Consider the following 54,621-nt stretch of genomic DNA (forward strand, 5'->3'; position numbering starts at 1 on the left):
ACAAACTGTTGACGCTCCATCGCTAACCCCTGGCTAAGGCCGGTTTCCTCGGCCTGTTTCAGCGCCTGTTTGGCGGCGCGCAGCGCCAGCGGCGCCTGACGGCTGATGCGTTCGGCAATCTGCTGCGTGCGTTCCAGCGTCAGGGCATCGACGCACACTTCGCTGATAAGGCCGGCCTGCAGCGCGGTGCGGGCGTCGATGGCCTCGCCGGTCAGCACCATCTGGCTGGCGCGCGATTTGCCGACGCAGCGCATCAGACGCTGGGTGCCGCCGGCGCCCGGCATCAGGCCGAGGGTGATCTCCGGCAGGCCGAAGCGGGCGCTTTCGCCACCGATAACGATGTCGCAGGCCAGCGCCAGCTCGCAGCCGGCGCCCAGGGCATAACCGTTCACCGCCGCCAGCAGCGGCTTGCTGAACTGTGCCAGACGCTGCCACAGCTGCGGACGGCGATCCGCCAGCGCGGCCGGCAGATCCTGCTGTTGCAGTTCGCGCAGATCGGCACCGGCGGCGAAGCAGCGCGCCGCACCGGCGATCACCACGGCGCCCACGCCGCTGTCGGCGTCGGCCTGCTCCAGCCGGGCAACCAGCTGTTCCAGGCACGGCGTGCTCAGGGCATTACGCGCCTCCGGGCGGTGCAGCGTCAGCGTGACCACGCGGTGCTGCTGCTGATGCAAAATAAAGGGGGTGTCCATCGCGGCTCCTAGACGTCGAAGTCCAATACCACGCCGTCGCCTTTCGGCCACGACTGGCAGCTCAATACGTAGCCTGCCGCCAGCTGATCCGGCTCCAGGCTGTAGTTGACGCCCATCTCCACCTGGCCGGCCTTCAGACGGCATTTGCAGGTGGCGCATACGCCGCCTTTGCAGGCGTAGGGCAGGTCGGCGCCCTGGCGCAGCGCGGCGTCGAGAATGCTGTCGTCCTGTTCGCCGATCTCGATATCCAACCGGCGGCCGTCGAGCAGGATCGCCACCCGGGTGGCGTTGCGATCGCCGCTGCTTCGCGGGCGGGAGACCAGGCCGCTGGTGTTGAAGCGTTCGCTGTGGATGTGGTTGGCCGGGACGCCGGCCTGTTCCAGCACGGTTTGCGCGTCGTCCATCATCGATTCCGGCCCGCAGATGAAGGCGTGGTCATAGTCGCGGAAATCCAACAGCGCGCCGCCGATCGCCGTCAGGCGTTCGCGGTCGATGCGGCCGCTGAGCAGCGGGCTGTCCAGGTTCTCCTGGCTGAACAGGTACAGTTGCTGAAAACGCTGCGGGTAGCGGTTTTTCAGATCCGACAGCGCCTCTTTGAACATCATCGAACGGCTGTTGCGGTTGCCGTAGATCAGGGTGAAGCTGCTGCCCGGTTCGAGCTGCAGCGTCGCCTTGATGATCGACAGCATCGGCGTGATGCCGGAGCCGGCGGCGATCGCCAGGTAGTTGCCGTGGCGCCCTGCCTGCGGCTGATAGCCGAAACGCCCCTGCGGCACCATCACCTCCAGCGCGTCGCCGACCTTCAGCATGCGGTTGACGAAGCCGGAGAAGCGCCCCTGGTCAATCGCCTTCACGCCGATCTGCAGCAGGCCTTCCTGCGGCGAACTGCAGATGGAGTAGCAACGCCGCAGTTCTTCGCCGTTGACCAACGCCTTGAGCGTCAGGTGCTGGCCAGGGGTATAGCGGTATTGGTTTTGCAGCTCTTCGGGCACCCGCAGGGTGATGGCTACGGCGTCCGGCGTTTCGCGCTCGATGGCGGCAACGTTCAGGCGATGAAAGACCGTCATGGTGTCAGCGCTCCTATATGCATTTGAAATAATCGAACGGTTCCCGGCAGTCGCAGCAGCGGTACAGCGCTTTACAGGCGGTGGAGCCGAACTCGCTGATCTTCTCGCTGTGGGTGCTGCCGCAGCGCGGGCAGGCAACCGGGCCGTGGGCGTGCGGCCGATCGCAGGTGTGGCCCTGCGGGGGCGCTACGCCGTATTGCCGCAGCCGCTCGCGGGCGTCGGCGTTCATCCAGTCGGTGGTCCAGGCCGGGCTGAGGCGAATGTCCACCTGCACCGGGCTGAAGCCGGCGGCCGCCAGCCGCTGTTCGATGGCGTTGAGCAGAAATTCGGTGGCCGGGCAGCCGGAATAGGTCGGGGTGAAGGTCACGCGCCAGCCCGCGCCGTCGCGCGCCACGTCGCGCACCATGCCCAAATCGGTGATCGACAGCACCGGCAGTTCGGGATCGCTGATCTGCTGCAGGCAGTGCCAAATCTGCGGGATTTCGGCGGGTTGCAAACGGGTGACGTTCATCGCGGCCTCCTACCATTGACCGTTTGGATAGGCGCGCTGCAGGAACTGCATTTCCGCCAGCAGCGGGCCGAGGTGTTCGCTGTGCCGGCCTTGCTTGCCGCCGTGCCGGAACGCCTGCTCGGCAGGCAGCGCCAGCGTCGCCTGACGCAGCGTCTCTTCCACCTGCGCTTGCCAGGGGGCCTGCAGTTCGCGTGGATCGACGGCGATGCCTTGTTCCGCCAGTTCCCGCTCCAGCGCGTCGGCGTGGAACAGCTCGGCGGTGAAGCGCCACAGGTTATCCAGCGATTGCTGGATCTTGCGGTGGCTGACGTCGTTGCCGTCGCCCAGGCGGATCATCCAGCCGTGGCTGAAGCGCAGGTGATAATCGGCCTCCTTCAAAGACTTGGCGGCGATGGCGGCGATCTGCGCATCGCGGCTGCGGCTCAGCGCCTGGTGCAGCTGTACGTGGTAGGCATCGAGCAGGAATTGGCGCACCAGCGTGTCGTTGAAACCGCCGTTCGGCTGCTCTGCCAACAGCAGGTTATGAAACTGGCGCTCGTCGCGGCCGAAGGCCAGGCTGTCTTCGCTGCAGGGCGGGCCGGCCAGTTCGGCGGCGTAGCCCAGAAAGTTGCGCGCCTGGCCGAGCAGATCGAGCCCGATGTTGGCCAACGCCAGGTCGATTTCCAGCTCGGGCGCGTGGCCGCACCAGGCGCACAGGCGCTGGGCTAGGATCAGAGGCGTGTCGCCCTGGCGGAGTAAATAGCTGATGCGCGGATCGTTAACCGTCATGGTCGCCTCTACATGTTCTTGATGCCGTCGGGAATGGTGTAAAACGTCGGATGACGGTAGATCTTGTCTTCGGACGGATCGAAGAACGCGCCGCGATCTTCCGGCTGCGAGGCGATCAGATGGCGCGACTGCACCACCCAGATCGAGCAGCCTTCGTTGCGGCGCGTATAGGCGTCGCGGGCGTTTTCCAGCGCCATTTGGTCGTCGGCGGCGTGCAGGCTGCCGACGTGGCGATGCGCCAGCCCTTGTTTGCTGCGGATAAACACTTCATACAGCGGCCATTCAACGTGGCTCATGATCTCGGTTCCTTATGTTGGCTATGCGGCGGAGGCGGCGTTTTTCGCGGCGTGCGCCATGGCGCCGTCGCGCACCCAGGCGCCGTCTTCCCAGGCGCGGCGTTTGGCCTGCAGGCGTTCGTGGTTGCATTGGCCGCGCCCTTTGATCACCTCATGCAATTCGCTCCAGTCGATCTCGCCGAAGCGATAGTGGCCGGCGGCGGCGTCCCAGTGCAGACTCGGATCCGGCGCCGTCATGCCCAGCGCCTCAAGCTGTGGCACGGTGTTGTCGACGAACTTCTGCCGCAGTTCATCGTTGCTGTGGCGCTTGATTTTCCACGCCATGCTCTGGGCGCTGTGGGGGGAGTCGGCGTCGCTTGGGCCGAACATCATCAACACCGGCCACCAGAAGCGATCGATAGCGTCCTGCAACATGGCGCGCTGCGTGTCGCTGCCGTTGGCCATCGCCATCACCGCCTCGTAGCCCTGACGCTGGTGGAAGCTTTCCTCTTTGCAGATTTTCACCATCGCCCGCGCATAGGGGCCGTAGGACGCTCGGCACAGCGCCACCTGATTGACGATGGCGGCGCCGTCGACCAGCCAGCCGATCACGCCGATATCCGCCCAGTTGAGCGTGGGATAATTGAAGATGGAGGAGTACTTCATCTTGCCGTCGAGCATCTTTTGGTAGATGTCCTGGCGCGAACAGCCGAGGGTTTCGGCGGCGCTGTAGAGGTACAGACCGTGGCCGGCTTCGTCCTGCACTTTGGCCAGCAGCACCGCCTTGCGGCGCAGCGTGGGGGCGCGCGTCAGCCAGTTGGCTTCCGGCAGCATGCCGATGACTTCGGAGTGGGCGTGTTGGCCAATCTGCCGAATCAGGTTCTGACGATAGGCGTCCGGCATCCAGTCTTTGGCCTCAATGGCGATATCCGCCGCGATCTTGTCGTCGAAATGCTGCTGATACTGTGCGTCAGTTGTCATGCTTGCCTCTTGATGATTCGTGTTTTTCACATTAAACACAAAAATGTGAATCACTTTAACTAACCATAAGGCTACAAACTGATAACAAAAAGATCAAACGCAATTCATGTGGTTTTGCGAGGTGACTCACAAGGTGTTTTGTTATGGTCTTGATTTTGATTGATAAATAAAGCGATTAATTCCTTGTTTATGGCAGGTGAAACGGCCTGAAAGCGCCTTTTGTTCTATTTTTGTTAAAATTTGGTTTGGCATGGGCTGGCGTTTATGTGATACGTAATTAAGCTATAAGGTGAAAATTTATGAATTCCGGAGGGCACATGCAGCAGTTACACAGTTATCTTTCTGGCGCCTGGGTGTACGGGCAGGGAGAGGGGCGCGAGATCCGCCACGCCGTGACCGGCGAGGGGCTGTACCAGGTCTGCTCCGACGGCCTGCCGTTGGCGGCGAGCCTGAGCTATGCGCGCAGCCGCGGCGGTCCGGCGCTGGCGCACATGACGTTCCAGCAGCGCGCCCAGATGCTGAAAGCGGTGGCCAAACACCTGCTGGCGCATAAAGAGGCGCTGTATCAGATTTCCTACCAAACCGGGGCGACGCGCAGCGACGGCTGGGTCGATATCGAGGGCGGCATCGCCACGCTGTTCGCCTATGCCGGCATGGCCGGCCGCGATCTGCCGGACGATACGCTGTGGCCGGAAGACGAACTGATCCCATTGTCGAAACAGGCGCAGTTCGCCGCCCGCCACGTGCTGACCTCGCGCCCCGGCGTGGCGCTGCACATCAACGCCTTCAACTTCCCGTGCTGGGGCATGCTGGAAAAACTGGCGCCGACCTGGCTGGCGGGCATGCCGGCCATCATCAAGCCGGCCACTGCCACCGCGCAGCTGACGCAGGCGATGGTCAGGCTGATCGTCGACAGCGGGCTGGTGCCGGAAGGGGCGCTGCAGCTGGTGTGCGGCGGCGTCGGCGACATGTTCTCGCACCTGGATTACCAGGATGCGGTGACCTTTACCGGCTCGGCGCAGACCGGGCAGCGGCTGCGCGCGCACCCGCGCCTGCTGGAAAAATCGATCGCGTTCACCATGGAGGCGGATTCGCTCAACTGCTGCGTGCTGGCGGAGGACGTGACGCCGGAGATGCCGGAGTTTGCGCTGTTCATCAAAGAGGTGTGCCGTGAAATGACCGCCAAGGCGGGGCAGAAATGCACCGCGATCCGCCGCATCATCGTGCCGGCGGCGCAGGTGGCGGCGGTGCGTCAGGCCTTGTTGCAGCACCTGGCGGGGGTAAAAGTGGGCGACCCGCAGCTCGAGCAGGTGCGCATGGGGGCGCTGGTCAGCCACGAGCAGCGCGATGATGTGCAAAGCAAGGTGGATTTCCTGCTGCGCAACGGCTGCGAGCCGCTCTGCGGCGCGGCGCCGGATAAGTTGGACGTCCTGGGCGACGGTGCGCGCGGCGGGGCGTTTTATCCACCGACCCTGTTGTATTGCGCCGATCCGTTCACCCATCAGGCGGTGCACGGCACCGAGGCCTTCGGCCCGGTGGCAACGCTGATGCCGTATGCGGATACCGAGCAGGCGATCGCGTTGGCGTTGCTGGGGCAGGGCAGCCTGGCGGGATCGCTGGTGACCGCCGACCCGGCCTTGGCCAAGCGCTTCATACGCGCGGCGGCCTGCGCCCACGGGCGCATGTTGATTTTGGATGAGCAGGCAGCGGCGGAGTCCACCGGCCACGGTTCGCCGTTGCCGATGCTGGTGCACGGCGGCCCGGGGCGCGCCGGCGGCGGTGAAGAGCTGGGCGGGCTGCGTGCGGTGAAGCACTATATGCAGCGCACGGCGATCCAAGGCAGCCCGGCGATGCTGGCGGCCATCGGTGGCGAATGGGTGCGCGGCGCGCCGGTCGCCGAGCATCCGGTACATCCGTTCCGTAAATACTTCGAGCAGCTGCAGCTGGGCGACAGCCTGTTGACCGCGCGTCGCACCGTGACCGAAGCGGACATCGTCAACTTCGCCTGCCTGAGCGGCGACCATTTTTACGCGCACATGGACAAGATCGGCGCCGCCGAATCGCTGTTCGGCGAGCGGGTGGCGCACGGTTACTTTGTGGTATCCGCTGCGGCCGGGCTGTTTGTCGACGCCGCCGTCGGGCCGGTGATCGCCAACTACGGCATGGAGAATCTGCGCTTTATCGAACCGGTGAAGATCGGCGACACCATTCAGGTGCGGTTGACCTGCAAAAAGAAAATTCGCAAGCCGCAGAAAACCGCCGAAGATCGCCCGCACGGCGTGGTGGTGTGGGATGTGCAGGTGTTGAATCAGGAGCAGCAGCCGGTGGCGCTGTACAGCATTCTGACGCTGGTGGCGCGTCAACAGGGGGATTTCGAGGCGTGATGCCCGTTTGCCGCCGCCGGTAGCCCCGGCGGCGGCAAATCATTCAGATCAGCGTTTGGCCGCGCAGCTGTTCCAGCACTTTCAGCGGTGAACGCTGCGGATCCTGCATCTTGTTCACCGGCAACAGGAAGGTTTGTTCCAACATAAATTGGCCCCCCATCGCGGCGTGCGGCGTTTGATCCGAAAAGCAAATCCAGCTACTGCCCGGCGGGAACGCCAGCGCCAACTGCGGCCCCTGCTGTTGATAATCCCCATCGGCCTTCATGGCGTCATGCAATTGCAGCATCAGGTGGTCATAATGGCTGCGGCGGGTTTTGGTAATGCGCACCTGGTGCTGCAGCCAGCTGCTTAACGCCGAATAGCGGGCCAGACGCGGCATAAAGCGTTCTGCCAGCTCCGGGAAAGGCTCGCCGACCCGCCATTGGCGGTTTTCGCCGTGCGGATTGATGTTGGTGAAAATGCGCAGAATGCGTTCGCCGTAGTTCGGGCGCGACGGGAAAGCGTCAACGTGCAACCGGCTGTCGTCTTTGCGCCAGGAGCTATTGGCGCGCCAGGCGGAGACCGGATGCAAACGCAGGCTGCCGGTTGGGTGGTGCAGCGCCTCCTGATACTCGGGCAACAGCCCGGCGATTAATTGACGGCAGGATTGATAATAGCGCTCCAGCAGTTGCTGAACCTGTTGCCGGCGTTCCGCGACGGCGACGCCGGTCAGCTTGCCGGACAGCGGCTGGTAGCTGATGTTCTTGCGCTTCGGATCGACCAGCGTCGGATCCAGCAGCGGCTTTTCCTGCTCAGACAGGGTGAAGGCCAGTTCGGGCAGAAACAGCACTTTGCCCTGTTCCAGTTCGCTAACCGCGCTGGACGTTTCCGCCGCCGCCCATTGCCGCAACGGCAGCGTCAGTACGGCCTGTTCACGCATAATTTCGCCAGTAGGCATGAGATCTCCTCGCAAATCTATATCGCTTTATTCCCGCCTTTCAGGTTGCCGCGTGGTTGGCTGCACTGGCTTGCGCAGTGGCTGGCTGGAGCGGCACCAAAAGTTTTTGCGCCGGTCGCCCAATTGCAACGTGAAATTTGCGGGTTCTATTATGGATGTATCAGCAGGGCGCAGTGCGCCGAAGCGTGCGATGGCTTCCTGATATATAGAATAGTCCCGATAAGGGTATCACCGGCAACGCCAATAAAAAGTAAACAGGAGTTAAACGAGGCCCGGCGTGGGCACGAATAATCAAAAATGGCACGAATGGGTTGTTGAATGGCGTATTTTTTATCTTATTGAATTGTAATGAAAATAGGTATTTTGATTATTTTTTGTCGCTATTGCATTAAAAGCGAGGAAATACCGGCGAGAAAATGTTTTCGAGGGAAATTATTTCATTTTTTCCGTATGAATAACGCGGGCCGCCCGAATGCGACGGCCCGATTAACGATTAAGCGACGTAAATGCAGTTTTTGCCTTTTTTCTTGGCCTCATACAGTGCGCTGTCCGCCTCATTGATAAAGCTGATCGGCGTATCATTGTACATATGCGGCACTTTGGCGCAGATACCGATGCTGATGGTGACGATGCCGTGCGGATTGCCCTGATGCGGGATCTTCAGACAGCGCACTGCATCGATGACGCGCTCGGCGAAAATCAGCGCGCCCTGCACGTCGGTATCCGGCAGGATAATGCCCATCTCTTCGCCGCCGTAGCGCGCCAGAATGTCGTTGCTGCGGCAGGCCAACCCTTTCAGCGTTTGGCCGATCTGCTGCAGGCACTGATCGCCCGCGACGTGGCCATAGCTGTCGTTGTACTGTTTGAAGTAGTCGATATCCAGCATCAGCAGCGCCACGCTGCGGTAGTTGCGCGAGGCGCGCGCCAGCTCGTTCTTCAGCGCGATGTCAAACTGGCGGCGATTGGCCAGACCGGTCAGGCCGTCCAGCAGCGCCAGCTCTTCGAGCATCTGATTGATGCTGGTCAACTGATCGCGGGTGCGCACCAGCTCGGCTTCGGTTTGCATGCTGTGCTTGATTTGCCGCAGCAGCACCATGCCCATCGCCAGCAGGATCACCAACAGGGAGAGGCCGCCCGCGGCGAACAGACTGGCGTCGCTGCGCCAGTCCGCCAGCGCGTCGCGTTTCGACAGCCCGGCGGCGATCACCAGCGGATAGCGGTTGACCCGTGAGTAACCGTAGATGCGTTCCACTTTGTCGAACAGCGACGTGATGGTGGCGTTGCCGAACTCAGAATGCGGCAAGATCTCGCTGAACAGCACGCCTTTGGCGATGTTTTTACCGATAGAGGCCGCCGAATAGGGGCGGCGATAAAGGATGGTGCCGTCGGCCAGCAGCAGGTTCAACGAGGCGTCGGTGTTGAGGGCGAAGCTGTCGTAAAACTGGCGGAAATAATCGACGTACAGCGTTGCCAGCACCACGCCGCCAAAGCTGCCGTCCGGGTTGTTGAAACGCCGCGACACGGGAATGATCAGATCGCCGGTGGTGCGGCTGCGGATCACCTTGCCGATGTATAAGCCGGCGCCGTCCCGGTTTTGATGATATTTGAAGTAATCGCGATCGGCGTTGTTGGCGTTTTTGATGAATTTGCCCGAGGAGGTTGCCAGCCAGCGGCCGTGCGCATCGTAGATAAACATCCCGTGCAACTGCGGCAGATTGCCGACCTGGGTCTGCATCACTCGCTGCAGCCGCGCCAGCTGCGACGGGCCCAGCCCGTCAGTCTGGATCCGTTCGGTCAGATCGAACAAGTTGCCGTCCACCTGCATGAAGGTATCGTCGGCGTGCTGCGCCAGCGAACGGGCGAGGTTGGCGGATTCATGTTCGGCGCTGCGCAGGTCGCGCTGGTGCGCGTTCCAGATTTGCCAGCTGTTAAAAAGAATCAGCGTGGCGGCAACGATGATGACAAACACGCCGGCCTGAAATAATAATGGGGAGTTGGTAGCGCTGCGCGGCGGCACGGCATCCTGTTTGGCTTGCTGCTGAGTCATGTCACCCTTGCTATTCGATTTTTATTCAATTTGAGTTAAGAGCAATCTTATATTTTATGCATAAATGCGCCAGACCTCTAGCCCTTAACGCGGCGATACCGGGAAAGTCTGGCCGCAACCTGCGGCCACAGCGGTGCGGCCAGCAAACGGAGTGGGGAAGCCAATGTCGGATTACATCATTATCGCTTTACTGACGCTGGTGGTGTATTACCCCCTCACCCTGGGAGCGCTGGCAGCGACGATGTTCTTCGCCTGGCGACGGCACCGCTCGCCGTATTGGCGCCTGGGCCTGGCGCTGCTGGCGCTGCTGTTCGTGCTGTTCGCCAAGGCGGCGTATGACTGGCACCGCTACAGTTAGCGGCGCCATAGCGAAATTATTCGACGTTGATCATCCAGTTGACGCCGAATTTGTCGGTCAGCATGCCGAAGCCTTTGGCCCAGAAGGTGGCCTGGTAAGGTATCGTCACCTGGCCGTCCTGCGCCAGATTATCGAACAGTTTGCGTCCTTGCTCCGTATCGCTGGGGTTCAGCGACAGCGAGAAGCCTTTATGGGAAGCGCCGCCGCTGTCGTCCTGCGGACAGCCGTCGGAGGCCATCAGCACGCCGTCGCCGATCAGCAGGCGCGCATGCATGATCGCCTCCGGATTGACGTCCTGCGGCCCGCCTTGCCGGGCCTCTTCGGGCATGTCCTTGTAGCGCATGACCATCTCAATTTTGGCATTCAACTGCTGCACGTAGAAGTTAATCGCTTGCTCACAGTTACCGCTGAAAAACAGATAAGGCTGTACCAGCATGGCAGTGACCTCGGTTGTGGCCCGACAGGCAACGACCGGCCCTCGGGCGGGAATGAAGGGGGGGAGCTGGCGGCAACGATTGCCGTCGGTGATTTATTAGTGTAGTTCCCTGGGCGCGGAATGCTTGTGCGAGGCGAGCGCGTCCGCCAAATTGTTATAAGCCGAATGAGAGAATATGAGACTTTTACTGAGGGCGGGGGTATTCATCGCTATTTCAATCGGCTGCTGCCGCTGAAAAATAAAGACACAATTGCGCGCAGCGCAATTGTGACAACGCCTATGTAACCTTAGAAAAACAGTAACGCAGCGGAACCGTCCCAAACGGCGGCCAGCGCGTAGAGCAGCGCGAGAATCAGGACAAACGGTGCATTGAACATCGGCCTCTCCTCCTGGCAGATTTGATTGAAGTGTAGCCTGTCGAGATGACAGTTGGATGAAATGAGATCGTTTTTTGCGCGGTGAAATTCAGACTGACGGAAATGGGTAAACCGCTGATTTTTTACTATAGTCATAGTGTGAAGTTGTGCGTTTGTCGTCGTACTCCCTGCATTGAGCGGCAGCGGGCAGATTGCCCGGAGCAAGATTGCGGAGCGGGCGGCGCCTGACGTGGAACATGTGACGAAATTCTCAGAGGGTTGGTCTGTAAGGATTTGACATGTCATATGAAAATGACGAGATAAACGGTGTTGAGCAACCGAGCGATTACGTTAAAACCACCGCCTGCGAAGTGCACAGCGGCGTAAAAGCAGTGCTCGAGCAATCATGTGCCTGCATCAAGGATAATCCTTGGGCGGGGATAGGCGCCGGCGCCGTCGTGGGCCTGGTAATAGGATTTCTGTTAGGCAAAAGGTAATAGGGAGAGTAAAGATGGGCATCATTTCCTGGATCATTTTTGGTTTAATCGCCGGTATCCTGGCCAAATGGATTATGCCGGGTAAAGACGGCGGCGGCTTTATTATGACCGTGGTACTGGGTGTCGTGGGTGCCGTGGTCGGCGGCTATATCAGTACCTTCTTCGGTATGGGTCGCGTTGACGGTTTTAACCTGGGCAGCTTTGTGGTGGCGGTAATCGGTGCCCTGGTGGTGCTTTTTGTCTACAGGAAGATCAAAGGCTAAGCAGCCGTTGCTCAACAGGGTCGCTGCGGCGACCCTTTTTCGTGAAATCAATCCGGCGGTGCGGCACGGGCCGTACCGGCTGAAAGGGGAAAATCATGGGTCTGTTCGATAGCGTAGTGGGTAACATTCTGGGCGGCGGCGCCAACGGCAAAGGTATCGATTACATCGCCGTCATGCAGTGGGTCGAGCAACAAGGCGGCCTGCAGGCCATTTTGGACAAATTCCGTCAGGGGCAGTTCGGTGATATCGTCGGTTCCTGGCTCGGTAACGGCGAAAACCAGCCAATTACCGGCGATCATGTGCAGCAGGCGTTGGGGAGCGACGCGATCAATCAACTGGCTGAAAAGTTGGGTATCGATCCGGCCCAGGCCTCCAACACGATTGCACAGTTCTTGCCAACGGTAGCGGATGCCGCCTCGCCAAATGGCGAGGTGCAGCAAGACAGCAATGAACTGGGCGACATGGTTGGCAAACTGTTCAAATAATGCTTATGCTCCCGGCGCCCGGTCGGGAGCCTTCCCCCCGCGAATCCCCTCGATCGCCGTCAAGGCCTGTTGCAGATGCGCCACCCAGGCGCGCACTTTCTCCGGAATAAATCGTAATGCGGGATAGATCGCGTGCAGCGCCATGGGGGGATAGCGATATTCCGGCAGTACGGGCACCAGCGCCCCCGTCGCCAGTTGCTCGCCGATCAAGGGGCGCTGGGCGCCGCCGATACCGAGCCCGGCTTCGATAGCCGTCAGCAGCGATAGCGTATTGTTGGCACGGAACGTGGGCCGCAGCGCAACTATCTCGGGGCCGTGCGGGCCGATCAGGGTGAGCGTATCGCCGTCGTTCAAACCGCTGTAGCGAATGTGCGCATGTTTTGCCAGCTCCGCCGGCGAGCGTGGTGCGCCATGCTTTGCCAGATAGGCCGGTGACGCCACCAGCAGGCGTTGCAGTTCGCCCAAACGTTTCGCCACCATGCCGGGCGCGTGCAGTTCGCCGAAGCGCAGCGCCACGTCGATACCTTCGCCGATCACGTCGGCGCGGCGATCGTCCAGCAGCAGCTCGATGACGAGATCCGGATGGCGCTGCTGGAAAGCGATGGCCAGCGGCGTGACGTGCCGTTGTCCGAACCCGGTCGGCGCGTGAATGCGCAGGTTGCCCTGCAGCCGGTGGCGCTGGCCGTGCAGCGCTTCTTCCGCTTCGCCGACCGCCGCCAGAATCGGTTTTAGACGCTGATAATAACCGCTGCCGGCATCGGTCAGGGTGACCGCCCGGGTGCTGCGAAACAGCAGCTGTGCCCCCAGTTGCTGCTCCAGGCCGGCGATTTGCTGACTGACCGCCGGCTGCGTCAAGCGCAGATCGCGAGCGGCGGCCGACAGGCTGCCCAGCTCCGCCACCCGCATAAAGGTTTTCATTGCGTTCAGCTTATCCATGTCGATTTTACCTATAGGTTTTTCTTATTAGTGTTAGTGACAATTCGCTTCTACCGCAAGTATCACTAATCAATAACACTCAGGGCATCGACAACCCGAGGAGTGGCAAGATGAAAACAAAGCGACAGGCATTAGTGATCGGCGCCAATGGCGTGATTGGGCGCAGACTGATTGAGGAACTGACCGCCCAGGGCTGGCCCGTGGTGGGCGTTTCGCGCCGGGGTGGACAACCGGCGCCGGGTGTCCGCCACCTTCAGGTGGATCTGCTGGATGCGGCGGCAACGCGCGGCGCGCTGCGGCCGCTGAGCGCAATTAGCCACGTTTTCTATGCCGCTTATCAGGATGGGCCGGATTGGGCGGGCCTGGTAGCGCCTAATCTGCAGATGTTACAACACGTCGTCGAGGGGCTGGAGCCGATCGCGCCGGCGCTGGAACACATCAGCCTGATGCAGGGTTACAAGGTTTATGGTGCCCATTTGGGGCCGTTTAAAACGCCGGCGCGTGAAAGCGACGCCGGGCATATGCCGCCGGAGTTTAACGTGGCGCAGCAGCAGTATCTGGCGCAGCGTCAGGCGGGCAAGCGTTGGCACTGGAGCGCCATTCGTCCGAGCGTGGTGGGGGGCTTCTCTCTCGGCAACCCGATGAACCTGGCGTTAAGCATTGCGGTTTACGCGTCGATCGGTAAAGCGCTCGGGCTGCCGTTGCGTTTCCCGGGCAAAACGGGTGCTTATCACAGCCTGCTGGAAATGACCGATGCCGGGCTGTTGGCGCGTGCCACGCTCTGGGCGGCGACCGAACCGGCGGCGGCCAATCAGGCGTTTAATATCAACAATGGCGATCTGTTTCGCTGGAGCGAGATGTGGCCGAAAATCGCCGCTTACTTCGAACTGGAATGCGCGCCGCCGTTGCCGATGCCGTTGGAGAGCATGATGGCGGACAAGGCGATGCTGTGGCGAGAGCTGGTGCAACGACACCAATTGACCGAACCGGACTATCGCGCGGTGGCCGGCTGGCGTTTCGCCGATTTCGTCTTTTCCTGGGACTATGACATGTTCGCAGACGGCAGCAAGGCGCGCCGCTTCGGTTTCCACCAGTTTGTCGAAACCGAAGCCATGTTTTTCTCGCTGTTTGATGAGTTCCGCCGCCGCGGCATCATTCCCTGAGTGCAGCATCGGTTTCCCCGCAGCACAGCCCGCGGGGAATGGCCTTAGAACGTCAGCATGATCTTGCCGATGTGCTCGCTGGACTCCATCAGCGCATGCGCGGCGGCGGCCTGCTCGAGCGGGAAGGTTTTAAAAATTTGCGGTTTCAACACGCCGCGCTCCAGCAGCGGCCAAACCTTCTCGTGCAGATCGGCGGCAATCTGCGCTTTGTCCGCGACGCTGCGCGAGCGTAGCGTCGATCCGGTATGGGTCAGGCGTTTCAACAGCAGCGGCATCAGGTTGAGCTCTTTCACCACGCCATTTTGCGTGCCGATTTGCACGATACGGCCTTCCATCGCCGCCGCCTGATAGTTCTTGGCCACATAGTCGCCGGCGATAAGATCGACGATCACGTCGGCGCCTTTGCCGTCGGTGACGTCTTTGGTGCGTGCGACAAAATCTTCGCTGCGGTAGTTAATCGCCACGTCGGCGCCCAGCGCCAGGCTGGCCTGGCGCTTCTCTTCGGAGCCGACGGTGGTGATCACCTGCGCGCAGAAGGCCTTCGCCAGCATGGTGGCGACCGTGCCGATGCCGGAGGTGCCGCCGTGGATCAACACGGTTTCGCCGGCTTTGAGGTGGCCACGCTGGAACACGTTGACCCAGACGGTAAAGAAGGTTTCCGGCAGTGCGGCGGCCTCGGTCAGGTTCAGGCCCGCCGGCACCGGCAACGCATTGCTTTCATGCACGGTGCAGTATTCGGCATAGCCGCCGCCGGCGATGAGGGCGCAAACCCGATCGCCGAGCGCGAAGCGGGTCACGCCTTCACCGATGGCCACCACTTCGCCGGCGATTTCCAGGCCGGGGATATCCGAAGCGCCGGGCGGTGGCGCATAGTTCCCCTGGCGCTGCAACACATCGGGGCGGTTAACGCCGGCGGCGGCGATTTTCACCAGGAGCTCGCCCGCTTGCGGAACGGGCACCGGGCGTTCGGTAACGACCAGAACCTCGGGGGCGCCCGGTTGGCTGATCTCAATCGCTTTCATCGTGCCGGGCTGCGCTGCATTTGTTGACATGGTCACTCTCCTCATCGTGGCGGACGTGGTTATCAGGCGGAAAGCCCGCAATAAAGTCTGCTGTCAGCTTAGCGAAATCGAATGAGGTGCGCGTGGTCGAATAGAGCGGTTTTGTGAGGAAGGGAGGACGCCGCCGCGAGGGGCGGCATGGCATCAATCGTTGGGTGGGATGCGGAACCCTTTCAACGAGACGATAAAGTGTTCTTTCCCTTTGGAGATCTTGGCGCCTTTATCGCACCACAGGCTGGCAAGCTGGAAGAAGTCATCACTGCCGATGTCGTATGCCAGTTCGATTTTCTTGGCTGTGCCGGCGCGGATCAATCTCTCTGCTTCCTGGTGGTTTGCAGCTTTAATTATGGTCATGGGCGAAATCCTTGGTGTTAAGCCAGAGCGGATAATCGCGAATCATCATATGGCCATATTGTGACAATTTTGTGATGAAAAGATGACGAGGGACGAAAGCGCGGCGTGTGGCGAGCCGCACCTTCACGATGAATATGCGTTGTCGGTTACCGATCGCGTGGGCGAACGAATGCGCCTTTTTGCTTAGATTTAAAGTGCTTATAGAACGCGAAACCCGCAATGCCGGCCAAAATGGCCAGGAGGGTAAGGGATCCTGTGGCCATGAACATCACCTCCGAATCAGAATGGTTAGGAAGGCGTATTTGTGACACTCATCACGTTGAGGAGCAATGAGACCAATCTGTAATCGAAACGGCGGGCAAAAAAAAAGCGCCTATAGGGAGGCGCATAAAGATTTGCAACACAGCTTGTGATGTTCAACACCAGGAGGCGTGGTGAACTGACGCCATTCTAGGCAGCGGCGGCGGCGGCTGATATAGGTATTACTCCGAAAGCGCCATTACCCTTTATCGCGCCTGATGATGGCGTCAGAGGCGAATTTCTTCATCGGGCCTGGGCGCGCGCGCCTTGCCGCACCGGGGCAACCGCTGCTGACTCCGCGGCCAGACAGGGTACAAATCCTGTACGTTCAGCCAAGGTAAACGGCGCTGCGAGGCGAAAAGAGTTGCTATTGCCGCCCGCTCGTGAGTTAATGTTTCCGGCCTGTGGTACAGACCTATTTATGCACGACATTTTGAGTAAAGTAGTTCAAATTTAAAGCGTTATCCCGGATAGCCCTTCTCTGACGAATTTCCTTTCCAGTGCCTCCATAAGTAACTGATGACCGGCTATATCGCCCATGGCGGCTTACATTTATTATTGAAGGAAAATAGACATGTCTAACCTGATCAAAGGTCAAGTGAAGTGGTTCAACGAAGCTAAAGGTTTTGGTTTCATCACCCCAGCAGACGGCAGCAAAGACGTATTCGTACACTTCTCTGCTATCCAGGATCAAGGCTTCAAGACCCTGGCTGAAGGCCAGAACGTACAGTTCTCTATCGAGAACGGTGCGAAAGGTCCATCTGCGGCTAACGTTACCGCTATCTAATCGGCGCTTCTCATTGCCGAGTAAAAAACCCGCTGCGGCGGGTTTTTTTATGCCTGCAATTTGGCCGTGCGCAAAAAAAAGCCCGCAAGTCTGCGGGCAAAAGTTCCTTGTTACTTCTTCATTTGCGAGCGTTTCTCTGGGGGGGAAACGCCTGAAGACAGGCTACGTGAGGGCGGCTTAAGATTCTGCGGACAAAATGTTAAGAAAGTGAAAATCTTGACGTCAGCTACGCTGATAGCAAAGGCGCGCTTGCGCAGAGCGGTGTCTTTGTTTCTGTGTTTTGTAATACACTGAGGCCAATCGCAAATTAATGGGGAAGGGTATGCAGGTTAACGATCGAGTGACGGTAAAAACAGACGGTGGTCCACGGCGCGAAGGCGTGATACTGGCCGTAGAGGTGTTCAACGAAGGCACCATGTATCTGGTTTCTCTTGAGGACTACCCGGCGGGCGTATGGTTTTTTAATGAAATCGACAGCCGTGACGGCACCTTTGTGGAGCCCTGCCGCAAACATGGGCAGTAAGGTCAGTTAATCTCATTAATTTGCTGATGAAATTGTCCATTTTGATATTATTTCATTACGACGGCATTTCTTTTGTCGCAGATAAAAATACCCTTTGCACTAGCAGGGGATAACGCAGCAGGTATTCTTTGAGGGGCCAGCGCCCGATATCGGGATGACATTATCACCGGCTATTTTTATGGCCGGTAACACAGAGCGAGGGCGTTCTCTGTTGTTCAACGGCTATTGACAAATATTCCACTGGTCAGCGTATCGGTCAAACGAACAACGTGATAAATGATTTGTTTGTTGTGCGTTTTTATTTTCCGTTTGATGTTTCCCTTGTGGGAAGAGACCGTTTTGGCCTTTATTTGCATCTGGTCTGATATCTGGATGGTGCCTTGACCGGACATCCACATGCGCAACATGTTTGATTCGGTCTGGCTCAGCGTTACCGGCGTTTGATCCAGAGAGGATTTTTCCGCCCGAGGGGAGTTTCTCTCGAGGTAGTGGCTAAGTAGCTGATTCATAGTCTCTGGCTTGATGGATTTAGACGATATGATGACGTTTTTGCGAACATATAAATAATCGTCGAAATGTACATTGGTAATCGCCATAAAGATAAAGAATAACGTATCCGGGTGCAGTGAAATCACCCGTTTTATTCGCTCGGTGGCATTTGCTTCGTGGATGAAGCAATCCTCGTTAATAAACACCAGACTAGGATTCAACTTACTGCACTTTTCATGCAGGCTGTCAATATCATCGATGGCATTAATATAGCGTTTCTTCACGCCGTGCGAAGTCAGATAGTCGGTTAAACCCAATCTGGTATAGCTGCATGAATCCATGATAATCGTTGGCATATCGCACCCCCACTTAAATCCGTTTTACTGCGGTAATATGAGAAAAAGCCTAAAAAGCCGAAAGGCAAAATGGAGCAATAATTCAGTGTAGCGATTGTTCTATCAATAAACACGATGGCACTCAATGATATTTTCATACTAAACTTATTAATCACATGAATCTATAAGTTTAGCTTAAGTCAGAGTGTTCTGCTGGTCGTTCAGTATCAACATGATAGGCCTGATTCGCGCTTGGCGCCCGCGCCTGTCAGCATCTCTTGCCGAAATTCCGTTCATCATGTCACGAAAAAAAATTTTAGTTTGCTAGGAAAAATCTTAAAAAAAATTCATGTGTTATTTTTCTTAAGTCTTTCTGCGCGATCTTTAATCGTGCAAAAATTGCGCATCCCGCCGGATTTTTATTTTTTTTAATAAAAATCATGTAATTGCATTTTCATGCCCTTCCGATGACAATGATAAGCATTACTGTTTTTATCATAATAACAAACAGAAGTTAACATTATAGCTGAAATATGTAGCTTAATTGTTGCATAAATTCACCATTTTACAATAAGTTATAGCGAGATTTATTTCACCACAAATCATTTTTGTGAATGTTTAACGGGAATTGAGTGATTTCTCTAAACTATTGCCCGGTAAGCAGCCAACCCGGTGGCGGTAGCAGGTCGGAGTTGTCTCTGGTTCGGGTTGGTTTTAATTTGCATCTCTACCTTTCAAAAACAGGACGTCGCGGTGAGACGGAATCCTTACGGGCAGCCGATAGGCGAGGCCCTTTCTCATTGGCAGCCGGCAGGCATGCCAGGACACCAGCTATTGCCGGGGCGGTTTTGCCGCCTGGAGCCGCTAAACATCGAGCGCTGGGGCGATGAACTTTATCAGGCTTATCAAACCGCCGAGGACGACCGCGACTGGACCTATCTGTTTTGGGAACGGCCCCAGACGCGTGAGGATTTCCAGCGTTATCTCCAGGCGCAGGCCTCCAGTCCCGACAGGAACACGATGGGGGTGATCGATCAGGCGAGCGGTCGTGCGGTGGGAACCTGCGCTTTTTTGCGCCTCGATCCCGCCAACGGCGTCGCCGAGCTGGGCACCATCAACTGGTCGCCGTTGATGAAGCGTACTGCGCTCGGCAGCGAGGCTATTTTCCTGATGCTGCGGCATCTGTTCGACGATCTTGGCTACCGGCGCTGTGAATGGAAATGCGATAGCCTCAATCTGCCTTCGCGTCAGGCCGCCGAGCGCTTGGGTTTCCGCTACGAAGGCACTTTCCGCCAGGCGGTCGTCGTCAAAGGACGCACGCGCGACACCGATTGGCTGTCGATCATCGACGGCGAGTGGCCGGCGCTGCGCGCGGCGTTTTCCGCCTGGCTGTCGCCGGACAACATCGGCGACGACGGGCGGCAAGGGCGGCGTTTGCAGGCTTTCTTGATCGCGTGATGTGCCGCGCGCGTCAGGCCCTCTCCGCCAGGCAATGGCGCAGCGAGGCCAGCGTCAGCTGAATGTCCTGTGCCTCCGTCATCCAGTTGACCAGCGCGGCGCGGATCCCCGGCCGGCCGTTATAACGCGTCGGGGTGCAGCGCACCACGCCATGCCGGTTAAGGCGTTCGAGAAAGCGATCGCGTGCCGCTTCGCTGTCGCCCTGCGGATGGCTGAGCGCGAAACACACCACGTTCAAATTCACCGGCGCCAGCAGATGGAAGCCGTCGTCGGCCGCCAGCGCCGCCCCCAGATCCTGCGCCAATCGGACGTTGCGCTCGACGATATCCCGTATGCCGCTGCGGCCATAGGCTTTCAGCGTCAGCCAGAGCGGCAGGGCGCGAAAGCGGCGCGAATTTTCCGGCGTCAGATGCAGATAGTTGTCCGGTCGCGGCGTTGGCGCTTCCAGGTAGGCCGAATGGTTCTGAAATACCTGCATCTGCAGATCCAGATGGCGGGTAAATTGGATCGCGCTGTCATAAGGTACGTTCAGCCATTTGTGCGCATCGACGGTGATGGAGTCTGCATGCTGCCAGCCCGCGAGTCGCGGCGCGTACAACGGCGAACAGGCCGCCACGCCTCCAAAGGCCGCATCGACATGCAGCCAAAACGGATAACGCTCCCGCAGCGCCAGCAGACGCGGCAGATCGTCGAAGGCGACGGTATTGACCGTGCCGGCGCTGGCCAACACCAACGTTGGCCGGCCTTCGCCGGCGGCGAGTTGCCGCTCCAGCGCCGCCATATCCATGGCTTCAGATTCCGGCAGGCTGGCGACGATCGTCAACGCCTCGCGGCCGATGCCGAGCATGCTGAGCGCTTTTACGCTGCTGGCGTGCGGATTGGCCGACAGTACCCGGATGGGGCCCAGCGCCGCCAGACCCTGCTGGGCAATATCTACCCCATGCCGTTGGCCCAGCCATTGTCGGCCAATGGCCAGCCCGGCGAAATTGGCCATGGTGGCGCCGCTGACCAGGCTGCCGCTAAACGCTTCCGGCAGGCCCAGCAGGGATTTCACCAGCGTCACGGCCGCCAGTTCGATGGTGGCTGCGATGGTGTCATCACTGAGCAGACTATTTTGGTCTGTTACGCTAACCAGCCAGTCCGCTGCCACCGCCGCCGGGGTTCCGCCGCCGGTGACGAAACCGAAATAGCGCGGGCCGGCGCTGGCGGAAATGCCCGCCTGATAGCGTTGCCAAAAGTCATCCAGCGCCGCCAGGGCGCCTTCGCCGTTTTCCGCCAGCCGATCGTCACCCGGCTGCAGCTGCTGTTGCGCGAGCGGCGGGCAGACCGAACGTTGCCGCAGCCCGGCCAGAAAATCTTCCGCCAACCGGCGAGTGTGGTCGAGGATCTGCGGAAACTGGGCAAGATCCTGTTGTAAACGTGGGTGCATGGCGGCTCCGAAAGCATCAGGAATGATGGGGTAAACATAGAACATTTGCCTGCCGGTCAAAATCGATGAAAAATGACCTTTTTGGATAGCATGGTTAACCAGTGATGAGTGAACGCCTTCCCCTGCATGTCTTGCCGACCTTCGCCATTGCCGCCAGGTTGGAAAATTTGCGCGCTGCGGCGCAGCAGGTGCATTTGACGCACGGCGCGGTCAGCCAGCAAATTCAGCTGCTGGAGCAGGCGATCGGCTATCCGCTGTTTGAACGGCGTGGGCGCGGCGTGCGCCTGAATGCGGCCGGGAAAGAGATGCTGGCGGCGGTAGAGCCGGCGCTGCAGGCGCTGCAGCAGGGCGTTGCCCGCGCCCGGCGTGCGGCGGCAAGCCAGACGCTGCGCATCAGCGTGCTGCCGTCTTTTGCCCATTACTGGCTGTTACCGCGTCTGCCGGCATTCCATGAAGCCTGCGCCGATATTGCACTGGATATCGATGCGTCGCTGGCGCTGCAGGATCTGTCGCTGCGCGGGTTCGATGCGGCGATCCGCATCGGCAGCGGCCAGTGGACGGGGCTGCAGGCGCAGCGCATCGCGTCGGGTGACGTGCTGCCGGTCGCCTCGCCGGAGATGGCCCGGCAGTGGGCGGCGGCGTTCGAAAACGGCGGCGATATTCCGTTGCTCGAGCACGACGTCAGCCCCTGGCGCGATTGGTTCAACGTGCAGGGGCGTTCGCCGTGCGGGCGGCAGCAGGCGTTGTTCAACGATGCCGGATTATTGATTCGTGCGGCGGAGCAGGGCTTCGGCATCGCGCTGGCGAAAAAGCTGCTGGTGCAGGATGCGATCGACGCGGGGAGGCTGGTGGCGCTGGCCGCATCCTGTCACCTGAGCGATGACGATATTTATCTGGTATGGCCGCAGACCGCCGGGTTGACGCCGGCGGCCATACGCTTGCTGCAGTGGCTACAGCAGCAGCTGGCGGCGGTTTAACGGCGCAGCCACTCCGGCTGCGAGGTGCCCAGCGTGGTCGCCGGCAGCGCCCATTGCAGTGCTGTGCCCTGCAGGCTTAGCGGTGCACGCAGACGTTGCGCGGCTCCCCAATAAGTCAGTTCCGTTTCCGGGTGCTCGTCGGCGGGCCCGGCCGGCGCCGGCGGTTCCGGACGATAATGCGTCGGATAGGGATGCGCCAGCAGCAGTTGCGCCGTGCGCGCCAGCGACAGCCGCGCATGGTAACCGGTGCCGCGGCTCAGGCGCTGCGCCATACCGGTCAGCACCGCCGTCGCCATCAAATAGCCGGTGGCGTGATCCAGGGCCTGTACCGGCAGCGGCACCGGCAAACTGGCGCTGCGCCAAACCATGCCCGCCTCCGCCAGCCCGCAGCTCATCTGCACCAGGCTGTCGAAACCGCGTCGGGTGCGCCACGGCCCGCTCCAGCCGTAGGCATTCAGGCAGACGTCGATCAGGCCCGGCGCCAGCGCGCGCCTTTCCTCCGCGCCATAGCCCAACTTTTCCAGCGCACCGGCACGGTAGCCGTGCACGATCACGTCGGTGTTTCTCAGCAGATGTTCAAACGTATGGCGATCGTGCGCATTGGTCAGGTTAAGGCGTGCGCTGCGCTTGCCCAGCATCACCTCGTGCTCGACGCCGGGTTCATCCCAACCGTAGGGATCGATGCGCAGCACGTCAGCGCCCAAGCCGGCGAGAAAACGGGTGGCGATCGGCCCGGCGAGAATGCGCGTCAGATCCAGCACCCGCACGCCGTGCAGCGGCCGGGCTATGGGCAGCGCCCAGCCCGGCGGCGGCGCTTCCGGCTGCAGCGAGGCGTGGATCAGCGGTTCGAGCGCCACGCTCTTGCCCTGAATATGTTGTCGCCAGGCGGCCGCCGAGCGCATTTCGGCCGCGCAGCCGCCGGCCTCGATCACCGCCTGTTCCAGCTCGCTTTTTTTCCAGCCCAGCACGCGCGCCGCCAGCGTGCCTTTATCCGCTGCCGGGCCCAGCACCTGTTCCACCGCCCGCCGATGATGCGGCGCATTGGTATGCAGGCGTATCCAGCCGTCCGCTGTCGCGTAGTCGCCGGCCAGCGCGTCCCAGGCCGCAGGCAGCGTCCAACCCAGCGGCCGCAGCGTCCAGCCGAACCACAGCGAGGCCAGGCGTTGATCGACCCAGACCTGCGGTGCAGCGGCAGCCTCGCGTCGCAGCAGTTCGGCGCAGGCCAGACCGGCGGCGCCCCAGGCGGCGGTGGCTACTTCGGTCACGGGAAAAGCCGAAGGCAATGCGCCGACACCGTTCACGGTGAGCCGGTCGGCGGGGGCGGGGCATTGCCCCAGGCTTTGCCAAATCTCGTCGAGCAGAGTGTGGATCAGAGGCGTCATCGGCCGCTCCTTGCGGATCGTCGGGAATATAGCCTAGCGTAGCCCACCGCCGGCGACCTTGCTAAGGCGCAACGTCGAGCGTGCGGCCGTTGGCCAATTTGGCGTGTAGGCTGGGGGCCGCTACGCCGGCGAAAGGCCGCATGCTGATGTTGGCGTTCAGCGTCGAACCGTCGCTGAACGTCGTCTGTTGCACCCAGCCGTCCGATCGCGCCAGCGGAAGTCGGTCAGCGCTTTGTTGCAGATAGGCGCGGTAGCGGCGTGTCGCCGACGTGCAGCAACACCTCGAAAGCCTGTTGTTGATTGAAGTGGTTGAACTGATACCCGGCGCCCAACGTCGCCGCTTCCTGTTTGTGACATCGAAATATCGTCGCGGTATTCCAGTTTATTTTTCGTTTAATAAATTAGCCTTTACTTCATTATCCGACGTCACTATACTCAGCCAAAATTTCAGTGGAGACACCCAATTGGACAGTTGTAGTAGTAATAAAATAAATAAGGCAAGCTGACCAATTCTCTTCTGATTTGTTGCTTGCCGTTATCGGCGGGCAGCACCCCTCTCCAGTTATTTCTGAGTTGTGCATACCCGAATAAGAACACGTCTCCTGAAACCTGGCGGTTTCAGGTGAATTGAGTTGGACGTTATTATGGTATTCTGCAGCCACAGCCTTTTCCCTCCAGGCACAGCACGCTGATTCGCTGATTTATTTTCAGCGCGGTTTCGCGTGTGCTAAACAGCACATGATTTTATCTCCTGCGGTTAATTAAGGGGACAGTCATGGCTATGACTCCTTTCGTTTTAAATTTATTGCTGGCGATGTGCCTGGGCGCGGTGATTGGCGCCGAGCGCCAGTGGCGCCAACGCATGGCCGGCCTGCGCACCAATGCGCTGGTGGCGACCGGCGCGGCGGTCTTTATTCTCAGCTCCATGTCCACCGATCCGGCCAGCGCCGGCCGCGTGGCCGCGCAGATCGTATCCGGTATCGGCTTCCTCGGCGCCGGCGTGATCATGCGGGAAGGGCTGAACATTCGCGGTCTCAACACCGCCGCCACGCTGTGGTGTTCGGCGGGGATCGGCGTCCTGTGCGGCCTGGGCCAGCATTGGGATGCGGTGATCGCCACGCTGGTGATCCTGTGTGCCAATATCCTGCTGCGCGAGGCTGCGCAGCGCATCAACCTGCAGCCGCATCAGCAGGCGACCGATCTGGAACTGTGCTATCGCATTCAGGTGACCTGCGGCGAGCAGGATGAAATTCTGGTGCGCACCCTGATTTTGCAGGCGCTGAACGGCGTCGCCTTACGGCTGCAATCCTTGCGCAGCGCCGATATTTCCAGCCCGGGGCAATTGGAAGTATGCGCGGAAATTACCGCCACGCCGGCTGCGCAAAAAGAAATTGAGGGTATTGTCTGCCGCGTCAGCCTGGAAAAAAGCGTGAGCGCCGTTCGCTGGCGCGTCGCGTCTGAATTACCGGTCTGAGTAATGATATAAATATTTATTAACTTGATTATATGTTCAGGTTTATTCAGGCACGCCTGAATAACGCGGAGCATTAAGGAGGCGTTATGGACGATGACCCCGGAAGGGAAATGATTACTGCGTGGCTGACAGGGTAATCACGCTATTCAGTCACGCTAATTAAAAAATTCCACTCTGCGCAGAGTCACCTGTTTATCGGGCGGGATATTCCTGTGCGCAGAACGAAAATAAGAGAATAGCGTTATGACTCAGATTAATGAAAGAACGCGTCGCCGTGACAAAGACGCGGTGACCTACGCCATTGCGCAAGAGGCGACCAACAGCATCGCCCAAACGCTGGCGAACCTGAAGTGCAACCGCAACGGTTTGACCCAGGATGACGCCGATGAGCGGCTGGAGCAGTTCGGCGCCAACCAGGTCGCCCACGACAAGGCCCCGCATGCCTTGATCCAACTGATCAAGGCCTTCAACAACCCGTTTATCTTCGTGCTGATGGTGCTGGCTGCGATCAGTTTCTTTACCGATTATTGGCTGCCGCTCCAGAGCGGTGAAGAAACTGAACTCACCGGCGTCATTATCATTCTGACCATGGTCACGCTGAGCGGGCTGCTGCGCTTCTGGCAGGAATACCGCACCAACAAAGCGGCGGAAGCGCTGAAATCCATGGTGCGCACCACCGCCACGGTGCTGCGCCGCAGCAGCTACAGCGCGCATCCACTGACGCTGGAAGTGCCGATCCGCGAACTGGTGCCGGGGGATATCATTCAGCTCTCCGCCGGTGACATGGTGCCGGCCGATGTGCGCCTTATCGCCTCGCGCGATCTGTTCATCAGCCAGGCGATTTTGACCGGCGAAGCGATCCCGATCGAGAAATACGATGCCATGGGCAACGTGGCGCAGAAGTCGAGCGAGGGGGAGGCCTCCAGCGAGAACGCGCTGCTTGAGCTGTCCAACATCTGCCTGATGGGTACCAACGTCGCCAGCGGCACCGCTACGGCGGTGGTGGTGGCGACCGGCGGGCGCACCTACTTCGGCTCGCTGGCCAAGTCGATCGTCGGTTCGCGGGCGCAAACCGCGTTCGATCGCGGGGTGAACAGCGTCAGCTGGCTGCTGATTCGCTTCATGCTGGTGATGGTGCCGGTGGTGTTGCTGATCAATGGGTTCACCAAGGGCGACTGGAGCGAGGCGGCGCTGTTCGCCCTGGCGGTGGCGGTCGGCCTGACGCCGGAAATGCTGCCGATGATCGTCAGCTCCAACCTGGCGAAAGGGGCGATCGCCATGTCGCGCCGCAAGGTGGTAGTGAAGCGCCTGAACGCCATTCAGAACTTCGGCGCCATGGACGTGCTCTGCACCGATAAGACCGGCACCCTGACCCAGGACCGCATCATTCTCGAGCATCACATCGACGTCAATGGCGTCAGGGATAACGAGGTGCTGCACCTGGCCTGGCTGAACAGTTTCCATCAGAGCGGCATGAAGAACCTGATGGATCAGGCGGTGATCCGCTTCGGGCGCGGTAAACCGGGGATCGAAGCCCTGGGCCGTTTCAGCAAGGTGGACGAGCTGCCGTTCGATTTCGTGCGCCGCCGTCTGTCGATCGTGGTGGCGGATGAGAATGGCAGGCAGCAGCTGATCTGTAAGGGCGCGGTGGAGGAGATGCTGGAGATCGCTACCCACGTGCGTGAAGGCGACAAGACGCTGGAACTGGACGACGCGCGCCGTGCGGCGCTGCAGGCGCTGGCCCGCGAGTATAACGAAGACGGTTTCCGCGTGCTGGTGCTGGCGACGCGCGAGCTGGACGCGCAACGCCCGGCCGAGCCGCTGAGCGTGGCCGACGAGCGCGATATGGTAGTGCAAGGGCTGCTGACCTTCCTCGATCCGCCGAAGGAAAGCGCGCAGCAGGCGATCGCCGCGCTGCAGGAAAACGGCGTGACGGTGAAGGTGCTGACCGGCGACAACCCGGTGATCACCTGCAAGATCTGCCGCGACGTCGGGCTGGAGCCGGGGGAGCCGCTTTCCGGGCTGCGAATTGAACAGATGAATGACGAAGAGCTGGCGCGCGAAGTGGAGCAGCGTACGGTCTTCACCAAGCTGACGCCGCTGCAAAAATCGCGGGTGCTGAAAATGCTGCAGGCCAACGGCCATACCGTCGGCTTCCTCGGCGACGGCATCAACGATGCGCCGGCGCTGCGCGACGCCGACGTCGGCATTTCGGTCGATACCGGCACCGACATCGCCAAGGAGTCGGCGGACATCATCCTGTTGGAAAAGAACCTGATGGTGCTGGAAGAGGGGGTGATCAAAGGGCGCGAGACCTTCGGCAATATCATCAAGTACCTGAACATGACCGCCAGCTCCAACTTCGGCAACGTGTTCTCGGTGCTGGTGGCCAGCGCCTTCATCCCGTTCCTGCCGATGCTGGCGATCCACCTGTTGATTCAAAACCTGATGTACGACATTTCCCAGCTGTCGCTGCCGTGGGACAAGATGGACAAAGAGTTCCTGCGCAAGCCGCGCAAGTGGGATTCCAAAAACATCGGGCGCTTTATGCTGTGGATTGGGCCGACCTCGTCGATCTTCGATATCACGACGTATGCGCTGATGTGGTACGTGTTCGCCGCCAACAGCGTGGAACACCAGGCGCTGTTCCAGTCCGGCTGGTTCATTGAAGGGCTGCTGTCGCAAACGCTGGTGGTGCATATGCTGCGCACCCAGAAGATCCCGTTCATTCAGAGCACCGCGGCGTTGCCGGTGTTGCTGACCACCGGCCTGGTGATGGCGCTCGGCATCTACATTCCGTTCTCACCGCTCGGCGCCCTGGTTGGCCTGCAGCCGCTGCCGTGGGAATACTTCCCGTGGTTGGCCGCTACGCTGATCAGTTACTGCGTGGTTGCGCAGATGATGAAGCGTTTCTATATCCGCCGCTTCGGCGAGTGGCTGTAAACCGCCTCGGTGTTCACTTCGGGGGCGAAATTCTTCGCCCCCGCACTACTACAGCAGTTTGTTGACCAGCAGGCCAAGCATGATGGTCAGCGTGAAGGAAAACAGCGTGCCGAGCAGCACATACTCGGTACGCATTTTATCGTCGCTCTGACGCAGGTCGCCGAAACGGAAGATCGACTTGGCCGCCAGCAAAAAACCGATCGCCGGGATTTGCCCCAGCAGCACAAAGGTCAGGATCAGCGTTCTCTCCAGATAACCAATCTGTTTACCGGCGCGCAGCAGCGAGTCGTTGTCGGCCTTGGCCGAAGGCGGCATTTGCGGCGTCCAGCGTGCCAGCAGCTGCCCGATCAGCAAGCTCATCGGCAGATAAATCAGGCTGTAGGCCACCAGCACCAGGCCGGTTTGCCAACGCCCCAGTTGCCGCCCCAGCGCGGCGATCAGTTCACCGGCATTCGGCGTCAGCCCCAGCCACAGCAAGGCGATCACCGCCAGATGCAACCCCTGATCGAGCAGAAAACTGCGGGCCGGGCTCAGGCGGCTCATCGCGGTGACTTTCAGCAAATCGATCAGGTAGTGGCTGACGGCGATGACCAGCAGGCTGGCCAGCACCTGAAGTGAAGAAAGCCCGCCGTGCAGCAGGCCGAAGCCGGCCACCACCCAGGCGGCCAACACCCCGTGCAGCAGGGCGTGCAACAGCAGAAAACGCGAACGCGCGCGACGTTGGATTTTATCTTCCACCCAACTCAGCGGCTGCAGGGGAAAATCCGCCAGCAGATGGACGAGCAACAGCCAGGCCAGCAAAGGTGCATAGGTCAGATCCATAATCAGACGATCCTGTTAATGGCGTGAATAAACCGCATGATTTCCTCGTAGGCCGCGCGTTTCAACGCGGCGGAGACCGTGGAGGCGGCTTTTTGCAGCTGGTCTGCCACGGCTGCGCCGCTGTCGGCGAACATTCTCGCCTGAACGATGCGCGCTTCGGCTTGTGAAAGGCGGCCAATCACATGATCTAACATCGGCAGCAGATCGCTGACAATGGCGTTTGTCCGATCGTGGTCGGTTTTCAGAGCCAGCCGGCAATTTTTCGCCATGGCGTCCAGCGCGCTGCCTGAGTTGATAAAGGCGCTGCCGTAACCGGCAGTGGCCCGTTGGCTGCCCAGCCCGACGGCGACGCGGGCATCCCAGTGCGCGGCGTCCAGTGCCCGCAGCGCGAGGCGAATATACACCGCCAGCAACAGCCCATCCTCCGCGGCGGCCTGTGCCTGGAAGGCGTCACCGCGAAAGATTTCCACCTGGCGCAGCCGCCCGTCGCGCTGCAGCCGATCGAGCAGGGCGCGCAGCCCGTTGAGATAGTTAACGGTGTCTGACCGGCGAGAAGCCACCAGATCGCCGCTGATTACGCTGATTGGCGTCGACATGAGGGAACCGTTGTTGACAGAAAGGATGGTTATAAATTCGCATCTGAATGCGAATATGTCAATAATTCGTCTATGGAAGCGAATTTGTTGGGTTTTCGCCTGTGGAGACGAAACTCGGTGGTGTGCAGAGAGGGAGTGGATGGCCGGGAATACGCGGGCCCGTCAGGCTCGCCACCGGCGGCGTAGGTGAAAAAGCGGCCGGCGTACCGGCCGTTCAGAAGCTTTTGATCAGCACTTCGCGCGGCATTTCGCTGCCGTGCTTCAACAGATGCTCAAACGATCTTTCGCTGCTTTTCAACTGCTGCAAAAACTCCTGCGGCGACAGATCGTGCTTTTTGCCGCTCATGTAAGCCAGCGCCAGTTCTTTTGCCTGATAGCGGGAGAAGTTGTACATGGTGTCCTCGTTACGGTGAATGTCAGTGCTCACGATTGTAGCGAAAGAGCACATAATGAACAGCGGCTTTGGCGTATGGAATCGATAGCTGAAACTTAATTTGTCGGCGGCGATTCACCGCGAGTGCCCGGTTTTGGTGGCGGGAGCGGGCGAATTGGGATGGGGGAAGCGCTCCCCCATCGGGCAAAATAAGTCAGGCGCGGGGAGGCGCTTAATGCAGTTCGGCGCCGCTGCGATCGGCCAGCGCTTCCAGCAGCGGGGCGGAAGGCACGAAGAACAGGGTGCCGGTCACCGCGTGGCTGAAATCGAGCAGCCGATCGTAGTTGCCGGCCGGGCGGCCGATGAACATGTTTTCCAGCATCTGCTCGATCGGCTGCGTGGAGCGCGCATAGCCGATAAAGTAGGTGCCGAATTCGCGCAGGCCGGGGCGGCCGAACGGCATGTTGTCGCGCAGAATTTTCACCTCGTTGCCTTGCTCGTCGGTGATGGTGGTCAGCGAACTGTGTGATGACGACGGTTTGACCGCTTCATCCAGCTCGATGTTGGACTGTTTATGGCGGCCGATGATCTTCTCCTGCGTTTCCACGCTGAGCGAGTTCCAGCCCTGCATATCATGCAGGTATTTTTGCACCAGCACATAGCTGCCGCCGCTGAACGCCGCATCTTCGTCACCGATCACCGTGTAGTCGAAGGCTTCGTGCCCCTCCGGGTTCTCCGTGCCGTCGACGAAGCCGATCATGGCGCGCTGATCGAAGTAACGGAAGCCGTGCACCTCTTCAATGACCGTCACGGCGTCGCCGAGCTTGCCGACCAGCTGCGAGGCCAGTTCGAAACACAGATCCATTTCATCGGCGCGGATATGCAGCAGGATGTCACCGGGCGTGGCGACGGCGACGCGTTCCCCGCTGCCGATCGGGCTGAACGGATGCAGCTGGCGTGGGCGTGGCGCGCCAAACAGCGTATCCCAGGCTTCGGAGCCGAAGCCGCAGACGCAGGTGAGGTTGCCCGCCGGCGCGCGTTTGCCGACCGAACGCACCACGGCGGCGATGTCGCCGCACCAGGCGCGCACCGCCGCCAGATGGGCGGGAACGGGCGACAGGGTGGCGACGATGAAGATGGCATGGCGCGTCACCGGCGTGAATACGGCTTGCGGCGGATTGTTATTTGCATTCATTGCATTCGGCTCCAGTGTGTTCGGGTGAAATAGGTCAAATCAAATTAAAGTGCTCGTCGGGTTTCATCGGCGGCGGCAGCGGGCTTTGGTCGTTCATTTCCAGCAGGTTGCGCTCGATGGTGTTGCAAATGGCGTTTAACGGCAGATGGTTGGCCGACACGCCGAACGGATCCTCCAGCTCTTCGGCCAGCGAGTCCCAGGATAAGAAGGTATAGGAAATGAACACCGAAACAAACGGTGTCATGTAATGCAGATCGGTCACCAGGGCAAAAGGCAGCAGGCTGCAGAACAGGTAAACGGTGCGCTGCAGGATCAGGGTATAGGCGAACGGCACCGGCGTGCTGGCGAGCCGTTCGCAGCCGCCGAGGGCGTGGGACAGTTCGCTCAGCTTGTTGTCGAGCAGCTCGAAGGTGATGTCGCTCAGCAGCCCCTGGCGGCGCAGTTTGCCGATCTCCTGGCCCAGCATCAGCAGGATGCGGTTGGTCGGCATCGGGCTGGCGATCACCTCGGCCAGCTCTTTGCTGCTGAGATTGTGGTACAGATCGGCGGTTGGATCGGTGGCGCGCAGCTGATGCTTCAGGCTCCAGCTGAAGGCGATCAGCAGCTTGGCGACCTTCTGCTGCACCGCCGGTTCGTTCGGCAGCAGGCTTTTGATCTGGCGCAGCAGGGAGCGCTCGGTAATCAGCAGCGAACCCCACAGGTTGCGCGCTTCGACAAAGCGGCTGTAGCCGGCGTTATTGCGAAAGCCGAGAAAAATGGCGATGGCGATGCCCAGCAGGCTGAACGGCGCGATGGTTAAATGCACGCCGAGCTGTTCGTACCATTGATAGCTGATCACCGCCACTATCGACATCAGCACGTTCAGCGACAGGCGAAAGGTGATCTTTGACAGCACGGAACCGTGCCAGGCGAACAGGCGAAAAAACCAGTTCTGGTTCGGGCGAATTATCATGACGTGGGTGCTTCCTGGTGTCCTGCTATTGAGAATAGTCGATTCTTATCCGGCGGCGTTAGGCCGCCGTCGTCGATGGCCAGAGCCGCTGCGGGTGCGTATAGACGGTAGCGCGCCCCGGCTTGCTGAAGCCCACCAGCGTCAGGTTGCTGCGCTCGGCCACCTCCACCGCCAGGCGGGTGGCGGCCGAAACGGCGAACAGGATCTCGACGCCGCACATGGCGGATTTTTGCACCATTTCATAGCTGGCGCGGCTCGACACCAGCGCCGCGCCCTGCAGCCACGCCTGTTGGCTGCGGTAGCCCAGCAGCTTGTCGAGCGCCACGTGGCGGCCGACGTCTTCACACCCGCCGCTGAGCGCGCCGTCCGGCTGGATCCAGGCCGCCGCGTGGGTGCAGCCAGTCAGTTTCCCCACCGTTTGCACCTCCTGCAACTGCGTCAACGCCCGGTCGAGCAGGGCCAAATCAAAGCGTTGCGTGAAGGGCAGCGGCGCGAGGGGCTGGGCGATCTCCTGCAGCTGCTCTACCCCGCAGACGCCGCAGCCGGTGCGGCCGGCCAGGCTGCGGCGCTTCTCTTTCAGCTGCATAAAGCGGCGGCTCGAGAGCTCCACATGCACTTCAATGCCGTTGCAGGCCGGCTGTTGGCGGATGTCGTAGATATCGCCGGGGGAGGCGATGATGCCTTCGGACAGCGAAAAGCCGATGGCGAAGGCCGCCAGATCTTTCGGCGTCGCCATCATCACCACGTGGGAAATGCCGTTGTACATCAGGGCGACCGGCACTTCTTCCGCCAGCCAATCCTGTTGCGCCTGAGCCAGATCGTTGCGCTGCCAGACCGCGTGGCGCGACAGGCAGGCGGAATCGGCATCGCCGGGTTCGTCGAGAATCAAATGCTTGTTCATGATGGTTTCGCGGCGCCGGCGGATAGCGCGCCGGCGTCAGATAGAGTCCGATGAGTGGTAGTGGATTTTATCATAGATGGCGCACTTGAACAGGGCGAAACGGGGTGCCGTTGCTACCGCCTCACGGCGCGGCGCGCCACTGGCCAAGATAGGCGATGACCGCCCGCGTCGCTTCGCGGCACATGGCCACAGAGACGGTGCCTTCCCGCGCATAGCCGTATTTCATGCAGGCAAACGCCAATTCTATGGCGATCAGCACGACGTCGGGCTCTGACGGCAGCGCCGTGAGTTCGGGCAAGTCGCGTACCTTTGCCCGGAACATCTCGCCGATCGTCAGGTTCTTGGCGGCATGAGCCTGCTGGTCAGGCTCGGCGAATGCGCCGCGCAGCAGCAAAATGCTCGCCGCCGGATGTGCGTTGTAGTAGCGAGCCGTGGCACTCACGGCGGCATCGACCCAATCGTGCAGGCTGTCGGCGCTCTCGAGCCCCGACGCGCGCAGCGCCTGCGCCAGTTGCGCCATATGGGCCTGAGCCAGATGCGAAAACAGCGCGTACTTGTCCGGGAAAAAGGGATAGATCGCGGCGCGCGGCACTTCGGCCGCTTCCGCCAGGGCGGGAATGGAGGTTTTTTCCGGCCCGAGGGTGGCGAGCATCTGTTCGGCGGCGCTCAGCACTTTGGCCATGCGCGCGGCTGCGCGTTCCTGAACCGGCACGCGCGCATTTTTTTTTGCTTGCGGCATCGCTTTTTCCGACATAAGTTGTATTTTATTAATCCGACATTTGTTGGATTATACGAATTTTCACCCCGGCAACCAAGTATCCCGAGAGGTTTCGTATGGGTAATTACGCCAATCAATCTCACTGGCAGGACATTCAGCGATTCCTGCCGGAAAGCTTCCGGCTGCAGCCGGGAGAGGAACCGACGGAGGCGTGGTGGCCCTGGCGGCAGTATCGCATCCACCTGGATTGCTACCGCCGCCCCGAGGCGCCGGTGAAAGTGATCCTGTTTCATGGGGTTGGCACCAATGGCCGGCAGATGTCGACCATCCTGGGGGCGCCGCTGGCGCGCCGGGGGATAGAGACGATCGCCGTAGACATGCCGGGATATGGCATGACGCAGACGGGCGGCCAGCGGCGGCGTGTGCGCTACGATGACTGGGTGCAGATCGGCAGCGATCTGATCGACGCGGAACGGGCGAAGGATGCGCGCCCCATCGTGCTGTACGGCCTGAGCGCCGGCGGGATGGAGACCTATCACGTGGCGGCGCTGAACCGGCAGGTGAAAGGGATTGTCGGCATGACGTTTCTCGATCAGCGTGAACAACAGGTGCGTGACGAGACGGCATTGAATCGGGTGATGAGCCGCCTGGGCATTCCGTTGGCGCGGCTGACGGCCGCTACGCCGCTGGCGGGCATGTCGATGCCGATGGCGTTGGCGAGCAAGATGCATGCGCTGGTCAATGACGAGGCGGCGCTTAAGGCGTGCCTGGCGGACAACACCTCGGCGGGAGCCTGGGTGACGATGCGCTTTTTGGCTTCGTACGCGGCGTATGCGCCTGCCATTGAACCGGAAGATTTCGACGTTTGCCCGATCCTGTTGACGCAGCCGGCGCAGGATCGCTGGACGCCGTTACACCTGAGCGAACTGTTCCTCCGGCGTATCCGGCGGGTGCCGGTGACCACCGTGATGCTCGAGAACGCCGGACATTATCCCCTCGAACAACCGGGCCTCGATCGGATGGTGGACGCGGTATACCGTTTTTGCACCGCGGCGGCGGCGCAGTAGGGCGACAGCGCGTTATCCGAAGACACCGCCGTGGCCCCACCAGGTTATCCACAGTTTTGGTGGATAACGTGTGTGCAAGGGGCGGTGAAACGCTTAGCAGGCGTAAAAAAAAATCGCTCAGAAAATTATTATATTACGCGGGAAAGCGCGATCCGCAGGGGGATAGGGGGTTGCACGCGTTCGCGTTTTGTTTATGCTTTACTGTATAAATATACAGTTTGGTTATGGTTATGCTGAGCAATTCAAGGTTGTATGCTTTTTCACCAGGTGAACCCCTGACGTTACCGCTGTTTGCCGAGCGCGTGGCCTGCGGCTTTCCTTCCCCGGCGCAGGACTATGTCGAAGGCCGGCTGGATATCGGCAAGCTGCTGGTACGGCACCCCAATGCCACCTATTTCGTGCGCGCCAGCGGCGAATCGATGATCGACGGCAATATCCAGGATGGCGATCTGCTGATTGTCGACAGCGCTTTGACGCCGGAGCACGGCAATATCGTGATCGCTGCGGTGGACGGCGAATTTACCGTCAAAAAACTGCAATGCCATCCCGACGTGCGGCTGCTGCCGATGAATCCCGCCTATGCGCCGATCGTGTTCGACGACGAGGCGCAGCTGGAGATCTTCGGCGTGGTGACGTTTATCGTCTACGCGGCGCGGTAACCATGTTCGCCCTGGTGGACGTCAACAGCTTCTACGCCTCCTGCGAGACCATTTTTCGGCCCGATCTGTGCGGGCGGCCGGTGATCGTGCTGTCCAACAACGACGGCTGCGTGATCGCGCGCAGCGCCGAGGCGAAGGCGCTGGGCGTGCCGATGGGCGCGCCTTATTTCAAAATCAAAGAGGAGATGCGCCGCCGCAACGTCGCGGTGTTCTCCTCCAACTACGCGCTGTATGCCGATATGTCCCGCCGGGTGATGGACACGCTGGAGGAGATGGCGCCGGCGGTGGAGATCTACTCGCTGGACGAAGCCTTTCTGCGGCTGGACGGCGTGGCGCACTGCGAAGCGCTGGAGCCGTTCGGCCAGCGGGTGCGCGATCGCATCCGGCGCGAGCTGCATTTAACGGTCGGGGTCGGCATTGCGCCGAGTAAAACGCTGGCCAAACTGGCCAACTTCGCGGCCAAGAAATGGCGCGGCACTGGCGGCGTGGTGGATTTATCCGATCCGGCGCGCCAGCGCAAGCTGCTGGCGTTGATCCCGGTGGCAGAGGTGTGGGGCGTAGGCCGCCGCCTGACTCGCCAACTGCAGGCGATGGGCATTCACACCGCGCTGCAGCTGGCGGACTGCGATACCCGGCTGGCGCGTAAAACCTTCAGCGTGGTGCTGGAGCGCACGATACGCGAACTGCGCGGCGAATCGTGCCTGCGGTGGGAAGATGAGGCGGCCGCCAAAGAACAGATCATCTGCTCCCGCTCGTTCGGCCAGCGGCTGACGCACTACCCGCACATGCGTGAGGCGATCTGCAGCTACGCCGAACGCGCCGCCGAAAAGCTGCGGCAGGAAAAGCGCTATTGCCGCAATGTGTCGGTGTTTATCAAAACCAGCCCGCATTCGGCGGGCGAAGGATATTACAGCAATATGGGCACCGCCCGGCTGCAAACGCCGAGCAACGACAGCCGCGACATTATCGCCATGGCGGTGCGTGCGCTGGAGAGCATCTGGCAGGAGGGGCGGCGTTACCTGAAGGGCGGCGTGGTGCTGGGGGATTTCAGCGCCGCCGCCATGGCGCAGATCGATCTGTTCGACGACTGCCCGCCGCGCCGCAACAGCGAGCGGCTGATGGCGACCCTCGATCGCCTGAATCAGGAGGGGCGCGGGCGCGTCTGGTTCGCCGGGCAGGGGATCGTCAAGCCGTGGCAAATGAAGCGCGAAATGCTGTCGCCGGCTTACACCACCCGGCTGGCGGACATTCCGGTGGTGCGGCTGGGAGAACGGGCGCCGCGCGCCGCCGAGCCGAAGGAGGAAAAACGCCGCGGGTGACAACCGGCGGCGTGGGTAGACTGCGCGTTACTTCACCGCCGCCGGATCCGGCTTGTCGGGGGCGATGCCATACAGCACCATGGCGCGATTGACCTCGCTACGGGCGATATGGCCTTCATCAGCCAGCAGCTTCAGGGCGGCGAGCGCGATGAAATGGCGATTGACCTCAAAGAACTCACGCAGCGCCTCACGGGTGTCCGAGCGGCCAAAGCCGTCGGTGCCCAAGGCGATAAAGGTACGGTCGGGCAAGAACGGTTTGATCTGATCGCCGACGATCTTCATATAGTCCGTCGCCACTACCACCGGGCCGGGGTGTGGTGCCAGCAGGCTCTGGATATAAGGGATTTTCGGCGGATCTTCCGGATGCAGCAGGTTCCAGCGTTCGGCCGCCATGCCGTTGCGGCGCAGTTCGCTCAGGCTGGTGGCGCTCCAGATATCGCTGGCGACGTCAAAGTCCGCGGCCAGCAGCTCCGCCGCCGCCAACGCCTCGCGCATGATGGCGCCGCTGGCGACCAGCTGAGCACGCGGGCGCTCTTTGTTTGCCGTGTCGCTCTGCTTGAGCAAATATGCGCCCCGGATAATGCCGTCCTCCACGCCTGCCGGCATCGGCGGCTGCGAGTAGCCCTCGTTGAGCAAGGTGATGTAGTAGTAAATATCCTCTTGCTCAACGAACATCCTGCGCATGCCGCTCTGGACGATCACTGCGAGTTCATAGGCATAGGTCGGATCGTAGGAAACGCAGCTGGGGATCACCGAAGACAGCACATGGCTGTGGCCGTCGTCATGCTGCAAGCCCTCGCCCATCAGGGTGGTTCTGCCGGAGGTGGCGCCGAGCAGGAAACCCTTGGTGCGCGCGTCGGCCGCCGCCCAAGCGAGATCGCCCACCCGCTGCAGCCCGAACATGGAGTAGAAGATATAGAACGGGATCGTCGCGACATCGTGGTTGCTGTAGGCGGTGCCGGCGGCGATCCAGGTCGATATCGCGCCGGATTCGTTGATGCCTTCCTGCAAAATCTGGCCGTCTTTGGCCTCTTTGTAGTAGCTGAGCTGCCCGGCGTCCTGCGGGGTATACAGCTGGCCGAGCCAGGAGTGAATGCCAATCTGGCGGAACAGGCCTTCCATGCCGAACGTGCGCGACTCGTCCGGCACGATGGGCACGATCAGTTTGCCGATGTTGGCGTCTTTGAGCAGCGTGCCGAGGATATTGACGAAGGCCATGGTGGTCGACATGTTGCGCTCGCCGCTGCCCTTCAGAAGGCTGTCGAAGCGCGATAACGTCGGTATCGCCAGCGGGGTGGATTGGCCGAAGCGGGCGGGGATATAGCCGCCCAGCGCACTGCGCGTCGCGGTGATGTACTTCGCCGCCGCGCTGCCTGGCTCGGGCTTCAGATAAGGGATCGCTTCGAGCTGGGCGTCGGAGATCGTCAGCCCTAAGCGATCGCGGAAGGCCTTCACCGCATCCTGACTCATTTTTTTCAGCTGGTGGTTGATGTTCTGTCCTTCACCGGCTTCCCCCATGCCGAACCCTTTGACGGTCTTGGCCAGCACCACCGTCGGCCTGCCCGTGGTTTGCATCGCCTGATGGTAGGCGGCATACACCTTTTGCGGATCGTGGCCGCCGCGGTGCAGCGCCCAGATCTCATCGTCGCTCATGTCGGTGACCAGCTCGAGCAATTCTGGGTACTTGCCGAAGAAATGCTCCCGCACATAGGCACCGCTTTGCGACTTGAAGGTCTGGTAGTCGCCGTCAACACATTCCATCATGCGCTGCATCAGCAGCCCGGAACGATCTTTTTGCAGCAGCGTGTCCCAGCCGCTGCCCCAGATCACTTTGATCACCTGCCAGCCGGCGGCTTTGAAGGTGCCTTCCAGCTCCTGAATGATCTTGCCGTTGCCGCGCACGGGGCCATCCAGCCGCTGCAGGTTGCAGTTCACGACGAAGATCAGGTTATCGAGTTTTTCTCGTCCGCCCAGCGCAATCGCCGCCAGCGATTCCGGCTGATCCATCTCGCCGTCGCCGAGAAACGCCCACACCTTTCTTCCCTGGTGCGGTTTCAGCTCGCGGTATTCCAGATAGCGCATATAACGCGCCTGATAGGCGGCGGTCAGCGGCCCCAGCCCCATCGATACGGTAGGATACTGCCAGAATTCCGGCATCAGCCGCGGGTGCGGGTAGGAGGAGAGGCCGCGGCGCGCGGATTCGCGGCGAAAGTTGTCGAGCAGATCCTCGTCGATGCGGCCTTCCAGGTAGGCGCGGCCATAGATGCCGGGGGCGGAGTGGCCCTGGATATACACCATGTCGCCGGCGAAGTCGTCGGTGCGCCCGCGGAAGAAGTGCGTGAATCCCACGTCATACAGTACGGCGGCGGATTGATAGGTGGCGATATGCCCGCCGACGTTGGAATGTTTTCCGGCGCGCAGCACCATCGCCATGGCATTCCAGCGCACAAACGCGTTGATGCTCGCTTCCGTCGCCAGATCGCCGGGGTACGCCGGTTGTTTCTCGGCGGGGATCGTATTCACGTAGGGCGTGGTGACCAGACTGAAGAAATCGCCATGCTTGCGCTGATCGGCTTCGGCCATTTTTTCCAGCAAGAAATGCGCGCGCTCACGGCCATCGACATCGGTGACGCCTTCAAATGCAGCAAGCCATTCAGCCGTCTCTTGTGGATCAAGGTCTGCTTTAACCGCGGGTTGGTTCATAAAAGCTCCAAATAGACTTACCTGGTAAGGCGGTGAGTGAGAGGAGAATCTCATGCATTGCAAATGCAAAAGTTGCAATTGCAACAATGGCGCATGCAACTCTATCCCTTTATAATTGCAATTGCAACTCACTCCCTTTCGACGAGACAGATGACATGACAGATAAACAACCCGACCTGTGGTTCTCCTTCGTGCGCGCGCATCGGGCGATTATCAGAAAGATAGAGGCGAAGTTGTCGGAAGCCGGCCTGCCGGTTTACGCCTGGTATGACGTGCTGTGGGGGCTGGAAAGCGGGGAAAACGGCACGCGCCGCATGCATGAGCTGGCGGACGTATTGGTGATTGAGCGTTACAACCTGACCCGCCTGATGGATCGCCTGGAAAAAGAGCGGCTGGTCACGCGCTTTCGCTCCGATGACGATCGCCGGGCCTCTTTCGCCACCATCACCGAGGAAGGCAAGGCCCTGCGGAAAAAGATGTGGGAGATCTACCGCACGGTGGTCAAAACCCACTTTCTCAGCCAGTTCAGCGAAGAAGAGATCGCACGCTTCTCCGACGCGTTGGACAACGCCATGCAGTTGGCCAGAGAGTGATCAGGCATCGGGCGTGATGTGCAGCGCACGCAGCGCATCGGCGATCAGCGCCGAGGGGATTTTCTGCTCATCGGCCAGCAGCTTGAGGGCGCATAACGCAATCCATTCCGCCTGCGGGTAGTGGACTTCGCCGCGCACCCGTGAATCTGAGCCCACCGCGGCAAAGCGCGCGGGAATGAATCGCCTGAGCTGGTTGGCAATCAGGTGCGAGTAGTCGGTAACGGCGACGACGGGGGCATTCCCGGCGCCCAGGCACGTTTTCAGATGGCATTCGCCGCCGTTGTCCTGGCGCTGCATGGCGGCGAGTTCGGCGTCCTGCGCCAATCGCGTGTAGCTGGGGCAGCTCCAGATCTCAGACGCAATCCCCCAGTTTTTCAATACCTCGGCCGCCTGCTGAACGCGGGCGAGCGCTCGGCCAGCGCCGCACAGACGAGCCTGCAACGGCGAGTCTGCCGCCGCACAGACGCGATACATGCCCCTGAACGCCTGTTCTGCGGCAAACGGTTCCTCTGAGGCGAGGGCCTCTGTGTCTGCGTTGGTTGCGAGGTAAACCATCTTTCTCGCTCCCTCCAGATAGAGCGCGCGCAGGGCGTGATGGAGTATCGCGCCGGTTTCCCCGGCATTGGCCGGATCGAAAGGCAACCAGTCCGGCATGGCCGTGAGCTGAAGCGGGAACCAGGCCTGCACGCCTTTCGGCAAATCGGCACTGCCGGTATCCGCATCGCTGATGAAAATCCCCTTGCGATTGGTTTCCGGCTCAAGCCCGCGCAGCATGTCAACCGAAGGCGTGTTGACGAAGTAAAACAGCGGCTTCTCATAACGCCCGGATTGATGGCCAAACCAGAGTGGCCAGGCCGTGGCGTAGCAGGAGCTCGGCGGTTCGGCGTGCCTTCTGCCGTCGATTAACCAGATGTCGCCGCTGGCGTTAAGCTCGCCCAGGGTTTGCGCCGTCCAGGCGGTGGAAGAGGGGCACGAGACGCCAATTTGCTGATAGGCGGTGGCCATCTTGCGGATGCAGGTCTCGGCCAGCGTTAGGGTGTCGGCAGCGGCGGCGGGTATTTTTATCGGTTGAGACGACATGCACATCTCTCTTTTGAATTGCAGGTGCAACGATTGTAATTGCAATTCAATGCAGGTGCCAGTGGATTTCTTTGGGTAAGGTGCGCCGTAAGTGTGAGGCGGCGAAATATAAGGGGGAAAGCATCCCCCTGCTTTTTTACACCACCGGCGCCACCGTCAGCAGCAGGTTGGCGAAGCGGCGCTGTTCGCCGGAGGCGATCACCAGCAGCGTCCGATCCGATTTGACCGCGGCGTAAAACGCCTCGCGCGGCAGGTGTTCTACCGGGCACTGTGCCGGCAGCAGCTGCCGGTATTCGGCTTCGATGGTGTTGGTGAAGTCCGGCGGGCAGGCCATCAGCGTGGCGCTTTCCACGTTGATGCAGGCCAGCAGCTTTTCCAGGATCGGCGGGGCGGCGAGCGTGCCGGGCGCCAGGTTCAGATAGACCACGGTGGCGTCTTTCGGCGCGTGCGTCATGCAGGCGTAGTTGCCGTCGGCGATCAGCACCTGGGTTTTGTGCCCGCATTGCGCCAGCGCGGCGAGCAGCGGCGGGTGGGTGATGGCGAATTTAATCATAAGGCGATACCTGAATGAGGGGGCGGCAGCCGCGCCGCCCGCAGCTGAATTACATGCGGTAGATGCCGCCGTTGATGTCGAGGGTGGCGCCGGAGATAAAGCCGTCGTATTCCGCCGCCAGGAAGGCGATGGCGCGCGCCACGTCGTCCGGCGTGCCTGCACGGCCGAGCGGGATGGCGCGAACGGTTTCTTCCGCCGATGCCTGGGTGGTGTGGCGATTGTGGAAGCGGGTGCCGAGGATCAGGCCGGGCGCCACCGCGTTCACCCGGATGCCGTATTCACCCAGCTCCGCTGCCAGCGAGCGCGTCCAGGTGAGCACCGCACCCTTGGTGGCGGAATAAACCAGGGAGCCGGAGTGCCCGCCGGCGCGGCCGGCCTGCGAGGCCAGGTTGACGATGCTGGCGCCGTTTGCCGCCTTCAGGAACGGCAGCGCGCTCTGGGTCACGTTCAGCATGGTGGTCATGTTCACGTCGATCACGGTTTGCCAGAAGGTGCGGTCGATCTCGCCCAGCCATTTGCGCCCGACGATGCCGCCGACGTTATTGACCAGAATGTCGATGCCGCCGAGAAACTCGGCGCCGGCCGAGACGCAGCGCTGCGTTTCGTCGGTATCGATGAGATCGGCGTAGCCGTAAGCGGCCTTTTGCCCCAATGAATGGGCCAGTGCCACCAGCGCTTTGGGGCCGCTTTCGTCGCTGTGATAGTGAAAATAGATGTCGCAACCGGCCTTGATCAGCCGCTCTGCGGTGGCGCGGCCGATGCCCTGTTCCGCCCCGGTGATAAAGACCTTTTTGCCCGCAAGATCGCCCATGATTGACTCCTTATTGGTTCGTTAAGAATGGATGACGCCTTCACGCTGTTTCGCGCAGTAGAAAATGCAGATCAACCCGGTGGCCAGCAGGCACGAGGCCAGGAAAAACAGCCCCGGCGCGCTGCTGCCGGTCAGATCGTTCAATACGCCCACCGCATAAGGCGCGACGAAGCCGCCGATATTGCCGATGCAGCTGACCACCGCCAGCCCGGCGGCCGCGGCCGCGCCGGTGGAAATGTTGGCGGGCATGGATAAAAACGGCGGTACGGCGGTGTAGATGCCGATGGCGGCGAGGCACAGAAACGCCAGCGCGACGAGCGGATCGTATTTAAAAAATGTCACCGCCCCCATCAGGCCGATAGCGGCGACCACCATGCTGAGGCCGGCGAACACGCCAAGCTTTTTGGTTTTGCTGGCCCACAGGCTCCACGGGTACACCAGCAGCGCGGCCAGGCCGTAGGGAATGAGCGCCAGCAGGCTAACGCGGAAGATATCGCTGCCGGAAAGGGCGGTAATGATCGACGGCAGCCAGGTGCCGAAGCCATAAATGCCGCACACCATGCCGAAGTTGAGCAGCGCGTAGAGCAGGTATTTCTTGTTTTTAATCCCTTTCAGGAAGTCGCCCAGCGTGATTTTAGAGCCGGATTTGGAGCGGCCGGTGTTGCTCATCAGCCAGGCCTTTTCCTCCACGTTCAGATAGCCGACGTCCTTGGGCGAGTTCTTGATCAGGAACGGGATCAGCAGGCCGATGACGATCGGCGGCAGCCCTTCGAGGATAAACAGCAGCTGCCAGGGAGCGAACCCGAACCAATCATGCTGAATATTGAGTATAAAGCCGGAAATCGGCGAGCCGACGGCGTTGGACAGCGGCTGGACGATGATGAACATGCCGAGAATTTTGGTGCGGTATTTTTCCGGGAAGAACACCGTGAAGTAATACACCACCGAGGGAAAGAATCCGGCTTCGCACACGCCCAGCATAAAACGGCAGAGATACAGCTCCAGCGGCGTGCGCACAAAGCCAAGCAGGGTCGCGAAGATACCCCAGGAAATTAATATTCTGGCGAACCAGAGGCGCGGGCCGAATTTAATGGTGCCGGCGTTGCTGGGTATTTCAAACAGAAAATACCCGATAAAGAAAATCCCGGAGGCGAAGCCGAAGGCTGAGGCGGTCAGGCCCAGGTTATCTTCCAGCGCTTTGGCGGCGTAGGCCATGTTATTGCGATCGAGAAAGGCCAGGAAATACAATAAGATCATGAGTGGGACAATATGCAGCGTCAATTTCCTGATAGCGCTGCGTTCAATATCCTGCGGCGTGCTTATTTTCATTTTGATATTTCCAATGGGGTTAATCGGCATAATAGATGCCCGGCTCATTACCCTGAGCTGAACGTTAAATAACGGCATGACACAGATTCCTTGGGGCTTAAGCGCGGCGGCCTTTTCCTTGGTTTTTGGCTGACACCGATCCGGACGATGCCGCTTGCGCATCGCCTGGGGAAGACGTGGTTATTACATTTAGCCGGCGGTTTTGACCGAGCGCCGGCTGATCACCGTTGGCGGGAAGAGAAACTCGCCGGGCGGTTGCGAATCATTGTTGATGCGGCCGATCAGGCGCTCGACCATCAGCTGTGCCATCTCCGCCAGCGGCGGCCTGATGGATGTCAGCCCCGGTTCGGCCAGGCCGGCAAGCGCGATATTGTCGATGCCGATCACCGAGATGTCTGCGGGCACCTGGACGCCGGCGGCGCGCAGGCCCACCATCAGCCCGATGCCCAGCGCATCATTAATCGCCACGATGCCGTCCGGGCGCGGCGTCAGCGCGAGCACGCGCGGCGCCAGCGTCAGCCCCAGTTCGAACATTTCCGTGTCGCCGTAGGCGCTGTTGGCTTTGCCTTCGATCACCCGTTGGCGTTCGCTCAGGCTGTGCCCCAGCGCACTCAGAAAACCGTCGATTTTGTGACTGCGCCCGACGGTCAGCGTCGCTTCGGTGGCGAACACGATGTGTCGGCAGCCGCGTTCGAGCAGGTGCTGCGCGGCCAGGCGCCCGGCGGCGACATTGTCCATCGATACGCTGTCGAACAGCGGGGTATCGATGGCCGCCCGTTCGGGAAACGGATTGTCGTAGCTGACGATCTTCATGCCCCGCTCGGCGGCCCGGACAAAATGGGTGTGGCGAATGTCGCTCGCCGCCACGATGATGCCGCGTACGCCATGCAGGAACATATCGTCGATAAACGCGGCCTCTTCCTGTTCCTGGCGGTAGGCGTTGCCGAGCAAGACGCGGTAGCGATAAGCCCGCGCTGCGCCGTCGACCGCATGCGCCAGCGCTGAAAAGCTCGGGTTGACGATCGACGGCAGCAGCAGGCCGAGGATCTTGGCCTGCGGCGCGGGCGCCGCCGCCGCTCGGGCCGGCCGGTATCCCAGGGTCGCCATCGCTTGTTCGATGCGCTCACGGGTCTGCGCGCTCATTTGGTGGCTGCGGTTATTCAGCAGGTTCGACACGCTGCTGATGGATACGCCGGCCAACCGGGCGACATCACGAATATTTGCCATTTGCCGATACCTTGCTGCCTGCCGTTAGCCTGCAATCTATAAGGGAAGCCGGCGGCAGGCAAGCCGCAACCGGGGCGCCGCGCGCATGGGATCGCGCATTTGTGAGGATCGTCAGGCGGCGGCCGCGTTGTTTACTAAACAGTAAGGCGGGGCGGGAGGTTACGTCGAGATCGGGCAAACGTCCGGCGGCGCCTCGGCGGCCTGCTGGCGGAATTTTCCCGGCGTCAGGCCGAAGTGGCGGGTGAAGGCTTTGTGCAGCGCCACCTCCGACGAGTAGCCGGCCTGTTCGGCGATACGGCTCAGCGGCAACGCCTGGCGTGCCAGCAGCCGGGCCGCCAGCTGCATGCGGATGGCGGTGAGGGCCTGCAGCGGCGTTTGCTGCGTGACCTGGCGGAAGACGCGGGCGAAGTTGGCGCGCGACATATGGGCCCGTTCGCTCAGTTCCACCAGCGTCCAGGGGTGTTGCGGGCGATGCAGCATCTGTTCAACCACGTTGCCCAGCTGTGGGTGCAGCAACGCGGCGACCAGATTACCGCTCTGATTCGGCTGGGCCAGCCGCCCCTGTTGGCGGCTGTTGAACAGCAAACATTCCGGCAGGCTCGCCAGCAGCGGCGATGCGCTGTGCGGCAAGATTTGCACGCCGCACAGCAGGTGCGTGGCGCTGTCGGCCCCCTCCGGCAGCAGGCGGTGGGCGGAGTTGTGCGGCAAGAACAGCAGGCTGCCTTGCTCCAGCGGCAGCGGGCGGCCGCCGGGGATCTCCAGCCGACAGCTGCCCGCCAGCACCATGTGCCAGCGGATCTGGCTCCACTCCCCGGCGGCATGCGGCGAGCGCCATTCGCCGCTGAAATGGCAATCGCGCGCCACGTAACCGCGCATGTCGTTAAGCATCAACAGTTGGCTGAGCGGGTCCATGTTGAGACTCCTGGCTAAGAAGCTGATTGTTTCGGCAATGGGCCGGCGTAATGCCAAGCACTAAGATCGGTTCGATAGTGCAGCGATGCGGAGGGCGTCGCTGCGATGCATGAGTTATCAATGACATGGAGCCGGTAATGAAAATACTATTCTTTCTGAGCAAGGGCGACAAGCTGGGATTAACGCTGATTCGCCTCAGCATCGCCATCGTCTTCTTATGGATTGGCCTGCTCAAATTCATCCCTTACGAAGCGGACAGCATCACGCCGTTCGTTGCCAACAGCCCGCTGATGTCGTTTTTCTATGACATGCCGCAGGACTATCAGGCGCACCTGACGCACGAAGGCGAACTGAACCTCGACGCCCGCGCCTGGCAGCAGGCCAACAATACCTATGGTTTTTCCAACGGCCTGGGCGTGGTGGAGGTGGCGATCGCGCTGCTGGTGCTGGCCAACCGGTTTTCCAAATGGCTGGGGCTGTTGGGCGGCATGTTCTCCTTTTGCACGCCGCTGGTGACGCTGACCTTTTTGGTCACTACTCCGGAGGCCTGGGTGCCCGCGCTGGGTGATGCGCATCACGGTTTCCCCTATCTCTCCGGCGCCGGCCGTCTGGTGCTGAAGGACACGCTGATGCTGGCGGGCGCGGTGATGATCATGGCGGATTCGGCGCGCAGTTTGCTGGAGCAACAGTGGCGGGGAAAAGCAGCATGAGCGCAATCATCCGGGCCGTGGCCGGCAGCCTGATGATGCTGGTTGGTTCTGCCGTGGCGGAGGGGACGATGGGGCCAGAAACCCGAACGGTAGAGAGCGCCTACGCTTATCAGGAGACGCGTCAGCGCATTATCAGCATGGCCGAACAGAAGGGCGTGACGCTGTTTGCCGAGTTCGATCACGCGAGAGCGGCGCGTGAGCATCATTTGACGATGCCGCCCACCACGGTGCTGGTGCTGGGCAACCCGCTGGCGGGCACGCCGCTGATGCTGGCGCGGCCGGCGTTGGCGCTGGATCTGCCGTTCAGGGTGCTGATTGCGCAAGACGAACGGGGCAAAACGCAGGTCAGCTACCACCCGGCGGAAAGTCTGAAACGGAGCGCCGGGGCCGACGAACGACAGATCGCGGCCCTGAGGCCGCTGGCGCGGTTGGTTGAGGCCGCAATACGCTGATTGACAGGCGATGAACATCACGAGACGAGGCGACACAATGTACGATTATCAGGCGATTATCATCGGTTTTGGCAAGGCCGGCAAAACGCTGGCGGCCTTTCTGGCCGGGCAGGGATGGCGCGTGGCGATGGTGGAGGCATCGGCGCAGATGTATGGCGGCACCTGCATCAACATCGGCTGCATCCCGACCAAAACGCTGGTGCACGATGCCGAGCTTCACGGGCCGGGCGAACAGGCGTTCAGCCAGGCGATGGCGCGCAAGCGGCAGGTGACCGGCCTGCTGCGGGAGAAAAACTACCAAAACCTGGCGGGGCTTGAACAGGTCTCGGTGATCGACGGACGGGCAGCGTTTATCGATCCGCACCGCATCAGCGTGCAGGGTGCGGCGGGAACGCAGGTGCTGAGCGGCGAGCACATCTTCATCAACACCGGGGCCGTCAGCCGCCGGCCGGCGATCGACGGGTTGGATCGTTCGCAGCGCAGTTACGACAGCACCGGTCTGCTGCAGTTGACGCAGCGGCCCGCGCGGTTGGGTATTATCGGCGGCGGTTATATCGGGCTGGAGTTCGCTTCGATGTTCGCGCAGTTCGGCAGCGCCGTGACGGTATTCGAAGAGGCGGGCGCGTTGCTCGGCCGGGAAGACCGCGATATGGCGCAGGCGATACAGCAAATCCTGAGCGACGCCGGGGTCAGCTTCACGTTTAACGCCGGCGTGCAGCAGGTGCGCGATGTGGAAGGGGGCGTTGAGGTGGTGCATCAGGGCGGCGTGCAGCCGTTCGATGCGCTGCTGGTGGCGGCCGGGCGCGTGCCGAACACCGCCGGCTTGCAGCTGGCGCGCGCCGGGGTTGAGACGGATGAGCGCGGCGCCGTGCGGGTGGACGAACAGCTGCGCAGCAGCGTGCCACATATCTGGGCGCTGGGGGACGTCAACGGCGGGCCGCAGTTTACCTATATCTCGCTGGATGATTTCCGCATTGTGCGCGACAGCCTGTTCGGCGCGGGTAAACGCAGCACGGCCGATCGCGGCGCGGTGCCTTACTCGGTGTTCATCACCCCGAGCTTCTCGCGCATCGGCCTCAGCGAAGATCAGGCCCGGCAGCAGGGGCGCGACATTAAGGTCGCCACGCTGCCGGCGGCGGCGATCCCGCGCGCCCGCGTGCTGGGCGACACGCGCGGCCTGCTGAAGGCGGTGGTCGATGCGCAGACCGGCCAGATCCTCGGCGTGGCGCTGCTGTGCCGCGATGCCCACGAGATGATCAACATCGTCAAAACGGCGATGGACGCCGGGCTGCCCTATACCCGGCTGCGCGATCAGCTGTTCACCCATCCGACCATGAGCGAGTCGCTCAACGATCTGTTTGGGCTGATAGGATAAAGCGGGGCGAGAGGGGCGGCGCAGATGAGTGAGATCTGCGAAGCACCTCTCGTTTATCGCCCTTCGGGGCGGCGGGTTCTGTACTATTGTTTTCTCTTTGCGGCACGTTCCAGGCCGATGGGGCGCTGGGCGCAACGGAGATCACAGATGAACAAACGGGAATTAGAAAGCGCGATTGTCACCGATTTTTCCAAACGCATGAGCTATGGCGACTACCTGTGCCTGGACTCGCTGCTGGACTGCCAGCACCCGCTCTCCAACCCGCCGCATCATGACGAAATGCTGTTCGTGATACAGCACCAAACCTCCGAACTGTGGATGAAGCTGATGCTGCACGAGCTGCAGGCGGCGCTGCGGCTGGTGCAGCAGGACAAACTCAGCCACTGCTTCAAAATCCTTGCGCGCGTCAAACAGATCCAGCGGCTGCTGTTCGAACAGTGGGCGGTACTGGAAACGCTGACGCCGTCGGAATACGTCGAGTTTCGCGACGTGCTGGGCAGCTCGTCGGGCTTCCAGTCGCATCAATACCGCTCGATCGAGTTCCTGCTCGGCAACAAGAATGCGGCGATGCTGGCGGTGTTCAGCAGCGATGCGGAAAAACATGCCGCGCTGAAGGCGATCCTCGAAGCGCCGAGTCTGTACGACGAATACTTGCTGTACCTGGCGCGCCACGGCCTGCCGATCCCGCAGGAGTGCCTCGAGCGCGACTGGACGCAGCCCTACCAGCGCAACCCGGATCTGCTGCCGGCGTTCAAAGTGATCTACGACAACCCGCAAACCTACTGGGAAGCCTATGAAATGGCGGAGAAGCTGGTGGATATCGAAGAGAGCTTCCACCTGTGGCGCTTCCGCCATATGAAAACGGTGGAGCGGATCATCGGCTTTAAGTCGGGCACCGGCGGTTCCAGCGGCGTCAGCTTCCTGAAAAAGGCGTTGGATCTGACCTTTTTCCCCGAGTTGCTGGACGTGCGCACCGAAATCGGCGCCTGAGATCACGAGAGAGGGTAAGGGCGATGAGCGTGAGGATTATCGATAAAGCGGCGGAGAAAGTGGTGGGGGTCAGAGTCGTGGGGCCGTATCCGCAGACGATCCCACAGGGCTCGCAGCAACTGCTGGCATGGCGGCAGCGCCACGGCGTGCCGCTGGGCAAATGGCTGGTGCTGTATTGGGACGATCCGGCGGAAGTGGCGCTGGCAAAGCTGCGCGCCGACGTGGTGATGAGCGTCGCGGACGATTTCGCGCTGCCGGCGGGCAGCGAGGGCGTTACCGTGCAGACGCTGCCCGCCGGGCAGTATGCGGTTTACCACGTGCGCATCAGCGATGGCGACTTCGAGCGGGTGTGGGGCGAGTTCTATCAGAAGCTGCTGCCGGCCAGCGGCTACCAGCCGGTTGAGGGGGTGAGCTACGAACACTATCTCAACGACTGCGAAGCCGACGGCTATTTCGACCTCGATATTTACCAGACGGTGAAGACGTGGTGAGGCTGGATAACCTGCCGGTCTTTCGCGATCGGACCATCGGCCTTAGGCGGAGTTAACGCGGCAAGGGAGCAAAGGCCAGTTGGCCGATGAGTTCGCATAGCCAGATCAACGCCGGGTCGCGTGTTGCCTGTCGGCCGGCGATCAGCTCGATGGGAAAAGGGGCGATAGCCAATTCGTCAGGCAGCGGTAGAAAACGCACCCGATGCGGATCGGAAAACCGCCGGGCCACGCTGGCGGCCAGGGTGGCGATCAGATCGCTGTCGGCGACCACGGCCGGCAGGGCGACAATATGCGAAAAGGTGACGGCGACGCGCCGTTGGCCGCCGATTTCCGCCAGACGCCGGTCAACCAATCCCCTGGCGGAACCGTCGTCAGCCGGCGCATACAGCCCATGCGGCAGGCTAAGGTAGCGCGCCAGATCCCAGCGTCCATCCGCCAGCAGCGGGTGTGAACGGCTGGCGATACACACCAGATGCTCCTCAAACAACGTGCGCACATAGTGGCTTTCCGCACCGGAAAGATGCCCTCCCAGCGCGATGTCCACCTCGCCGCGATCCAGCTGCCGGTAAATATTGTGGCGATCCAGACGCGAAACGCGAATATCGATGCCGGGTGCCGCCTGGCGCAGCCGACTGATGATGGCGGGCAGCAGCAAGATATCGGCATAGTCGCCGGCCGCCAGCGTAAAGCGCCGTTGTCCGGCAGTGGCCGGATCGAAACGGGCAGGGGGCGCCAACGCCAGATGGATCTGTTCAAGCACCTGCCGTATCTGCGGCATAAGCTGATGGGCGCGCGGCGTGGGCGCCATGCCACCGCCGCTACGAACAAACAGCGGATCGTTCAGCAGAATGCGCAGCCGCGCCAACGCATTGCTGACGGAAGGTTGGGCGCGGTTAAGGCGCCGGCCTGCGGCGGTGACGTTGCGTGTCTGATACAACGCCTCAAATACCACCAGCAAGTTGAGATCGACGCTGGATAAATTCATTTTATGAATACTCTATATACAGATAATCCATTTCCAGAATCATACTGCGTTCTCTAGGCTGGTAGCACACGAATTTAGCCTTTAATCAGGGGAAATGATGAACAAAGTATTGATCACCGGCATTGAGCCGTTCGATGGCGATGCGGTAAATCCTTCCTGGCAGGTCGCGCAGGCGTTGGCCGGTGAGCAGATCGGCGGGGCGGAGATCGTGGTGCTTGAGCTGCCCTGCGTATTGGGCGTGGCCAATCAACAGCTGATCGCAGCGATTGAGGCGGTGCGGCCGCGGGCGGTGATTTGCCTGGGGCTGGCCGGCGGCCGGGCCGAGATATCGCTGGAACGGGTGGCCATCAATTTGATCGACGCTCGCATTCCCGATAATGCCGGCAAGCAACCGATCGATGTGCCGGTGGTCGCCGGCGGGCCGGTGGGCTATTTCAGTACGCTGCCGGTCAAAGCCGCGGTGCAAGAGCTGCGCCGACGGGGGATCCCGGCGGCGGTGTCTTACACCGCGGGCACCTATAACTGCAACCATCTTTTTTACGGATTGCGACACTATCTGGAGACGCACCCTTCGGCGATCAGGGGCGGGTTCGTGCATATCCCATACAGCCATGAGCTGGCGGCGGCGCACCCGGGCAAGCCGAGCATGGCGTTGGCGACGATGATTGACGCGGTGCGCGCTATTGTGCAGGTAACGCTGACGATAGAAGAAGATGTGCGATTCGGCGACGGCGCCGTACATTAAAGGCAGGGCGTGGTGAACCACGCCCTGTTAGCGGTTATTCGTCGGTGACGCGGATCACCAGCTTGCCGAAGTTTTTGCCCTGCAGCAGACCGATAAATGCCTGCGGCGCCTGCTCCAGCCCGTCGACGATATCTTCGCGGAACTTGATTTTCCCCTGCTCGACCCAGCGGCTCATCTGCTGCTGGAACTCGTCAAAGCGCGAACCGTAGTCTTCGAAGATGATAAAGCCCTGCATACGGATGCGCTTACGCAGGATCAGACCTTCCAGCAGCGGTAGCCGGTCTGGCCCGGCGGGTAATCCGGTGGCATTGTAATGAGCGATGATGCCGCAGACCGGAATGCGCGCCTTGACGTTCAACAGCGGCAAGACGGCGTCGAACACTGCACCGCCGACGTTCTCATAATAGATGTCGATGCCCTGCGGGCAGGCGGTAGCCAACCGTTCGGCAAAGTCGGGGGCGCGGTGATCGATACAGGCGTCGAAACCCAACTCTTCCACCGCATAGCGGCATTTTTCCGCGCCGCCGGCGATGCCGATGACGCGACAACCCTTCAGTTTACCGATTTGGCCGACCACCGAACCGACCGCGCCGCTGGCGGCGGCCACCACCAGCGTTTCACCCGCTTGCGGTTGGCCGATATCCAGCAGCCCCATGTATGCGGTAAATCCCGGCATGCCCAGCACGCCCAGCAGGCGGGAAGGGTGCGGCAGGTGCGGGCCGAGGTTGCGCAGGCCGCTGCCGTCGGACAAGGCATAGTCCTGCCAGCCGTCATACCCCAATACCCAATCGCCGACGTGGAAATCGGGATGCTGTGAAGCCGCCACGCGCGATACCGTACCGCCCACCATCACCTGGCCGATCGCCACCGGCGGCGCATAGGACGGGGCATCGCTCATGCGGCCGCGCATATAGGGATCCAGCGACAGATAAACGGTGCGCAGCAACAGCTGCCCGGCGCCGGGCTGCGGCACGGAGGCGGTTTCAAGACGAAAGTTCGCCGCCGTCGGTTCGCCGTGCGGGCGTGAGGCCAGCAGGACGCGACGGTTCTGTTGAGAAGGGGACATCGAAAGCTCCTTTGCATTGCAACAAACAAGGTTCGTTAAGCCTAGTTCAGGGGCGCCAGGGCAACGTTACCGAATGTGCTGAGCCTCAGAGCGGAACGATCAGTACGTCAATATGGCTGATGTTGATGAAGCGGGCGGCGGAACAGGAGACCTTGTTCATCATGCCGTCTCGGTGATTGCCGCACAGCAGCAGGTCGAACGGCCGGTGGCGGCTGGCGTATTCCAGGCTGTCGCCCAGCTCGCCGTGCACGATCAGCGTATCGGCGATCGGATAACCGGCTCGCTGCCGCAGCGCTTCCATAAACAGCCGGGTTTCCTCCTCCATCAGCGCACGCAAATCGCCCAGCATTGGCCCGGCGAAATTATTGTACATTTCCGGATTGGCGAGGGTGCTTAACAGCGTGATGTTGCCGCCGTAGGGGCGGACGATGGAGACGGCCTTTTCCACCAGACGATGGCTGTCAGGCGCGACGGCGACGGTGACCAGCACGTTTTGATACCCCATATCCTACTCCTTGTCGTATCCGTCTTCAGGCTACCGCGTCGGCGGCGAACGGTGAAAAGCTTCGGATAAAGGGTAGAACCTGGCGGGCGGAATAAATGTGTTTCGTATCACGTGCGGCAATAAAAGCGGGATTTATCCGGTTATATAGCAATAAAAGATAAAACCGTTGCCGCACGTAATTTCGCTGAATTAATTAAAGCACCTGTGCCCACAGCGTTTTCGGCACCTTGCCCAGATCGAACAATTTACCGGCAACCAGCTCGGCGCGACGGTGGTCGGCAGCGCGGTACATATTGCTCATTTCTATATCATTTTCAATGGAATAGTTCAGTTTGTCGTACACCTTCTCCAGGCTGTCCAAAGTGGAGCATTTACGGAATGTCAGCAGATATTCGAGCGTATCGGTCATGATTAAAATATAGCCTGTTAATAGTTGAAGCCGGGTGAATAACACATCAATGGCTCACGGCGAGCAGCGATGTACGACCTGACAAAAATCATTTCAAGTAGATAAATTTCACGGGGTAATAATGAGACACCGCCCTGCGGCGGCGCTTTAGTGAATCATAATATGCAAGCGCGCCGTCAGCAATCTCATCCTGCTGATAAATGAAGAAATAGGGAAAGTCTCAGGGCGACGCTTGACGGTGGCGTCGCTGAAGCGCCGCTGTTCCTGGGGTGTGCAAGCGTGCCGCTTCACATACGGTTCCCTGGCGGGGATGATTTTTACCGCCTTCAGCGTGGTCGGCGCGGCGTTTGGCGTTTTTTATCGCTGCGGTGCTGGGCCGCACGATTAGGAGGATAAAACAAAACTGTGTTTTATTTATTGCAATGGGCAGCGGCGGCGCGGGTAATTTTAATAACCTACAGCGCCGGGTGGTAATTAAGGTCGCGGCAAAAAAGAAATAAAAAAGCATTAAAGTTTCATGGTGCATTGCCGATATGTCGTTTTGAGGTGATTTAACGCAAAAAAATCATTCTTGCGCCATGCTAATACGGAAACATATCGTTACGACTGTTGGCTTGTTCACTACGTCAGCGAATCATTGATAAGCCATTGTCACCTGATGTTGAAAATTAGAACAGCCTCAGACAAGGGGATTAAGTCAAATCCGAAAGCTAATAACCTTATAGTTTACGTTGGTTATTTTTCAACTTGGATATTTTTTGGCATCGCAAATGGTTATTTATACTAACTTTGTCGCCTATATGCAGATTTTTGTTCTGTTATTTTGGTTTGGTGATGCTTTTGTTCGAATTGATCTAAAAAAGATAATTTTTTGGCTCATAAACATTGTTTTTAAGACGTTTTTTTACCTGTGGCGATTTGTTGAGCAAAAATGCGGTTGATAAACGTGCGCATTTAGGCATATTTGGCTTAAATATTTTTTATTTTTGTGATCTGTGTCACATTGTATTTAAAATTGCCTCTCACTTACATTGTGTGTGCTAATGGTTCGGGGGTAGAGTTGCGCTGGTTTAGGAATAATCTTATTAAATTTGTAAAAATAGTTTCATGGTGACTAAACACTATCGAAGCAAAATGCTGTACATCCATACACGTTGGTTTACGCTCGTAGCAAATACTGAACAGTGGTCGAATTTAGCGATTGGCGAAAGTTATAGCAGTCGTTTTTGAGAGATTAATTTGCCAACTTTGGGAAACAACCCAAGTCACGGGCGATAAAATTTATCACCCAGCGTATGTTTTTAAACATAGTCTGTCGGGATGGGGAATATGGGTACGTCTGAATTACTTAAGCATATTTATGACATCAATTTGTCATATTTACTTTTAGCACAGCGTTTGATCAACGATGAAAA

The 54,621-nt window shown here is 60.2% G+C and carries 58 protein-coding genes (2 of these 58 only partly in view); 23 read left to right on the plus strand and 35 right to left on the minus strand.

The annotated features are described in order from the left end of the window. The 6 genes in view from paaF to paaA are tightly spaced (at most 21 nt apart) and all read right to left on the minus strand, a layout consistent with a single transcriptional unit that may run on beyond the window. Positions 1-692: the 5' portion of a 2,3-dehydroadipyl-CoA hydratase PaaF gene (paaF, locus tag M6G53_RS02800; protein ID WP_253328737.1), read on the minus strand. It extends 82 nt beyond the left edge of the window; 692 of the gene's 774 nt are visible here — the first part of the coding sequence; its start codon is at positions 690-692; its stop codon lies off the left edge, out of view. Between the two features lie 8 nt (positions 693-700). Continuing rightward, positions 701-1,759: a 1,2-phenylacetyl-CoA epoxidase subunit PaaE gene (paaE, locus tag M6G53_RS02805; RefSeq protein WP_253328739.1), complete on the minus strand. Its 1,059-nt coding sequence runs from the start codon at positions 1,757-1,759 to the stop codon at positions 701-703. A gap of 13 nt (positions 1,760-1,772) precedes the next feature. Further along, the gene (paaD, locus tag M6G53_RS02810) at positions 1,773-2,270 is read right to left on the minus strand and encodes a 1,2-phenylacetyl-CoA epoxidase subunit PaaD (protein WP_033653577.1); all 498 of its coding nucleotides are present in this window, start codon (positions 2,268-2,270) and stop codon (positions 1,773-1,775) included. Positions 2,271-2,279: 9 nt separating this feature from the next. Beyond that, positions 2,280-3,038: a 1,2-phenylacetyl-CoA epoxidase subunit PaaC gene (gene paaC / locus M6G53_RS02815; protein WP_253328740.1), complete on the minus strand. Its 759-nt coding sequence runs from the start codon at positions 3,036-3,038 to the stop codon at positions 2,280-2,282. A gap of 8 nt (positions 3,039-3,046) precedes the next feature. After that, on the minus strand, positions 3,047-3,334 hold the full coding sequence (gene paaB / locus M6G53_RS02820) for a 1,2-phenylacetyl-CoA epoxidase subunit PaaB (protein ID WP_004935173.1): 288 nt from the start codon (positions 3,332-3,334) through the stop codon (positions 3,047-3,049). A 21-nt stretch (positions 3,335-3,355) separates the two neighbouring features. Then, positions 3,356-4,294: a 1,2-phenylacetyl-CoA epoxidase subunit PaaA gene (paaA, locus tag M6G53_RS02825; protein WP_253328742.1), complete on the minus strand. Its 939-nt coding sequence runs from the start codon at positions 4,292-4,294 to the stop codon at positions 3,356-3,358. 317 nt (positions 4,295-4,611) lie between these two features. On the opposite strand from paaA, the gene paaZ reads away from it, so the two are divergent. Next, positions 4,612-6,678, plus strand: coding sequence for a phenylacetic acid degradation bifunctional protein PaaZ (paaZ, locus tag M6G53_RS02830; protein WP_253328744.1), 2,067 nt, complete (start codon positions 4,612-4,614; stop codon positions 6,676-6,678). A gap of 43 nt (positions 6,679-6,721) precedes the next feature. On the opposite strand, the gene kdoO is transcribed toward paaZ, so the two are convergent. Both kdoO and M6G53_RS02840 read right to left on the minus strand, forming a co-directional pair. Next, positions 6,722-7,615 carry a Kdo hydroxylase KdoO gene (kdoO, locus tag M6G53_RS02835; protein ID WP_253328746.1) on the minus strand — a complete coding sequence of 298 codons (894 nt, stop codon included), beginning with the start codon at positions 7,613-7,615 and terminating at the stop codon, positions 6,722-6,724. Positions 7,616-8,108: 493 nt separating this feature from the next. After that, positions 8,109-9,662 carry a sensor domain-containing diguanylate cyclase gene (locus M6G53_RS02840; RefSeq protein ID WP_253328748.1) on the minus strand — a complete coding sequence of 518 codons (1,554 nt, stop codon included), beginning with the start codon at positions 9,660-9,662 and terminating at the stop codon, positions 8,109-8,111. A gap of 163 nt (positions 9,663-9,825) precedes the next feature. On the opposite strand from M6G53_RS02840, the gene M6G53_RS02845 reads away from it, so the two are divergent. After that, positions 9,826-10,020 (plus strand): hypothetical protein, encoded by a 195-nt coding sequence (locus M6G53_RS02845; protein WP_253328750.1) that lies wholly within the window; start codon positions 9,826-9,828, stop codon positions 10,018-10,020. Positions 10,021-10,036: 16 nt separating this feature from the next. On the opposite strand, the gene M6G53_RS02850 is transcribed toward M6G53_RS02845, so the two are convergent. Next, entirely contained in the window at positions 10,037-10,456 is a 420-nt protein-coding gene (locus tag M6G53_RS02850; RefSeq protein ID WP_253328752.1) for a VOC family protein, read from the minus strand. A gap of 655 nt (positions 10,457-11,111) precedes the next feature. Between M6G53_RS02850 and M6G53_RS02855 the strand changes: the two genes are divergently transcribed. The 3 genes from M6G53_RS02855 (at position 11,112) to M6G53_RS02865 (ending at position 12,057) form a co-directional block, all read left to right on the plus strand. Further along, entirely contained in the window at positions 11,112-11,309 is a 198-nt protein-coding gene (locus M6G53_RS02855) for a glycine zipper domain-containing protein (protein ID WP_253328753.1), read from the plus strand. Positions 11,310-11,323: 14 nt separating this feature from the next. After that, entirely contained in the window at positions 11,324-11,572 is a 249-nt protein-coding gene (locus tag M6G53_RS02860) for a GlsB/YeaQ/YmgE family stress response membrane protein (protein WP_019453501.1), read from the plus strand. A gap of 95 nt (positions 11,573-11,667) precedes the next feature. Beyond that, positions 11,668-12,057, plus strand: coding sequence for a YidB family protein (locus tag M6G53_RS02865; protein ID WP_253328756.1), 390 nt, complete (start codon positions 11,668-11,670; stop codon positions 12,055-12,057). A 3-nt stretch (positions 12,058-12,060) separates the two neighbouring features. On the opposite strand, the gene M6G53_RS02870 is transcribed toward M6G53_RS02865, so the two are convergent. Next, positions 12,061-12,993, minus strand: coding sequence for a LysR family transcriptional regulator (locus tag M6G53_RS02870; RefSeq protein ID WP_253328758.1), 933 nt, complete (start codon positions 12,991-12,993; stop codon positions 12,061-12,063). A gap of 110 nt (positions 12,994-13,103) precedes the next feature. Between M6G53_RS02870 and M6G53_RS02875 the strand changes: the two genes are divergently transcribed. Beyond that, a complete protein-coding gene (locus M6G53_RS02875; RefSeq protein ID WP_253328760.1) occupies positions 13,104-14,156 on the plus strand; it encodes an SDR family oxidoreductase in 1,053 nt (350 codons plus the stop codon). A gap of 44 nt (positions 14,157-14,200) precedes the next feature. On the opposite strand, the gene M6G53_RS02880 is transcribed toward M6G53_RS02875, so the two are convergent. Together M6G53_RS02880 and M6G53_RS02885 are read right to left on the minus strand one after the other, a co-directional pair. Then, positions 14,201-15,208 carry an NAD(P)H-quinone oxidoreductase gene (locus M6G53_RS02880; protein WP_253328762.1) on the minus strand — a complete coding sequence of 336 codons (1,008 nt, stop codon included), beginning with the start codon at positions 15,206-15,208 and terminating at the stop codon, positions 14,201-14,203. A 153-nt stretch (positions 15,209-15,361) separates the two neighbouring features. Then, positions 15,362-15,571 carry a hypothetical protein gene (locus M6G53_RS02885; RefSeq protein ID WP_253328764.1) on the minus strand — a complete coding sequence of 70 codons (210 nt, stop codon included), beginning with the start codon at positions 15,569-15,571 and terminating at the stop codon, positions 15,362-15,364. An 874-nt stretch (positions 15,572-16,445) separates the two neighbouring features. Here M6G53_RS02885 and cspE point away from each other — a divergent pair. Both cspE and dsrB read left to right on the plus strand, forming a co-directional pair. Further along, the gene (gene cspE / locus M6G53_RS02890) at positions 16,446-16,658 is read left to right on the plus strand and encodes a transcription antiterminator/RNA stability regulator CspE (RefSeq protein ID WP_049201327.1); all 213 of its coding nucleotides are present in this window, start codon (positions 16,446-16,448) and stop codon (positions 16,656-16,658) included. A 322-nt stretch (positions 16,659-16,980) separates the two neighbouring features. Further along, the gene (gene dsrB / locus M6G53_RS02895) at positions 16,981-17,181 is read left to right on the plus strand and encodes a protein DsrB (RefSeq protein ID WP_253328766.1); all 201 of its coding nucleotides are present in this window, start codon (positions 16,981-16,983) and stop codon (positions 17,179-17,181) included. Positions 17,182-17,396: 215 nt separating this feature from the next. Here dsrB and rcsA read toward each other — a convergent pair whose 3' ends face one another. Continuing rightward, entirely contained in the window at positions 17,397-18,026 is a 630-nt protein-coding gene (gene rcsA / locus M6G53_RS02900) for a transcriptional regulator RcsA (RefSeq protein WP_253328768.1), read from the minus strand. A 795-nt stretch (positions 18,027-18,821) separates the two neighbouring features. On the opposite strand from rcsA, the gene M6G53_RS02905 reads away from it, so the two are divergent. Further along, positions 18,822-19,463 (plus strand): GNAT family N-acetyltransferase, encoded by a 642-nt coding sequence (locus M6G53_RS02905; RefSeq protein WP_253328770.1) that lies wholly within the window; start codon positions 18,822-18,824, stop codon positions 19,461-19,463. A 13-nt stretch (positions 19,464-19,476) separates the two neighbouring features. Here M6G53_RS02905 and M6G53_RS02910 read toward each other — a convergent pair whose 3' ends face one another. Beyond that, positions 19,477-20,892 (minus strand): pyridoxal phosphate-dependent decarboxylase family protein, encoded by a 1,416-nt coding sequence (locus tag M6G53_RS02910; protein WP_253328772.1) that lies wholly within the window; start codon positions 20,890-20,892, stop codon positions 19,477-19,479. 101 nt (positions 20,893-20,993) lie between these two features. Between M6G53_RS02910 and M6G53_RS02915 the strand changes: the two genes are divergently transcribed. Beyond that, positions 20,994-21,869 carry a LysR substrate-binding domain-containing protein gene (locus tag M6G53_RS02915; protein ID WP_253328774.1) on the plus strand — a complete coding sequence of 292 codons (876 nt, stop codon included), beginning with the start codon at positions 20,994-20,996 and terminating at the stop codon, positions 21,867-21,869. On the opposite strand, the gene M6G53_RS02920 is transcribed toward M6G53_RS02915, so the two are convergent. Continuing rightward, positions 21,866-23,251, minus strand: a complete 1,386-nt coding sequence (locus M6G53_RS02920; protein ID WP_253328776.1) for a CoA transferase — start codon at positions 23,249-23,251, stop codon at positions 21,866-21,868. The two genes, M6G53_RS02915 and M6G53_RS02920, sit on opposite strands and share 4 nt — an antisense overlap. Before the next feature lie 61 nt (positions 23,252-23,312). After that, the gene (locus M6G53_RS25495) at positions 23,313-23,444 is read right to left on the minus strand and encodes a hypothetical protein (protein ID WP_301286105.1); all 132 of its coding nucleotides are present in this window, start codon (positions 23,442-23,444) and stop codon (positions 23,313-23,315) included. Positions 23,445-24,026: 582 nt separating this feature from the next. Between M6G53_RS25495 and M6G53_RS02925 the strand changes: the two genes are divergently transcribed. Further along, positions 24,027-24,725, plus strand: a complete 699-nt coding sequence (locus tag M6G53_RS02925) for an MgtC family protein (RefSeq protein ID WP_253328777.1) — start codon at positions 24,027-24,029, stop codon at positions 24,723-24,725. A 243-nt stretch (positions 24,726-24,968) separates the two neighbouring features. Then, complete coding sequence (gene mgtA, locus M6G53_RS02930; RefSeq protein WP_253328779.1) at positions 24,969-27,668, plus strand: magnesium-translocating P-type ATPase; 2,700 nt, start codon at positions 24,969-24,971, stop codon at positions 27,666-27,668. Between the two features lie 48 nt (positions 27,669-27,716). On the opposite strand, the gene M6G53_RS02935 is transcribed toward mgtA, so the two are convergent. From M6G53_RS02935 to M6G53_RS02965, 7 genes are all read right to left on the minus strand, one after another. Beyond that, positions 27,717-28,490: a DUF3307 domain-containing protein gene (locus M6G53_RS02935; protein ID WP_253328781.1), complete on the minus strand. Its 774-nt coding sequence runs from the start codon at positions 28,488-28,490 to the stop codon at positions 27,717-27,719. Between the two features lie 2 nt (positions 28,491-28,492). Further along, the gene (locus M6G53_RS02940; protein WP_253328783.1) at positions 28,493-29,086 is read right to left on the minus strand and encodes a hypothetical protein; all 594 of its coding nucleotides are present in this window, start codon (positions 29,084-29,086) and stop codon (positions 28,493-28,495) included. Between the two features lie 214 nt (positions 29,087-29,300). After that, positions 29,301-29,480, minus strand: a complete 180-nt coding sequence (locus M6G53_RS02945; RefSeq protein ID WP_253328785.1) for a hypothetical protein — start codon at positions 29,478-29,480, stop codon at positions 29,301-29,303. 211 nt (positions 29,481-29,691) lie between these two features. Further along, positions 29,692-30,654, minus strand: a complete 963-nt coding sequence (locus tag M6G53_RS02950) for a Dyp-type peroxidase (RefSeq protein ID WP_253328786.1) — start codon at positions 30,652-30,654, stop codon at positions 29,692-29,694. Between the two features lie 34 nt (positions 30,655-30,688). Beyond that, positions 30,689-31,606 (minus strand): bestrophin family protein, encoded by a 918-nt coding sequence (locus M6G53_RS02955; protein WP_253328788.1) that lies wholly within the window; start codon positions 31,604-31,606, stop codon positions 30,689-30,691. Between the two features lie 58 nt (positions 31,607-31,664). Continuing rightward, positions 31,665-32,507, minus strand: coding sequence for a formate dehydrogenase accessory sulfurtransferase FdhD (gene fdhD / locus M6G53_RS02960; RefSeq protein ID WP_253328790.1), 843 nt, complete (start codon positions 32,505-32,507; stop codon positions 31,665-31,667). Between the two features lie 121 nt (positions 32,508-32,628). Next, complete coding sequence (locus M6G53_RS02965; RefSeq protein ID WP_253328792.1) at positions 32,629-33,261, minus strand: TetR/AcrR family transcriptional regulator; 633 nt, start codon at positions 33,259-33,261, stop codon at positions 32,629-32,631. Positions 33,262-33,341: 80 nt separating this feature from the next. On the opposite strand from M6G53_RS02965, the gene M6G53_RS02970 reads away from it, so the two are divergent. The 3 genes from M6G53_RS02970 to umuC all read left to right on the plus strand — a co-directional run bounded on the left by M6G53_RS02970 (position 33,342) and on the right by umuC (position 36,270). Further along, positions 33,342-34,292: an alpha/beta hydrolase gene (locus tag M6G53_RS02970; RefSeq protein ID WP_253328794.1), complete on the plus strand. Its 951-nt coding sequence runs from the start codon at positions 33,342-33,344 to the stop codon at positions 34,290-34,292. A gap of 224 nt (positions 34,293-34,516) precedes the next feature. After that, entirely contained in the window at positions 34,517-34,951 is a 435-nt protein-coding gene (gene umuD / locus M6G53_RS02975) for a translesion error-prone DNA polymerase V autoproteolytic subunit (RefSeq protein ID WP_253328796.1), read from the plus strand. A gap of 2 nt (positions 34,952-34,953) precedes the next feature. Beyond that, complete coding sequence (gene umuC / locus M6G53_RS02980; protein ID WP_253328803.1) at positions 34,954-36,270, plus strand: translesion error-prone DNA polymerase V subunit UmuC; 1,317 nt, start codon at positions 34,954-34,956, stop codon at positions 36,268-36,270. A 27-nt stretch (positions 36,271-36,297) separates the two neighbouring features. Here the strand turns inward: umuC and aceE are convergent, their stop codons facing one another. Next, on the minus strand, positions 36,298-38,973 hold the full coding sequence (gene aceE, locus M6G53_RS02985; RefSeq protein WP_253328805.1) for a pyruvate dehydrogenase (acetyl-transferring), homodimeric type: 2,676 nt from the start codon (positions 38,971-38,973) through the stop codon (positions 36,298-36,300). Between the two features lie 155 nt (positions 38,974-39,128). Here aceE and M6G53_RS02990 point away from each other — a divergent pair, with 155 nt between their 5' ends. After that, complete coding sequence (locus tag M6G53_RS02990; protein WP_253328807.1) at positions 39,129-39,566, plus strand: MarR family winged helix-turn-helix transcriptional regulator; 438 nt, start codon at positions 39,129-39,131, stop codon at positions 39,564-39,566. On the opposite strand, the gene M6G53_RS02995 is transcribed toward M6G53_RS02990, so the two are convergent. From M6G53_RS02995 to M6G53_RS03020, 6 genes are all read right to left on the minus strand, one after another. Further along, positions 39,567-40,646, minus strand: a complete 1,080-nt coding sequence (locus M6G53_RS02995; protein ID WP_253328808.1) for a transketolase-like TK C-terminal-containing protein — start codon at positions 40,644-40,646, stop codon at positions 39,567-39,569. Positions 40,647-40,782: 136 nt separating this feature from the next. Continuing rightward, positions 40,783-41,199 carry an RbsD/FucU family protein gene (locus M6G53_RS03000; RefSeq protein ID WP_253328810.1) on the minus strand — a complete coding sequence of 139 codons (417 nt, stop codon included), beginning with the start codon at positions 41,197-41,199 and terminating at the stop codon, positions 40,783-40,785. A 49-nt stretch (positions 41,200-41,248) separates the two neighbouring features. Beyond that, complete coding sequence (locus tag M6G53_RS03005; RefSeq protein ID WP_253328812.1) at positions 41,249-42,010, minus strand: SDR family NAD(P)-dependent oxidoreductase; 762 nt, start codon at positions 42,008-42,010, stop codon at positions 41,249-41,251. 21 nt (positions 42,011-42,031) lie between these two features. Beyond that, positions 42,032-43,267 (minus strand): MFS transporter, encoded by a 1,236-nt coding sequence (locus M6G53_RS03010; RefSeq protein WP_436286513.1) that lies wholly within the window; start codon positions 43,265-43,267, stop codon positions 42,032-42,034. Positions 43,268-43,528: 261 nt separating this feature from the next. Further along, complete coding sequence (locus M6G53_RS03015; protein ID WP_253328816.1) at positions 43,529-44,566, minus strand: LacI family DNA-binding transcriptional regulator; 1,038 nt, start codon at positions 44,564-44,566, stop codon at positions 43,529-43,531. A gap of 159 nt (positions 44,567-44,725) precedes the next feature. Beyond that, entirely contained in the window at positions 44,726-45,478 is a 753-nt protein-coding gene (locus M6G53_RS03020; protein ID WP_253328818.1) for a helix-turn-helix domain-containing protein, read from the minus strand. 137 nt (positions 45,479-45,615) lie between these two features. Here M6G53_RS03020 and rclC point away from each other — a divergent pair, with 137 nt between their 5' ends. From rclC to sbmC, 5 genes are all read left to right on the plus strand, one after another. Beyond that, complete coding sequence (gene rclC / locus M6G53_RS03025; protein WP_253328820.1) at positions 45,616-46,188, plus strand: reactive chlorine resistance membrane protein RclC; 573 nt, start codon at positions 45,616-45,618, stop codon at positions 46,186-46,188. Beyond that, positions 46,185-46,640, plus strand: coding sequence for a DUF302 domain-containing protein (locus tag M6G53_RS03030; RefSeq protein ID WP_253328822.1), 456 nt, complete (start codon positions 46,185-46,187; stop codon positions 46,638-46,640). The genes rclC and M6G53_RS03030 overlap by 4 nt, the downstream gene beginning before the upstream one ends. A 37-nt stretch (positions 46,641-46,677) precedes the next feature. Beyond that, complete coding sequence (gene rclA / locus M6G53_RS03035) at positions 46,678-48,015, plus strand: reactive chlorine resistance oxidoreductase RclA (RefSeq protein WP_253328824.1); 1,338 nt, start codon at positions 46,678-46,680, stop codon at positions 48,013-48,015. Between the two features lie 147 nt (positions 48,016-48,162). Beyond that, positions 48,163-49,005, plus strand: coding sequence for a tryptophan 2,3-dioxygenase (kynA, locus tag M6G53_RS03040; RefSeq protein ID WP_197833631.1), 843 nt, complete (start codon positions 48,163-48,165; stop codon positions 49,003-49,005). A gap of 23 nt (positions 49,006-49,028) precedes the next feature. After that, a complete protein-coding gene (sbmC, locus tag M6G53_RS03045) occupies positions 49,029-49,496 on the plus strand; it encodes a DNA gyrase inhibitor SbmC (protein ID WP_253328826.1) in 468 nt (155 codons plus the stop codon). Positions 49,497-49,548: 52 nt separating this feature from the next. Here the strand turns inward: sbmC and M6G53_RS03050 are convergent, their stop codons facing one another. Next, complete coding sequence (locus tag M6G53_RS03050) at positions 49,549-50,481, minus strand: LysR family transcriptional regulator (protein WP_253328828.1); 933 nt, start codon at positions 50,479-50,481, stop codon at positions 49,549-49,551. Positions 50,482-50,578: 97 nt separating this feature from the next. Between M6G53_RS03050 and pcp the strand changes: the two genes are divergently transcribed. Beyond that, complete coding sequence (gene pcp, locus M6G53_RS03055; protein WP_253328830.1) at positions 50,579-51,226, plus strand: pyroglutamyl-peptidase I; 648 nt, start codon at positions 50,579-50,581, stop codon at positions 51,224-51,226. A gap of 34 nt (positions 51,227-51,260) precedes the next feature. Here the strand turns inward: pcp and curA are convergent, their stop codons facing one another. From curA to M6G53_RS03075, 4 genes are all read right to left on the minus strand, one after another. Further along, a complete protein-coding gene (curA, locus tag M6G53_RS03060) occupies positions 51,261-52,292 on the minus strand; it encodes an NADPH-dependent curcumin/dihydrocurcumin reductase (RefSeq protein WP_253328832.1) in 1,032 nt (343 codons plus the stop codon). Positions 52,293-52,377: 85 nt separating this feature from the next. Then, a complete protein-coding gene (gene uspC, locus M6G53_RS03065) occupies positions 52,378-52,797 on the minus strand; it encodes a universal stress protein UspC (RefSeq protein WP_253328835.1) in 420 nt (139 codons plus the stop codon). A 193-nt stretch (positions 52,798-52,990) separates the two neighbouring features. Continuing rightward, positions 52,991-53,206 (minus strand): transcription modulator YdgT, encoded by a 216-nt coding sequence (ydgT, locus tag M6G53_RS03070; RefSeq protein ID WP_253328837.1) that lies wholly within the window; start codon positions 53,204-53,206, stop codon positions 52,991-52,993. Positions 53,207-53,426: 220 nt separating this feature from the next. Then, on the minus strand, positions 53,427-53,732 hold the full coding sequence (locus tag M6G53_RS03075; protein WP_253328839.1) for a hypothetical protein: 306 nt from the start codon (positions 53,730-53,732) through the stop codon (positions 53,427-53,429). Positions 53,733-54,535: 803 nt separating this feature from the next. Between M6G53_RS03075 and flhD the strand changes: the two genes are divergently transcribed. Continuing rightward, positions 54,536-54,621, plus strand: the start of a protein-coding gene (gene flhD, locus M6G53_RS03080; protein ID WP_033647796.1) for a flagellar transcriptional regulator FlhD. 265 nt of this gene lie beyond the right edge of the window; 86 of the gene's 351 nt are visible here — the first part of the coding sequence; the start codon lies at positions 54,536-54,538; its stop codon lies off the right edge, out of view.

Source organism: Serratia nevei, assembly GCF_024160145.1.
In the GTDB taxonomy this organism is placed as follows: Bacteria; Pseudomonadota; Gammaproteobacteria; order Enterobacterales; family Enterobacteriaceae; genus Serratia; species Serratia nevei_A.

Excerpts from the sequence above, each read along its gene's own strand:
- paaE (WP_253328739.1), bottom strand. The coding sequence starts at position 1,759 with ATGACGGTCTTTCATCGCCTGAACGTTGCCGCCATCGAGCGCGAAACG.
- paaD (WP_033653577.1), bottom strand. The coding sequence starts at position 2,270 with ATGAACGTCACCCGTTTGCAACCCGCCGAAATCCCGCAGATTTGGCAC.
- paaC (WP_253328740.1), bottom strand. The coding sequence starts at position 3,038 with ATGACGGTTAACGATCCGCGCATCAGCTATTTACTCCGCCAGGGCGAC.
- paaB (WP_004935173.1), bottom strand. The coding sequence starts at position 3,334 with ATGAGCCACGTTGAATGGCCGCTGTATGAAGTGTTTATCCGCAGCAAA.
- paaA (WP_253328742.1), bottom strand. The coding sequence starts at position 4,294 with ATGACAACTGACGCACAGTATCAGCAGCATTTCGACGACAAGATCGCG.
- paaZ (WP_253328744.1), top strand. The coding sequence starts at position 4,612 with ATGCAGCAGTTACACAGTTATCTTTCTGGCGCCTGGGTGTACGGGCAG.
- kdoO (WP_253328746.1), bottom strand. The coding sequence starts at position 7,615 with ATGCCTACTGGCGAAATTATGCGTGAACAGGCCGTACTGACGCTGCCG.
- M6G53_RS02840 (WP_253328748.1), bottom strand. The coding sequence starts at position 9,662 with ATGACTCAGCAGCAAGCCAAACAGGATGCCGTGCCGCCGCGCAGCGCT.
- M6G53_RS02845 (WP_253328750.1), top strand. The coding sequence starts at position 9,826 with ATGTCGGATTACATCATTATCGCTTTACTGACGCTGGTGGTGTATTAC.
- M6G53_RS02850 (WP_253328752.1), bottom strand. The coding sequence starts at position 10,456 with ATGCTGGTACAGCCTTATCTGTTTTTCAGCGGTAACTGTGAGCAAGCG.
- M6G53_RS02855 (WP_253328753.1), top strand. The coding sequence starts at position 11,112 with ATGTCATATGAAAATGACGAGATAAACGGTGTTGAGCAACCGAGCGAT.
- M6G53_RS02860 (WP_019453501.1), top strand. The coding sequence starts at position 11,324 with ATGGGCATCATTTCCTGGATCATTTTTGGTTTAATCGCCGGTATCCTG.
- M6G53_RS02865 (WP_253328756.1), top strand. The coding sequence starts at position 11,668 with ATGGGTCTGTTCGATAGCGTAGTGGGTAACATTCTGGGCGGCGGCGCC.
- M6G53_RS02870 (WP_253328758.1), bottom strand. The coding sequence starts at position 12,993 with ATGGATAAGCTGAACGCAATGAAAACCTTTATGCGGGTGGCGGAGCTG.
- M6G53_RS02875 (WP_253328760.1), top strand. The coding sequence starts at position 13,104 with ATGAAAACAAAGCGACAGGCATTAGTGATCGGCGCCAATGGCGTGATT.
- M6G53_RS02880 (WP_253328762.1), bottom strand. The coding sequence starts at position 15,208 with ATGTCAACAAATGCAGCGCAGCCCGGCACGATGAAAGCGATTGAGATC.
- M6G53_RS02885 (WP_253328764.1), bottom strand. The coding sequence starts at position 15,571 with ATGACCATAATTAAAGCTGCAAACCACCAGGAAGCAGAGAGATTGATC.
- cspE (WP_049201327.1), top strand. The coding sequence starts at position 16,446 with ATGTCTAACCTGATCAAAGGTCAAGTGAAGTGGTTCAACGAAGCTAAA.
- dsrB (WP_253328766.1), top strand. The coding sequence starts at position 16,981 with ATGCAGGTTAACGATCGAGTGACGGTAAAAACAGACGGTGGTCCACGG.
- rcsA (WP_253328768.1), bottom strand. The coding sequence starts at position 18,026 with ATGCCAACGATTATCATGGATTCATGCAGCTATACCAGATTGGGTTTA.
- M6G53_RS02905 (WP_253328770.1), top strand. The coding sequence starts at position 18,822 with ATGCCAGGACACCAGCTATTGCCGGGGCGGTTTTGCCGCCTGGAGCCG.
- M6G53_RS02910 (WP_253328772.1), bottom strand. The coding sequence starts at position 20,892 with ATGCACCCACGTTTACAACAGGATCTTGCCCAGTTTCCGCAGATCCTC.
- M6G53_RS02920 (WP_253328776.1), bottom strand. The coding sequence starts at position 23,251 with ATGACGCCTCTGATCCACACTCTGCTCGACGAGATTTGGCAAAGCCTG.
- M6G53_RS02925 (WP_253328777.1), top strand. The coding sequence starts at position 24,027 with ATGGCTATGACTCCTTTCGTTTTAAATTTATTGCTGGCGATGTGCCTG.
- mgtA (WP_253328779.1), top strand. The coding sequence starts at position 24,969 with ATGACTCAGATTAATGAAAGAACGCGTCGCCGTGACAAAGACGCGGTG.
- M6G53_RS02935 (WP_253328781.1), bottom strand. The coding sequence starts at position 28,490 with ATGGATCTGACCTATGCACCTTTGCTGGCCTGGCTGTTGCTCGTCCAT.
- M6G53_RS02940 (WP_253328783.1), bottom strand. The coding sequence starts at position 29,086 with ATGTCGACGCCAATCAGCGTAATCAGCGGCGATCTGGTGGCTTCTCGC.
- M6G53_RS02945 (WP_253328785.1), bottom strand. The coding sequence starts at position 29,480 with ATGTACAACTTCTCCCGCTATCAGGCAAAAGAACTGGCGCTGGCTTAC.
- M6G53_RS02950 (WP_253328786.1), bottom strand. The coding sequence starts at position 30,654 with ATGAATGCAAATAACAATCCGCCGCAAGCCGTATTCACGCCGGTGACG.
- M6G53_RS02955 (WP_253328788.1), bottom strand. The coding sequence starts at position 31,606 with ATGATAATTCGCCCGAACCAGAACTGGTTTTTTCGCCTGTTCGCCTGG.
- fdhD (WP_253328790.1), bottom strand. The coding sequence starts at position 32,507 with ATGAACAAGCATTTGATTCTCGACGAACCCGGCGATGCCGATTCCGCC.
- M6G53_RS02965 (WP_253328792.1), bottom strand. The coding sequence starts at position 33,261 with ATGTCGGAAAAAGCGATGCCGCAAGCAAAAAAAAATGCGCGCGTGCCG.
- M6G53_RS02970 (WP_253328794.1), top strand. The coding sequence starts at position 33,342 with ATGGGTAATTACGCCAATCAATCTCACTGGCAGGACATTCAGCGATTC.
- umuD (WP_253328796.1), top strand. The coding sequence starts at position 34,517 with ATGGTTATGCTGAGCAATTCAAGGTTGTATGCTTTTTCACCAGGTGAA.
- umuC (WP_253328803.1), top strand. The coding sequence starts at position 34,954 with ATGTTCGCCCTGGTGGACGTCAACAGCTTCTACGCCTCCTGCGAGACC.
- aceE (WP_253328805.1), bottom strand. The coding sequence starts at position 38,973 with ATGAACCAACCCGCGGTTAAAGCAGACCTTGATCCACAAGAGACGGCT.
- M6G53_RS02990 (WP_253328807.1), top strand. The coding sequence starts at position 39,129 with ATGACAGATAAACAACCCGACCTGTGGTTCTCCTTCGTGCGCGCGCAT.
- M6G53_RS02995 (WP_253328808.1), bottom strand. The coding sequence starts at position 40,646 with ATGTCGTCTCAACCGATAAAAATACCCGCCGCCGCTGCCGACACCCTA.
- M6G53_RS03000 (WP_253328810.1), bottom strand. The coding sequence starts at position 41,199 with ATGATTAAATTCGCCATCACCCACCCGCCGCTGCTCGCCGCGCTGGCG.
- M6G53_RS03005 (WP_253328812.1), bottom strand. The coding sequence starts at position 42,010 with ATGGGCGATCTTGCGGGCAAAAAGGTCTTTATCACCGGGGCGGAACAG.
- M6G53_RS03010 (WP_436286513.1), bottom strand. The coding sequence starts at position 43,267 with ATGATCTTATTGTATTTCCTGGCCTTTCTCGATCGCAATAACATGGCC.
- M6G53_RS03015 (WP_253328816.1), bottom strand. The coding sequence starts at position 44,566 with ATGGCAAATATTCGTGATGTCGCCCGGTTGGCCGGCGTATCCATCAGC.
- M6G53_RS03020 (WP_253328818.1), bottom strand. The coding sequence starts at position 45,478 with ATGGACCCGCTCAGCCAACTGTTGATGCTTAACGACATGCGCGGTTAC.
- rclC (WP_253328820.1), top strand. The coding sequence starts at position 45,616 with ATGAAAATACTATTCTTTCTGAGCAAGGGCGACAAGCTGGGATTAACG.
- M6G53_RS03030 (WP_253328822.1), top strand. The coding sequence starts at position 46,185 with ATGAGCGCAATCATCCGGGCCGTGGCCGGCAGCCTGATGATGCTGGTT.
- rclA (WP_253328824.1), top strand. The coding sequence starts at position 46,678 with ATGTACGATTATCAGGCGATTATCATCGGTTTTGGCAAGGCCGGCAAA.
- kynA (WP_197833631.1), top strand. The coding sequence starts at position 48,163 with ATGAACAAACGGGAATTAGAAAGCGCGATTGTCACCGATTTTTCCAAA.
- sbmC (WP_253328826.1), top strand. The coding sequence starts at position 49,029 with ATGAGCGTGAGGATTATCGATAAAGCGGCGGAGAAAGTGGTGGGGGTC.
- M6G53_RS03050 (WP_253328828.1), bottom strand. The coding sequence starts at position 50,481 with ATGAATTTATCCAGCGTCGATCTCAACTTGCTGGTGGTATTTGAGGCG.
- pcp (WP_253328830.1), top strand. The coding sequence starts at position 50,579 with ATGAACAAAGTATTGATCACCGGCATTGAGCCGTTCGATGGCGATGCG.
- curA (WP_253328832.1), bottom strand. The coding sequence starts at position 52,292 with ATGTCCCCTTCTCAACAGAACCGTCGCGTCCTGCTGGCCTCACGCCCG.
- uspC (WP_253328835.1), bottom strand. The coding sequence starts at position 52,797 with ATGGGGTATCAAAACGTGCTGGTCACCGTCGCCGTCGCGCCTGACAGC.
- ydgT (WP_253328837.1), bottom strand. The coding sequence starts at position 53,206 with ATGACCGATACGCTCGAATATCTGCTGACATTCCGTAAATGCTCCACT.
- M6G53_RS03075 (WP_253328839.1), bottom strand. The coding sequence starts at position 53,732 with ATGCACCATGAAACTTTAATGCTTTTTTATTTCTTTTTTGCCGCGACC.